Below are 41070 nucleotides of genomic sequence, written 5' to 3' on the forward strand. Positions count from 1 at the left end.
AACCCCCATTCCCTTGCAGGGAAGGGGGGTAGGGGGGTTAGGTTTTTGGAGATTACTGGTTTGATATAATACTTTTCAAACAACCTCTAAGGGGGGTTGGGGGGATCTCGATTAATTCTGATACTTTTCAAACATCCTTTAATTACCTTGCTGATAAACTTGACAAAAATAACCAGTGTTTTGCAAAACATCACACCGTGAAAATTACCAAGAATGTTATTTATCTAGTGTGTCATGACTGTAACAATTCTTGGAACAAATCCGAGCGCAAGCTTCACAACCAATACAGTTTTCTGGATTAGCAATAACCATTACTTTCCGTTCAACTTCTTCTTCATCTTCATCTACTACAAATTCACCTTCTTCATTCAAAGCCATTAAAGCTAAAACTTTATGACCACAAACTTTCATACATCTGCCACAACCAATACATTTTTCTTTATCTATTTCTTGAGCAAATTTAGGAGTCCAAGCATTACCACCATAAGTCAATCCTGTTAATGTAGCCATGAATAAAACCTCAGCAATTTTAGCTAGATGTTAGTTAATCCTTGAATCTTCATACTAGCCTGAGATTTCATTTTTTCAATCACAAAAATTAACTTTTCATCAAATTTTGATGACTTGCTAAACAATATTATTTATTTTTAATTAGTTCAAAATATTAAATGATATTACTTATTGATAAATTTGGGTAATGTGCTTGGATAAAAAGCTTATTAGTCAAAGGTTTCTAGAATTGTGTTTAAATTTATTTTCTCAATAAAGCTTGATAAATTAGCCTAAAAATATCTTATGTAATAAGAATAATAATCAATTATCAAAGATTATTATTGGCTTAATTGACTTCCTATTTGCAAATATTTTCTAATTAGATAAAAATATTCTCCTGAGAGTATTAGTAAATACAAACTTTAAAAAATCATTTCCTCTATTTTTGAACCATTTTGTTTTCTATTCTTTATTACCAATTACCCATTCCCTCCTATAAGATGTTACTCAAAAACATTTAGGATAATTTATATAGCCCAAACCAAACATTATGACAGTAAATATTCAGGTAAATATTAAGAAATCCTGCCAAGCTCATCCCGAACAATCTTATTGAAATCTTTATGAAAATTATAGTTAATGAAGAAGCAATGAAGCCTAACTTTGCAAAATATAAATAGCTACAAAATCTGGCTTCATTAACCATATCAGTAATTAATCAGGCGAGAAAAATATCTTCTCGTTATAGAGGTAATTTGGTAGCAAGTTATGAATCAATTGGACACATTAAGGGGAAACTTGAGCCAAACATCTCAACGATTAAAGTAGGAACAGTTCCTATGCCGCATATAATTCCTAACAACAGTTGCGTGGGATGTGACAACTGCCGACCCCTATGTCCTACGGGTGCAATCAAAATCGAAGATGATGAATATTGGGTTGATCCTGCCCTTTGTAATAATTGTGAGGGTTATTATTTACAACCACAATGTGTGATTGCTTGTCCAACAAATGCGCCTATACCTACACACGCAAAAAAAGGAAGATGCAAAGTTGAACCACGTGATGCGACTAGTCCAGATTTGTTTTCTAATGGTAAGAATAATCCCTTTGCGTCAGCAATAGTTATTTGGGAAGCTTGTAATTTACTAGCGCAACGAACATCTTTACAATGGGAAAAAAATGAGGAGGGTAATTTACATTACAGTCGCTCAGTTAATCAAGGACGAGGGACAATTTCCTTTCAGATCCAAGACCTATTTCAAGCTAATAACCGCGCTGATAATTTACAAGCAATTGATTATCTAGACATTCGTGCTGCTTGTATCCATCTCATTTTTGCTGCTCAAATCACAGCCCTAGATCAACCTTGGGAAGAAGAATTTACAATTGATGAACGACAAATTGAACAGTATTTGGGCTTAGAAAAACGTAAAGACCTCAGCAAAAGCACCAAACTTGGTTTAATTAAAAACATCGTTTATCAAACTTGTTCTCTCATGGTTTCTATTGACTGGCCGCAACAGGGTAGAGTTCCCAGTTTTTCTATTAAAGATAGTTATCTATGGAATTTGACAGATACTCAGCACCATTTTCAAGAAGATGATCAAGGTTGTAAATATTTAGTCGGACTGACATTTACAGTCAAAGCTGGGATTTGGACACAACATTTCTTCAACAGACAAGGATGCAAAGAACGCACCACATTTTATCAGTATGGCAGTCTTCCCAAAACCCTATTAACCACAGTTATGAGTCTGTGGCAACAACATGAAGGGGCTGTGAGACTTATGCTTTGGTTATTATTTAAAACCAAAATGGGTAGAGAACAAAGGATTACTATTCCTACCTTGCTGCGCGTTGCTTATGGTGAGGAAAAAGTGACTCAAGCTTCTAGACACAGGGAAGAACGTAAACGCCTCCTTAAAGCCTATGAAAATGATTTAGAAGTTCTCAATCATTATGGAGTAAAGCCATTATTTGATCCTGTTACCTATCCCCCAGAAATTCAACCTTTGTGGGCAAAATTAGTTGATATCCCTGAAGATCCAGAGGAAGCTTTAGAATTTTGGATTAATGATGGTAGTGGTGAAAATCGTCTCACAGACAGCGGACCACGTGGTAAATGGAATTTGCTTCTGAATGCCCGAATTTTATCTTTTGAACTCCCTCCAGACTGGGAAAACCGCTCAGAATCAGATAAAAAACAACGTCGCACCACTAAACCCAAAAGTAATCATCAACAAACAGGTAATTTATTGGGGGAACAGGTGACAGAAGGACGTAAAAAAATGAACCTTTCCCAAAGGGAATTAGCAAAGCTGATGGAAAAAAGCCAAAGCTGGATTCGTGACGTGGAAAAAGGTCGTTTAAAAGCGAAACTAGACGATCAAATGCTTCTGAGACAATTGCTAGATATTTCTTAAAATAATTAAGCAATACCCTCGCTATTTTTTGTAGGTTGGGTTAAGCGATAGCGCAACCCAACGCATTTGTTTGGTGATGAAGGATGCCTATAATTACCGTATAAATACGTACTATTTTCGTCGCAACGCGAACAACCATAAATATTAATCAAGGCTTTTTTCAATTTGGCAAAGGTATTGCTTAAATTGTTACCAATGCTCACAACTTAGTTAATTAAACAAAATCAAGATGCAAATTTTGATTTTTCGTGTTAAATGATGAGTATTAAGGAAATTTGTCAAGATGATGGTGTCAATCTTAAATCTAGTGAGGAGTGAACGTGAGTAATATTATTTTTCGTAAAAGTTTTTTAACCTTACCAAGTTTTGCAGCTTTGGTAATTTTAGGGAGCGGACTTTCCGTAAATGCTCAGACAGTTGAGCCAGAAACAATTATTCTTCCCACCCACCAAACATCAATATCCACCGTTGCTACAGAAGAAATAGCCAGTGGAACAATCACACCCATACCAGGAACAGTAGAAACTTCATCAGTTATGCTCAATTCTGGTTCTACAGAAGCCAGTGAAAAAACACAACCATCTAATCGCATCGCACAAAGTCCAATTGGCATAGGTAGAGCCACTCGTGGTGGTAGTAGCTACATCGGTGTTGGTTTCAACGTTGGTGCTTCCGGTGGCTTTTCAGACATAAGTGATGGTAACTTTACTGTCATTAGTAAAATTGGTGTTACCAAAACTCTATCAGTCAGACCATCAGTAATACTAGGATCAAACACAACATTTCTCGTTCCTATCACTTATGACTTGTCTTTTAAATCACCAGATCCATTTACAGAACCTTTACCCATAGCTCCTTATTTTGGATTAGGTGCAGTCATTGAAACAGGCGATAAATCTGAAACTGCTTTGTTAGTCACTGGTGGTATAGACGTACCTCTCAATAGTAGATTAACCGCCACAGCCGCTGTCAACGCTGGGTTTTTTAGTAAAACTGATGTCGGGGTTTTGTTGGGAGTTGGTTATAACTTCCGTGGGTTTTAGAAGATAGGACTAAGCAGAGGTTTAGACCTGCTAGACCTCTGCTGACACCTGAATTCTACTCCTTCACAAGAGAGGGATTGGCGCTGTACAATTTTTTGGTAACAACCGACAACTGACAACTGACAACTGTACGGGCGAAGCATTTGGAGAACTATTTTTGGCAATGACCGATAATTTATCTTCCAAATGCTTCGCCCCTTTTGGCAATGACCGATAATTTATCTTCCAAATGCTTCGCCCCTACTGACAACCAACAACTGACAACTGACAAATGACCAAAACAATCGTTGTTAAAATCGGTACTTCTAGTCTCACTCAACCAGAAACCGGACAATTAGCCCTTTCTAGCATTGCTACTTTAGCGGAAACTCTTTGTGATTTGAGACGACAGGGACATCGAGTAATTTTAGTTTCCTCCGGTGCTGTGGGAGTAGGTTGTGCGCGGTTAGGTTTAACGGAACGTCCCAAAACTATAGCTTTAAAACAGGCTGTAGCAGCAGTTGGACAGGGTAGATTAATGCGTATATATGATGATTTATTTAGTATTTTGCAACAACCAATTGCTCAAGTATTATTAACAAGGGCAGATTTGGTACAGCGTAGCCGCTATCTTAATGCTAATAATACTTTTCAAGAATTACTAGCTTTGGGAGTAATTCCCATTGTTAATGAAAATGATACAGTAGCTGTAGAAGAATTAAAATTTGGAGATAATGATACCCTTTCTGCATTAGTAGCCAGTTTAGTAGAAGCAGATTGGCTGTTTTTATTAACAGATGTTGATAGATTATATTCAGCCGATCCTCGTTCTGTACCTGATGCTAAACCGATTAGTTTAGTTAGCAGTATGCAAGAACTGATAGATTTACAGATTCAAACTGGTGGACAGGGTTCTCAATGGGGGACTGGGGGGATGATGACTAAAATTTCTGCGGCCAGAATTGCGATCGCGGCTGGTATCCGCACAGTCATTACCCAAGGACAGTTTCCCCGGAACATTGAAAAAATTATCCAAGGGGAACTCATCGGTACACACTTTGCACCCCAACCAGAACCAACTTCAGCCCGCAAACGCTGGATAGCTTATGGTTTAATTCCTGGGGGAAAATTATATTTAGATGCGGGAGCGATCGCCGCTGTTGTCAAAGCCGGAAAATCCCTATTAGCAGCAGGAATTAGAGCCGTAGAGGGGGAATTTGATAATCAAGAAGCGGTGCAGTTATGTGATAGTAATGGTCAGGAAATTGCTAGAGGATTGGTGAATTATAATAGTGAGGAATTGCAGAAAATTTGCGGCCGACAGTCACGGGAAATACCAGCAATTTTAGGTTATGAGAAGGCAGATACTGTGATTCACCGAGATAATTTAGTTTTGATTTAAAGCAGGAGTCAGGAGAAGAAAGAAGAAAATTACCAATTACCAATTACCAATTACCAAATTGTGAATCTACTCCGTTTAATCCCAATTTTTGATAATTCCGTTTCTACTTGGGGACTAGAAGCCCGATTATTACGCTGGCTAACATTAACGTGGATGTTTATTGGCTTAATTATCCTCTTTTCCGCATCCTATCCCGTTGCTGATGAACGTCAAGGTGACGGTTTATATTATTTCAAACGGCAAATTCTTTGGGCTATAGCTTCTTTAATTATTTTCAACATCATTGTTAATTTGCCATTGCGGAAAATTTTGGGAGTATCTCATTGGTTTTTAATATTTTTCCTGATGTTAATTTTTCTGACCTTAGTACCAGGATTAGGAAAAAAAGCCTTTGATGCTGCTAGGTGGATATCCATTGGGCCAATTCCTATCCAACCATCAGAATTAATTAAACCTTTTTTAGTTTTACAAAGTGCGACACTTTTTGGAAAATGGGAAAAACTGCGTTGGGGAATTCGTTTATCTTGGCTGGGTGTTTTCGGTCTTGTCCTCTTAGGAATTCTTGCCCAACCTAACTTAAGTACAACAGCACTTTGCGGCATGACAATTTGGTTTATTGCCCTAGCAGCAGGAATACCATATAAATACTTGGGAGGAACAGCCTTTGGTGGGGTAATGTTAGCAATAATCAGTATTAGTATCAAAGAATATCAACGCAAACGCATTATGTCCTTTATGAATCCTTGGGCTGATGCCACAGGAGATGGTTATCAGTTAGTACAAAGTTTATTAGCTGTAGGTTCGGGTCAAACTTCGGGGGTTGGTTTTGGACTTTCTCAACAAAAGTTATTCTATTTACCAATTCAAGATACTGATTTTATCTTCGCCATTTTTTCGGAAGAATTTGGTTTTATTGGCGGTATTTTACTATTACTAATGTTAGCAATATTCGCTACTTTAGGATTAATTATTGCCCTCAAATCCAAAAATCTGACATCTCAATTAGTGGCAATTGGTGTAGTAGTTGTTATGGTTGGGCAATCATTATTACATATTGGCGTAACTACAGGCGCTTTACCAACTACAGGCTTACCTTTACCCATGTTTAGTTATGGTGGTAATTCAATGGTTGCCAGTTTGATATCTTCTGCTTTATTAATTCGCGTAGCGAGGGAAAGTAGTGAAGCCGACGTAGTTCCATTACGAAAAACACTATCTGAAAATCAGACAAGAAGACGATTTTTTTAGTATTGGTATTCCGCGCTTCTTTAAATCAGCAGGATTTTACTCGTGACTCTTGCTGTAATTCAAAATCTCAAATTTGTTAAGTTCATGAATTTTAATGATAACACTGCAAATATTTGTGATATAAATATAAAATACGGTATTCCTACTTAAAAACCGTAGATTATTTGCAGAGGTGTAGCACCAGTGGGTATAGTAGTTGAAAACGTCTCTAAACAATTTGGTAGTTTCCAAGCAGTTGAACAGGTAAATCTGGAAATTCAGAGTGGTTCTCTGGTGGCTTTACTTGGTCCATCTGGATCTGGTAAATCTACCCTATTGCGATTAATTTCTGGTTTAGAAACACCAGATACAGGTAAAATCATTCTGACAGGTAAAGATGCTACTGATCAAAGTGTACAAGAAAGAAATATTGGCTTTGTCTTTCAGCACTATGCCCTATTTAAACATTTAACTGTTCGCAAAAATATCGCCTTTGGCTTAGAAATTCGCAAAGCCCCCAAAAAGAAAATTCAGGGAAAAGTAGAACAGCTATTGGAATTAGTGCAATTAAGTGGATTAGGCGATCGCTATCCTTCACAGCTTTCCGGTGGACAAAGACAACGGGTAGCTTTAGCCAGAGCATTAGCTGTAGAACCCAATGTCCTCTTATTAGATGAACCCTTTGGCGCTCTTGATGCCAAAGTCCGCAAAGACCTACGAGCTTGGTTACGTCGTCTCCATGATGAGGTTCATGTTACCACAGTTTTCGTCACCCATGATCAAGAAGAAGCAATGGAAGTTTCTGATGAAATCGTGGTCATGAATAAAGGCAAAGTGGAACAAGTAGGAACACCCGCACAAATTTATGATCATCCCGCATCTGCATTTGTGATGAGTTTTATTGGTCCGGTGAATGTATTACCCAGTTCTGCCAAAATCTTTCAAAGTAGCGGTTTTGAATCAGCACATCCAGAAACATTTTTGCGTCCCCAAGATATCATCATTGAAAACGTTGCTAATGGAACAACAGTACCAGCTATAGTCAGCAGAATCATTCATTTAGGTTGGGAAATTCAAGTTGAATTAACCTTAGATGATGGACAAGCAATGACAGCCCATTTAACACGGGAACGGTTCGATGAACTAAAATTAGAACCCCAAGAAAAGGTTTATGTTAAACCTAAAGATGCTAAATCTTTTCCACTTTATTATTCAATTTAGGAAACAGGGCAGAGAGCAGGGAGCAGGGAGCAGGGGGAAATTTTTCCCCTTACTACTGACCACTGACCAATTAAATCAGAGATCTTGATTTTTCAGATGCTTTTCCTAATCCTACCAACTGGTAACTAAGATCCCACATCCGCTTGCCTTTTTCTTCGTCTCGTGCTTGGGGAGAAACTTTTTGCCCAAAAGATGCCCGATCTTTCTTTTGACGATTTCCCCAACTCCAATAAATCCCAGATTGTTTGTATTCAGGATCAGCAACTACCATGGCAACGCGCTCTCCTGATAATTCCTCGGTGACAAATCCTCCAGTAATATACCTTTGGAAAAGAGGGAAAATTTTCTGGAAGAGAGGATAGTGATTGCGGAATAAAGCCGTTGTCGCTACACAACCAGGATAGAGAGAACTGAAAGTAATCCCAGTGGACTCATGAAAACGGTTATGTAGTTCCCGCATGGTGAGAACGTTACATACTTTACTATCTTTGTAGGCTTTGACTGGTTCAAATTGCTTACCGTCAATCATTGTAATTGGATTTTGGAAACCCGCTGCAAAACCTTCAAAATTGCCTAAATCTGGACGAGGAGGAATTTTACCACCCAATTCATCTGGGTTGTGGGTAACAGTTCCCAAAATTACCAATCTTTTATCAGCGGCAGGTGATTTTTGTAAATCTGCCAGCATCAAATTACACATCAGAAAATGTCCGAGGTGATTTGTGGTAACGGTTAATTCAAATCCTTCGGGAGAAAATAACGGTTCTTTGATTAAAGGCATATAAATGGCAGCGTTGCAAACCAAAGCTTCCACGGTTTTGCCAGTCGCTCTGAAATTGTTGACAAACTGTCGAACGCTTTCTAAAGAGCCTAAATCAATTTGCATGAGTGTATAGCTATTTGCAGGCATTCCGACACTCTGGGCAGCTTTCTCGGCTTTGATTAAATCACGACAAGCCATAATAACGTGCCAGTTTCCTTTGTCAACGAGAGCCTTGGCTGCTTGCAAACCGACTCCAGAAGAAGCACCTGTGATGATTGCTGTTGACTTACGATTTTGTTCCATCTGTTGTCCTTTAACTATGCGTTGATTCAAAATCAGTTTATATGATTTTAATGATCTCATACTTTTGAAACTTATATAATAATGCTCAATGAGTAGTGAACAGAATGTAATCAATCATAGATAATAACGATAAATAAACACATTTTCAAAACCTAAATGCAGGGATTTAGCATTCCTAAACCCCTAATCCTCTCCTCTGACTGTACTATTGTTATGCGAATTTAGCTAATAACTCCTCACGAGATAATTGTAGAAGTAAAGGAGTAAATTCTTCTCTACTCATGGCAATTAGAGGATTGATAATTCTTTGTAGCTGAGGATCAATTTGACCAAAACGCACTTGCAGGATACTTTCAATCATAGCGTGTCGTTCTCTTTCTACACCTGCTTGGAGTCCTTCTTGTCGTCCTTCCTGAAGTCCTACATGAATTCCTTCCTGAAGTCCTTCTTGTCGTCCTTCTTGTCGTCCTTCTTGTCGTCCTTCTTGTCGTCCTTGTTTTTTCAGTTCTTCTAATTGTTGCTGATAAATTTCCGATAATTTCATAATCAACTCCTGATCATCTTTATCAATATCTTGTTCTTGACGCTGACGAGCCGATAACACAGCAATTAGGTTATGTACTAATTGTATAATATCCGCGAGAAAAGGACTAATACAGAAATATTAATTTAACATTCTTTGGATCATGATGATTCCTATTGAGAATATAGGGGTTGACGATGTAAACCCCTACAACTGACAAACTAAGCCATTTTAGGTTTTTGTAAATGCCAATTAGTTGATTGTTCATAGGCATAAGCTACTTGAAAAAGTTGCTCTTCTCCTAGAACTTTACCAACTATTTGTAGTCCAATGGGTAAACCTTTACTATCAAAACCACAGGGTAAACTAATCCCTGGTAAACCAGCTAAATTAGCAGGAATAGTCATTAAATCATTTAAATACATACTCAAAGGATCAGTAGTTTTTTCTCCGGCTCGAAATGCGGTGGTAGGTGCAGTGGGAGAAATTAAAACATCTACTGTTTTAAAAGCTTTTTCAAAGTCTTGTTTAATGAGAGTGCGGACTTTTTGTGCTTTCAAATAATAGGCATCATAATAACCAGCAGAAAGGGCATAAGTACCAATCATAATCCGGCGTTTGACTTCCGCCCCAAAACCTTGAGAACGAGTTTTGGTATACATTGATAAAAGATTGTCCGCATCAGGGGAACGCAACCCATATTTAACGCCATCGTAACGCGCCAAGTTAGCTGATGCTTCCGAGGGGGCGATAATGTAGTAAGTTGGTAAACCATAGCGGAAACTGGGACAGGAAATCGGATGAATTTCCGCACCTAATTCTTGCAGTTGTTCAATGGCTTTGGTGACAGCGGCTTCTACTTCTGGATCTAAACCTTCACCAAAGGTTTCTGTAATCACACCAATTCTCAATTTCTTCCTAACTTTGAGATCCGGTTTTAAACTAGCCGCATAGTTAGGAATGGCAACTTTGAGACTGGTAGAGTCTTGAGGATCATAACCAGCGATCGCACTCAATAATATAGCCGCATCTTCCACACTCCGTCCAAATGGTCCAATTTGATCTAGAGAGGAAGCATAAGCCACCAAACCATAACGGGAAACTAACCCATAAGTAGGTTTCATACCCACAACACCGCAGAAGGACGCAGGTTGCCGAATTGAACCCCCCGTATCCGAACCTAGAGAAACCACGCATTCATCGGCTGCTACCGCTGCTGCTGAACCACCGGAAGAACCACCAGGAACACGGGATAAATCCCAAGGATTAGCAGTAACTTGGTAAGCGGAGTTTTCTGTAGAACTCCCCATGGCAAACTCATCTAAGTTGGTTTTACCTACCATGACACCCCCAGCATCAGCTAGTTTTTGGGTAACGGTAGATTCGTAAGGTGGCACGAAATTTTCCAAAATCCGCGAAGCGCAGGTGGTGACTATCCCCTTGGTACACAAATTGTCTTTAATGCCGATAGGAATCCCCGCTAAGATGCCAATTTCTTCTCCCGCAGCGACTTTTGCATCTACAGCTTGAGCTTGTTTTAAAGCCTGTTCTGTCGTGACAGTGAGGAAACTGTGCAGTTTTGGTTCTAACTCTTGAATCCGATTTAATGCTTCTTGGGTAATTTCAACGGCAGAACGTTCTTTACTGATTATCTGTTCGTGCAACTCGCGGATGGATGCCATAATTGTTCTCTTTAAGGAATCAAGTCATTGATTTTAGCATTTCCAGGGCTGATGCAACTGGCATATTAGTATGGTGCTTCAGACAGCATAAATCCTGTTAATAAAGGAATTTTTGATATCTGACGCATCCTACAACTTAATTTTTTACTATGAAAGCTAAAATATTGTTATGCAAGCACGAGTAAGTTACAATAATCACCATAAACAGAGTTTACAGGACTAATAATAGTAATGACTAAAAAATTAACTGGACTAGAAATACTTAACGACAGCGACAATATAGTAGCTGTTCTTGTTTATATAACTAATCAATCTATCGAGATCAAAGATATAATAATTGACTCTGAAATCAACGAATTAGAAGATATTGAAGATACAGCACTTTCTAAATGGGGAATGGTTGACATTACTGAAGAAATAGAATATGAAAAGCTATATATTTTTGCCAAAGTGGCTGTTGGACCAAGAACCAAAGATTATGCTTATTGGTCTGCTTATGAAGCTGAAATGGATTTTGAGACAATCAAAGAAAGTGTACAAACGGTAATTGCTTTGCAAGCCGAATCAAAGAAAGAAAGCGAACACAAACAGCAAAAGTTATTTAACTTAGATGATTACTTATGAAACGCTGAGTTCATTCGCAGGCGTTTTTAAGTGCGATCGCTGATCTCGTAGGTTGGGTTAAGGAACGCAACCCAACATCAATATTGCTGTTATTGATATTTGTTGGGTTTCATTTTATTCAACCCAACCTACAGTGCTTGTTTTTAATTCTGATGCTGAGAGGATTACCCAATGGATACCTTAGATAACTATCGCCGGATTATTAAAGAAGTGTTAATACCTTATACACAAATTCCTTACTCCTATGGAGTGATTGAATGTAAAACAGTTTTTGATAAGGAAAATGATAGTTATTTGCTAATAACTATTGGTTGGGATGGTGCAAAAAGAATTCACGGTTGCTTAGTTCATCTCGACATTATTGATGGCAAAATCTGGGTACAAAGAGATGATACAGAAGATGGTGTTACTTATGAATTAGAAGCTGCGGGAATTCCTAAAGATAAAATTGTTTTGGGTTTTCACCCACACAATGTTAGGCAACATACGGGATATGCTGTAATTTAAGTATAGATCCATCACATTACTTCTGTTAATCAGTATCGTATTTGCTCAGACGGTTTTTGCAGACTCAATCACGTTTTTGGGTGTTATTCTGGTTGTTTTATTAAAGACTTCAATAATATAGAAATCTCAGTTATGGACTCGTTCTACATTGAACAGTGGGAAATATGGTACACATTCTCAACTTACCTTAAAATCCATATAAGCAACTTAGAAATAGTAGCTAAGTTGCTGGTTGATTTTGAAATTGCAGATTGTTCTATAATGTCAAATGGTGAAACATTTTGTCGAACTGATAATGGCGTTATATCAGGCAAAACAGTCCTTGAGTTATCGGGTGACTTAAAAAAAGTTTCTGCTGAATTCAAGACAAATTCTATAGAAACGGCAGAGTTCACTCGATATGCGCGCAAAACATGGCTAATTGGAGTTCAATTTCTTTACGGTGAAGCTCGACAAATCTCTCAAGGTAGAGAACTCCCAACACCACATCTTCGAGCATTTCTGAAACCGATTCGTCTAGTCAAGAAAGAAGAGAGAATTACTAGCCTTCATCCAGTTATTATTCTCTACCAAAGTGGTGTTCTACTTATTGAGTTTCGTATGATAGCTCCAGATAATTCTGTAGAGATTAGTGATTTTATTCGCAACTATGTCAACATACAGCAATACGATTATGACTATGCTATGGTTCCAACTGCTATTAGTGTTATGGCTCCAGAAGCTTATCAATATTATACTAATCCTCCAACTAACATATTTCAGAGGTTGAATATTTTAAAAAAGAAGAAAAATCAAAAAAGAGCATTCCAGATATTAGCTAAAAATGTCGAGTTCGGCGATTTTGAATTTGAGTCAGCACCGCTTTTTAGCACAGAAAATAAAGAGACTATTACTTCTGTAGCACAGACTTTATTTACTATCGTAGGATTCATCACTAAAAACCCTATTTCCTCTGTTAACTTCTTATTGAAAGGAGTCTCAGAATTGCCAGAAATAGGAAACTACTGGATTGGTAGACCTCATATTCACTTAGTCCAGCATAGTAATCAATTAGATAGTTCTTCTAAAAACGAAGAGTCAAATAAGGAATTTTTTGGCAGAATACTATCCCGTGTTCCAGAAGCACAGGGAGATTTTTCAATCTATCTACCATTAGATGCTCGTAAATTCGAGGACTATTCTGCCTACATTACATCAGTAGCGACACTATGGGTGTGGTCTAAAAATGGGTTAGAAAATCAAAAGCAATGGATGGATATGAATAGAGGCAACTTAATATATGAGCATCAAGTTCAGATTGAATTACTTGAATACGGTTTCATACTGCATAAAAGTCTCATTGAGAGGTCAAACACACTCAAGCAATATTCAGATATTCTAGCCACAAGAAGAGATTTGGTTGATTTAAAATCAAAAATGCTTGAAACAACTCCATATGGTGAAGTCAGAGATCTGCTCTCTAAAGGTTGGGAACAGATGAATTTGGAAGCAATACAGAGCCAAATTTCTGAGAATCTGTCAATCCTGGAGAGCGAAATTAAGCTTATTGAATCTAAGCAGAGTGACAATTTCAGGATTTTCCTAACAGTATTTGGGTTGATTTTCTCTGCCTCTTCGGCAAAGTCCGTAGTTAATCCTTTCTGGAAAGCTCTTGATTTATGGTTGCCACCAAACGGAAACTGGGCTGATCTTTTGTTGGTTGGTATTTCTGCTATGCTTGTTATATTTTTCGTCGTCTTACTAAGGCGTTTTGTTTACCGATAATATATTGAGTTATGGTGCGATCGCCGATCTCGTAGGTTGGGTTAAGGAACGCAACCCAACATTAATATTGCTGTTATTGATATTTGTTGGGTTTCATTTTATTCAACCCAACCTACAGTGCTAGACCGATTATGTCCCTAATTGTAAAAATATCGGTAACATGAAGGCTTTAATCAAGTTATGAGATTAAAAAAATAGATTCCGATTATTTTACAGATGAATGATCATTAAAGATTATATAATGAACATATGAAAATAAACAATTTAAAAGCTGTAGAATTATTTGCTGGTATTGGCGGTTTTCGCTTGGGGTTGACAAATGCTAATATTGAAACTATATGGGCTAATGATATTAATGAATTGAGTTATCAAGTTTATGAAAGTAATTTTGGGAAAGATTCTCTAGTTTTAGGTGATATTAATAAAATTCCTATATTAGATATACCCAATCATGATATTTTAACTGCTGGTTTCCCTTGTCAACCATTTAGTCCTGCTGGTAAAAAATTGGGTGTGAGAGATAGTGTTAGAGGCACTTTATTTGAGCGTATTGTAGAAATAATAGATAAAAAACAACCGAAATATTTTTTCTTAGAAAATGTCAAACGACTTTTAACAATGGAAAATGGCTATCATTTTCGAGTTATTTTAAATGCGTTATCAGAATTAGATTATTTTATAGAATGGAGAATTATTAGTCCTATTAGCTTTGGTATTCCTCAAAATAGAGACAGGATTTTTATTTTTGGGACTAAGTTGAATTCAGTGCATATAAATTCTCAACTTTTACAAAATACATCAGTTTTCTTAACTCAACCAGATTTAACTGATTTAGAAAATATAGAAGAATTACTAGAAAAAGATATGATGATGCCTATAGTTACAAATAAAGGCAAGAATTATAATTGGGGAATTGCTTATAAAAATAAAATGTTAACTTTGAGTCTTCCTACCTTACCGGATATCAAACCTAGACAAAAATTAAAAGATATTCTCCAAGATGATTTAATGGTAGATACTCAATTTGATTTTACATCTGATACCTTAGAAAGAATTAAGCAAAGTAAAGCAGTAAATCGTTATTGTCATGGTGTGGAATTATTATATAATCAAGATGGAGGCGCAAGATTAGGTTATACAATATTTGGAATTAATGGAATTGCATCAACATTAACTGCTTCCACATCAAGACATTATGAACGTTATCAAATAGGTGATAAATTTCGGCGTTTAACTAATATTGAATATGCTAGATTGATGGGTTTTCCTGATGATTGGTGTCGAATAGCGAGAATTTATGATCAATATGCTTTATTTGGTAATGCAATTGTTCCTGCTTGTGTAGAATGGGTATGTCAAAGAATTGGTAAAAGCAATATTGAATTTACTAAATCTTCTTGGCAACAATTAAGTTTAAATATCCTCAGTCTTCCTGTCAGTTTACAAACGCTAGTCAAAAAGTCTAGGGTTTAGGATATAAATTGATAGATATACAAAAAATAAAAAATTATGCTATTATAAATATAGACTCTGACAAGGTATCCCGAACTGCACGGGAAGGTATGGTGCGGTTGAAACGCCGTGCGCCTGTTAGAAGACAAGGTATCCCGAACTGCACGGGAAGGTATGGTGCGGTTGAAACGCCGTGCGCCTGTCAAAACGCTTACTTGACAAAACAACAGACAAGAAAACGGACAAATTTTCTATTTTTATCTAATTAACGCCCCTAATTGGGTCGAGACGGTCTTGTAATCGTCTATCAAGGATGAACCCACGGCTAATGCAGTCGTGGGTTCGCCATTAAATGTTCTAGTTTTCAGGAATTTCAACTAAATGAATTTTATCCTTTAAAATATCGAAAGCTTGTAAAAATCCAAAATTACGATCATCTTTCTGTATATTTTGTGTCTTCAAACTAATCAAGTAAGCAACGTAATCTGCTAATTGTAGACCTACATAAAATTGTGAAGCACCTAACCAGGGCTGTTCTACAAAATTACAATCATGTTTTCGTGATTTTACCCACTCTCTGTAAGCCCTGACCAAACGATCATCTTGTTTACCTGTACTGTGTGTTGAACGTGAGTCCAAAAATAAAATTCCACTTTCATTGGAGGATTTCAGAAAACTATCTAATTCTTTTAATAAACGGTAGAAGGTAAAACGGTAAAGTGTAATATCATCTTTCAACAATTCTCTATTTTCATATAGTAATTTTTTATTGACTATAATAGAAGATATATGGCATGGGATTTTATTCAAAGTTTCTGATATAGTTACAAATGTACGAACACGAGCTTCAAAGTTCCAGTCTTTAAAGATTTCCTTCCCTTTACAAAGTTCGTTACCTTTTAACTCCCAATCTTCAGGTTCTTTTGTTTTAACAATACTTCGTTTGAGCGCGGAAATTTCTTCATAATTTTTTGAGTAATCTTTTTCATAGATAGCAATACTAGCTAAAACGAAATAATTTGTTCCATTATCCTTTGCTCCAGTGCCACTTTCATCAATATAAAATAGAAACATATTACTGTTGAGAAAATACCAAAATATCTACTATCTCAACTTGATGACAATAGAAGATTTTAGGAAGTTAATTAAAATATTTTACAGTAGTTTGTAATCTTGTGAATAAACTCAGTAAAATTAATTAAATAGCTTTTATTACTGAAAATATTTTAGTAACTTTTTTTACTTTTTTTAGACTCAACTAAACTCCAATAAACCCCCGTATTCGCTAAAATAAGATTATAATTCCTAACTAACTTAATTCTGTAACTAAGACCATGCACAATGCCGCTGAATTCCAAGACGCTTATGATGTAATTGTCGTCGGTGCAGGTCACGCAGGTTGCGAAGCAGCACTGGCTACTGCCCGCCTCGGTTGTCGGACACTGCTATTGACCCTAAACTTAGATAAAATCGCTTGGCAACCCTGTAACCCCGCAGTCGGTGGACCAGCCAAATCCCAATTAACCCATGAAATAGACGCTTTAGGGGGGGAAATTGGCAAAATAGCAGACCGGACATACCTGCAAAAACGCATCCTCAATTCTTCACGAGGTCCTGCGGTATGGGCATTGCGAGCGCAAACTGATAAGCGGGAATATGCGGCGATAATGAAGGGAATTGTCGAAAATCAAGAGAATTTGACAATTCGTGAAGCCATGGTAACAGATTTAATCTTAGATGATCATAATGAAGTTATTGGTTTAGAAACTTATTTTGGCGTATCTTTTCACTGCAAAGCGGTAATTCTCACCACCGGCACATTTTTAGGTGGCAAAATTTGGGTTGGGAATAAATCCATGGCCGCAGGACGCGCGGGAGAGTTCGCAGCAGAAGGTTTAACACAAACTCTCAACCGCTTAGGATTTGAAACCGGGAGACTGAAAACTGGCACACCAGCACGGGTTGATAAGCGTTCCGTTGATTACAGTCAAATGGAAATTCAACCGGGTGACGAAGCTGTGCGGTGGTTCAGTTTTGACCCCCAAGTGTGGGTAGAACGGGAACAAATGCCTTGTCACATGACCCGCACCACTACGGAAACTCATCGTTTAATTCGGGAAAATTTACATCTGTCCCCGGTATATGGTGGATGGGTGGAAGCAAAGGGACCTCGCTATTGTCCGAGTATTGAAGATAAAATTGTCCGCTTTGCCGATAAGGAAAGTCACCAAATCTTTATTGAACCGGAAGGAAGGGATATTCCTGAATTGTATATCCAAGGGTTTTCCACTGGTTTACCTGAAACTTTGCAAATTTTAATGTTGCGGAGTTTGACGGGTTTAGAAAACTGTGTAATGTTACGTCCGGCTTATGCAGTAGAGTATGATTATTTGCCCGCAACTCAGTGTTTTCCCACGTTGATGACTAAGAAAGTCCCCGGATTATTTTGTGCAGGACAGGTAAACGGGACTACAGGTTATGAAGAAGCCGCCGCTCAAGGGATAGTAGCGGGAATCAATGCAGCGCGGTTTGTGCGGGGTGAGGAAATGATTATTTTTCCTCGTGAACAAAGTTATATTGGTACATTAATTGACGACCTGTGTACGAAGGATTTACGCGAACCTTATCGAATGCTCACCAGTCGCTCAGAGTATCGGTTATTACTGCGTTCCGACAATGCCGATCTGCGTATGACACCTCTGGGACGGGAAATAGGTTTAATTGATGATCGGCGCTGGAACTTGTATACTCAAAAACAAGCACAAATTACTGCGGAGAAAGAACGCCTACATTGTACTAGAATAAAGGAGAATGAACCGGTGGGGCAAGCGATCGCTCAAGACACCCAACAAGCAATTAAAGGCTCTATTACTCTTGCTGATTTACTGCGTCGTTCAGGTATCCATTACATTGATTTAGAACGCCAAGGACTCCATAACCCCAACCTCAAACAAGCAGAAAAAGAAGGAGCAGAAATTGATATTAAGTACGCGGGTTATTTAGCAAGACAGCAACACCAAATTGACCAAGTTGCCCGTCAAGCAAATCGCCAGCTACCTGGTGATTTAAACTACTCAACCATTGAAACTCTCTCTAAAGAATCTAGAGAAAAGCTGAACAAAGTTAAACCCCTCACCATTGGACAAGCTGCGAGAATTGGGGGAGTTAACCCAGCCGATATCAACGCCCTGCTGATATACTTAGAAATAGCTAAAAACAAGGTTGCTCCAGCGATTTCCCAATAAGTAATAGATAAGTAGGTTAGCATTGAAAATCGTCGTTATTGCAAGAGGCAAGAGGCAAGAGTGAAGAGGGTTTGGGCGATTTTACTTTTCGTTGTTGGTTATTTACTGACTCCTTTTTCCCAACTCTGTCCATAAACTTTTCTAACTAAATATCACCAAAATTTCCAGAACAGATGAAAATTCAGGTAAAAAAGTAGTTGATTTCCACAGCAGTAGCGGCGTTGTTTTTTATTATTTTTAGCTACAACCGAAAAAGCCTATGTTACCCAAATCTAGCACTGATTTACTTGTTTCAGAAGCATCCGATAGCACCAGCATGGCGTTAGCCATAGATTTTGTCACCAGCGAGCCTTGGACGATAGAAACCTATGCTGAAGGTTTAATGGATGAACTTTTTAATGATATTGACAATATTTTAGATGGTCGAAGTAAGCGGAATCATCATATAGACAGAAGAGAATCTATACCTGTCCAACCCATGTCATTTAAAATGCCTGATGTGGTTGTGCCATCAACAGTTAATATCCCATTACAGTCCGCTTCACCTATTAAAAATATCCAAACTACAACACTGGTAGTTAATCCTCCATCTATCGGGGGAATTACTGCCAAGAGTGAACCACAAATTAGTAGTTTAAGTAAAGTAATATTCATGGGATTAGGCTTAACTTTAGGGACACTAGGGATGGTTTACTTAACTGAGTCTGGTTTATTAACTACAATAAATACTCAATTAACTTCCCAAAGTTGGCCAAATCCTCAAATATCATCACCTGTTTCTGTGACAACAGATCCTCAATTAGATTTAGTAAATTATATGTTGGCAGCCTTGACTTTAATAGAACAGCAGGGAACAACTAATGATAAAATAACTATTAAACCAGGATTTCCTGCTGGTAATATTAATCAAACAACTGCCGCACCTTTATTAAATACCCAACCTACTGCGACTTTGCCTTTACCTGTAGCAGCGAATAATGTACCGCCTGCTACTAATCAGCCAAGTTCCCCTAATGTGATTGAGCGTATATATATTCCAGTTTATCAGTCACCAGTGACCCAATATCAACTACCAACTGTTCCCCCAGTACCAACACCACCCAAATTACCTTCATCTTCTTCTTTAGCAGTTCATAATCTTCCTATTAATGCTAACCAACCAGCAAATCAACCCATAGCAGAAACAACGCAGGTTAAGCCCAACCCAGTCGCAGTTAATCCTCTACCAGCAAAAGAACCTACTAACATAGTAGAACAGGCTTCTGTGCCTAGCTATTCCGCACAATTAGATGGATTATTGGAGTTAGGGAATAAATCCGTGGCTTTGTTTAAAGTGGATGGTATCAGTCACCGGATTAGTTTAGGTGAAAATATTGGTAATACAGGTTGGATATTAGTAGAAGTCAGTAACGGTGAAGCTATTATTCGTCGTAATGGTGAGGTACGATCTATTTATACAGGACAAAAGCTTTAATTCTATAATTCTACTCTTGACTGAAAATCAGGTAGAATTTCCTAAGTTGAGTTACAATCAAAGATGTTCACACAAAAAAGCTGGAAGGATTTTAAGGTATTTGCAGGTGTATTTTGTGCTGTTGCTCTGACACCGTTTTTTGTAGTTAACACCTCTGCACAGGCCGCAGATACCGTTGTAATTCGCTATGGACCTTTGGAGGAATCTGTATCCTTAGAAGAGTTAAAAAAGTCTACAGAAACTGGCAAATTACCAGCTAGTTTGGGAACTTATACCAAGAGAATGACTGAAGAACAACGGCGCTTTTTGGTGGAGGGACTAAAAATCCGAATTCCCATAAATGTTATTACTTTAGATAGATTAATCAATACCCAAATTGGGACTACAATCCTCAGTGATGTCTCTACAGCTATTAGCCGTCGGGATCAAGCTGGATTACAAGCGATGAAAGGCGGATTGGTTTTAGGCGCTAATTCTCCACAGGGTTTATCTATACTGAGTTTTATAGCCGCATATCCCAGTCAACGTCTAGAAATTAATTTACCCCAGGCTCTAACTGTAGCGAGGAGTTTGAATGGTGGATTTATCCGCACTCAGCGGTTTATGTTTGGTCTTTCTCCCCAGGTTAACCCCAAAGATATCAAAGTTGCTTCTTTAGACCCGACTCAAGGAGGAAGCGCGCAGGTACAGACACTCAAGTTAAGTTTTAACGACCAAAAGCGTCAACGACAAATTCCCCTAGATGTTTATTTTTCTAGTGCTGCAAGTACAAATAAACCTGTAATTGTCTTTTCTCATGGTTGGGGTTCAGTGCGGACTGACTTACGCTACTTAGCTGAACATTTAGCTTCTCATGGTTATGTCGTTGCAGCTTTAGAACATCCTGGTAGTAATGAAACTAGTTTTAAAGCAGTTAATCAAGGGAAAAAACAACTGGTTGCACCCCAGGAATTTTTAGACCGTCCGGGTGATGTCAGTTTTATTTTAGATGAATTGGAAAAACTTAACCAAACTGCGAATAGTCCCTTACAAGGGAAACTTGCAACTAATAACGTCATGGTTGTAGGTTATTCCTTTGGTGGGGGAACGGCTTTAGCATTAGCTGGGGGTGAATTACAAATCGAAAACCTCAAACAACGCTGTCAGCCAAACTTAGCTAAGGACAACTTGGGTGAAACTCTTCAATGTGTAGCTCAAGCATTACCAGAAAAAACCTATCAATTGCGAGATGGGAGAATTAAACAAGCGATCGCTCTTAATCCTACCACTTCTTTAATGTTTGGGGAAACTGGGTTAACAAAAGTACAAATCCCCACATTAATCCTCTCCAGTTCCGCAGATAAAATCACCCCACCATTAACTGAACAAGTCATGGGTTTTGCGAAAATCCCCTCTCCAAAATGGTTAGTAGGTGTGGTTGGTGGTTCTCATTTGAGTGTTGTAGATCCTAGCCTCACGCCATATCAAGAAGGAAAACCACCTATCTTGAACAAAGAAGTAACTAGAGAACAAGCTCAAGATGTGCGGAAATTCCTTAAAGGTGTTACCCTAGCAATGGCAGCACAGTTAACTCCTGAAGCTAGTCAATATGCTCCTTTTTTGACTTCTGACTACGCTCAAATTTCCTCAACTCGTCTATTTCCCTTGCGGACAGTGCGAGAAATTTCTCCTGAGATGATACAAGAAGCACAAGGTCCAGGGATGACAGCCAATAAATAATAGGTTGAAGGACGAGCAAATAAATAAAAAGGCTTGGAGGGTAAACCAAGCCCAACTTCACTCAGGGTAAAATATATAGTCCATTCTATAGAATATATATATTTTAGGAATCCTTCTCAAGAGAGAAATTTGAAAATCTTATAAATGAAAGCGATCGCACTCTCTACTCTACATCCAAAAGGCGTTAGTAAAGTAGGTTGGGTTGACGCAAGGAAACCCAACATTTACTATTGTCTGATAGCGAAGCGTGGCGTTAGCCATATCAGGATTAACAGGATTTAAGGATTAACAGGATTATTTATTGATAAGAGTGTTCATTTTAAGTACATAAATTTTCATTTTTAAGATTAAAAATTAATATCTTAAAAATCTTTAACTGTCTGAATCAGGATTTGCAAGATTTAAGTATTGTCAACTTTAAAACACATCAATTTGATTGATGTTGGGTTGCGCTTTGCTTAACCGAACCTTGTACTAGTAGTTTGTCAAGATAAAAATGATGGACTGTAGTGTGAGCGTCTCGCTCACGCGGGCAAGATGCCCGCACTACCAAAAACCCGTCAAAATAAATTTGCAGTCAAGTCTTCGGTTTCCCTACCAAGCTAACTGGCTCGGTTTTATATTTGGATATAGTCACCCACATCACTGGGTTTGAGTTTGGACTCTCTGGTGTACGCTTGATAGAATCCCTCCTATCAACTCTGACTGTAGAGAGTGCTGGCGAGGAAGACCCGAACACAACACGAAAACCGAGATTATTGTCTTGATTACGCGCGTTGTTCCTGTTACGATTCGCCGAACGGCAATTGATAGCATTGTTGTACCAAGAACCGCCCCGTTTAATAACTCAACCCCAAGCTATGTGCCATACATACTAAGAAGTATAAGCAAGGATAGCCACCCTCAATTTACAACATCCGAATATTAATCGGCGATATTGTTTACAAGTCTTTAACAAATGATTTTTGATGATATTAAACCCTTTGTAGAGACGTTCCATGGAACGTCTCTACATTTTTGAAGATGTATATATATAATAAAAAAAATTCGCTCGCTGGCGCTCGCAAGGGTAAAGAAATAAAGAGAAGAGCGCAAAAGCGCAAGAGGGTAAAGGGCTAAGAAAGTCCTGGCGAGGAAGACCCGAACACAACACGAAAACCGAGATTATTGACTCGAGTACGCGCGTTGAACCTGCCACGATTCGCCGAACGGCAATTGACAGCATCGTCGTACCAAGAACCGCCCCGACATATATAAGCGTGGTTATCTTCTTTAACCACCTTTAATTTTCCCCAAGGTTCATTACCATTGCTTTTTAAACGCGCTGGTTTTCCGCTATAACTGTTATGAAATTCATCCCAGCACCATTCCCAAACATTACCGTGCATTTGATATAAACCCCAGGCGTTAGGGGTGAAACTATCCACATTTACAGTACATTCTCGATATTTGCCCTTGGAAGTATCCGCATAAGGATAATTGCCGTTATAGTTAACTTGATCAGTTGTAATAGTCTTACCAAAAGCAAAGGCTGTAGTTGTTCCAGCCCGACAGGCATATTCCCATTCTGCCTCTGTGGGCAATCTGACAGCCCGCTTTGTTTGTTCAGATATCTTTTCACAAAAAGCCTGGGCTTCGTGCCAGGAAACGCCAATTACAGGCTGCTTATCGCCTTGAAACTCGGAATCATATTGCTCACATGGCTTAGTTTTCATGACAGCGTACCATTGGGCATTGGTAACAGCATATTTGCCCATTAAAAACTCTTGCAAATACACCTCATGCTGGGGGGTAGACCAATCTAACCATTCTTCAGCCTTTTCACGCTCTACGTTATATTTCAGAGCATTTTCTAGGGCTATTTGGCGTTCCTCTGGGGGCATTCCCATCATAAACTTCCCTGCTGGCACACGAACCAGTTCTATGGTTAAGCCTTGATTTAAATCTACAGTCAACTCAGAGCCTTTTGCTACTGCTATTTTCTGTCCCTGTGCTTCTGCTTCTCGATGCTGTTCCGTTTGAGGCTGAGATTGCTTGTTTGCTAATCGCTCAATTGCCTCAAATGCTTGATTATCATCTCCACCTGAAGCGACAAGAACGCGCCTCCATAACTGACGAGCTAGAGGAATATCTCCTACTACTTCGGCATGAAAAGCATCATTTTTTAGAGCATAAATATCTGTGAGATTAGCAGATTTAGGCAATAAAATATAATGCAACAAAATTGCAGGTTCTATGGCAACATAGGGAGTTTGAATATAACTTTTATGCTTTTGGGTCAATTGGGGAACTTGATAGCGCAAATAGTTATACAACCGTTCAACCGTCGCGCAGTTGCTTTCACCTTGAATTTTCAACCCATTGAGTAATACATGAGTAAAAGCACCCTGTTGAATTTCCTCAATTTCGTAGGAAACCTGACTGGGACTACAGGAATAAAAGGTAATTACACCTTGCTGTTTTTCTTCACCAATTCCTAAACCACCACTTTTTTGACCAGTGCTGCGACAAGCATCAATAAATAAAACTATATTATCTGCACCACTGCGCCGTAACCGTTCTGTGATGTAGGTAATACGGATAGCAGAATTAGTAATAAGTCTGGGATTTCCATCTATGGGTAATAAATAATCTTGTCCCTCAAAGGACATCCCATGACCGCTAAAATAAAACCAGAGGGTATCCCCAGGATTTAAGAAAGGGGTTTGAAAAGTTTCGTCTAAAAATGACAATAGCGTGGTGTAAGTTGGTTGGGTTTCTCGTGGGGAATCATCACAGAAAAACCTGAGATAATCTGATTTTACAGCTAAATGATGCTGAAAATAATCCCGCACCTTTTCTGCATCAGTTTTTGCGTAATTAAGGGGCGAAATGCCGTTATAATATCCATTGATGCCAATAACAATAGCGCAATTTTCAGCCATATTCGAGTCAATTTACAGGAGATTGGGAGGATGAACGCTTAAATTTTAGCTCAATTGCGCCTTTACCAGCAGCTTTTACACCTGTACCAAGCCATTTAATTTCCCCTTCACTACCAATTTCTACAGTCAGGGTAATTTCATCAAGCTGGAGTTCTCCTTGGGTTGTGATTTGCTTTTGGACATCAGTAAACACACCGCTGATTACTCCCACAAAATGCGACATCTGCTTCGCTAACATCCCCGCGTTTATGCGACTGTCTTTTGTTCCTTCATCCTTAACTGTAGGACTGTTGCTGGGAAAACCACCTTTTGCACCTGATTGTAAACCATTATCAGGACTGCTTGCGGTGACAATCCATAGGTCTTCGTTTTGCCAATTTTCGTTTGTCATGTTACATCCTCACACCTGCTTTGACAATTTTCGCACATAAAATGAGTAAAGTAGGTAGTCGAACAAAATTAAAACGTGGTTTAAATTTGATTGATGTTGGGTTTCCTCGCGTCAACCCAACCTAGGATGCTACAATTCTACTCCTGCTCTCTGCACCTCTGCGTCTCTGCGTGAAATAAATCCATATTTTCATTCACCAAAGCCAAATGTTGGGTTTCCTTGTGTCAACCCAACCTACGGTACTAGATATTTTTGACACAATTGCCGAAAGTCTTCACCCCGCATTTCAAAGTTGGGATATTGGTCAAAACTAGCGCAAGCTGGAGATAGTAATACTACTGAAGCTTGATATTTTTTGGCTAATTCCGCAGACATGGGTAAAGCTTTCTCCATCGTTTCGACAATGTGATAATTACTATATCCCACCTCTTGCAGCCGTTTAGAAAATGCTGGTGCTGCATTCCCAATGAGTAAGACGGCGGCGGCTTTGGCTTGAATTTGTGCCAACCAGGCGGTATCATCTCCCGCTTTAGCTTCACCACCAGCGATTAAAATGGCGGGACTTTGCACAGATGCTAAACCGACTTCGGCCGCGTCGTAATTGGTGGCTTTGCTATCGTTAATAAAATCAATGCCTTGCCAATTGCAGATATGTTCTAAGCGGTGGGGAACACCAGGAAATTCACGCACAGCTTGAGAAATAGCGGTAATATCTATACCTGCTAATCTAGCAGCAGCGACGGACATGAGGAGATTTTGCTGGTTATGTTCCCCTACCATTCGCAATGCAGATACTTCAACAATTGGTTGAGGTGTGGCGCTGATTTTTTCCATTACCCAGCCATTTTCTATATAAAAGCCTTTTTCACCTATTAGGAATTTTTCACCTTTAACACTTGTCCAATAGGCGTTTGGCCAATGATTTAATCCTAATTTGCTCAAATAAGCATCATCACCATTAAATATTTGAATTTGGGAATTATGTAATAATTTGGCTTTGATATTATAGTAGTTTTCTAATGTTTTGTGCCGGGCTAAATGATCTGGGGTGAAGGTTGTCCAAATCCCAATGCGAGGCGATAAAGTAACGGAAGATTCAATTTGATAACTACTAAGTTCACCAATTATCCAATCAGCGCGATTTTGGATTGCTACCTCACAAGCAGCGTAACCAATGTTACCACAGGCGGGAGCGTTCAATCCTGCTGTTTGGAAAATGGCCGCAGTTAAAGCGGTGGTGGTGGTTTTACCATTTGTACCGGTAATTCCTACCCAGGGGATATCCTGCATAAATCGCCAAGCTAGTTCCATTTCGCCAATAGTTTCTATGCCTAATTCTCGCGCTTTGGCTAGAATAGGAATATCCCAAGGAACTCCGGGACTGACAACTATTAGTTTGGATATATCAGAATTGGTGAATTCTGGTGTGTTTCCTAATTTGACGGTAATGTGTTCACTGGCGAGTTGTTGTTGTTGTTCGAGGAGGGTTGGGGAGGTGCTACTATCGCAAAGTTCAACCTCCCAGCCTTCCTGTTTCAACAATCTTGCCGCAGCAACACCGGATTTTCCGAATCCAATAATTAACGCTTCTGGCATAGACTATGTAGCATCCCTGGTTAAGCTCCCCTATAGTAGCGTTAATTGGCAGAAATTACACCACTTTTTGTTGCTTTAGGCTACAAATTTTTGACTATCGCGCCAAAGTCAGCCAGTACACGGGCGTGATTTCGCAGTAATCCCAGTAAATTTAGGCGATTTTGCTTAATATCGGGATTTGCGTCCATGACTAAAACGCTGTCTTCACCATCAAAAAATGTACCCACGGTAGGAGCGATTTTTGCCAGTGCGGTTACTAACAGTTGATAATCCCGATTTTGTTGTGCTGCTTGGGTTTGGGGAACTAACTCAAGTAAAGCGTTGTAAAATGCAAATTCGGATTTTTTCTGGAAGAGTTCGGGATTAATTAAAGATTCTGGTGCTAATGTTTGGAAATCTAGATTTCCCTGTGCTGCTAACCGGGTGGAACGGTTGACGGTTTCGTAAATTTTATCTAATCTACCATCTCTGCGGATTTGTTGTAAATAGAAAGCGCGATCGCGGACATCTAATAAATCCGTTAATGCGCGTTCTGTATATTCTGGATCATTTTCTCCCAAAACTGCATTTACCAAATCATAATCTATCTGTTTTTCGTCTTGTAATAAGGTGCGAATTCTTTGGAAGAAAAATTCTCGCAAAGTTTTAATTAGTCCCATTCTATCTTTACGAAAATCAACGGCAAAATTTGTTGCTGTATACTCTAATAAACTTTGTAAATTTATCGGTAAATTTGCCAACCAGGTAATATTAATTATGGCGTTAGCAGCGCGACGTAAAGCAAAAGGATCGGAAGAACCTGTAGGAATTAAACCTAAACCAAAGATACTAACTAAAGTATCTAATCTATCAGCTAACCCGACAATTTGACCAGTAAGACTTTGAGGGAAAATATCATCAGCATTTCTGGGTAAATAATGCTCAAAAATCGCTTTTGCCACTTCTGGATCTTCACCACTAGCTAAGGCGTATTTTTCGCCCATAATTCCCTGTAATTCTGGAAATTCATAGACCATTTGCGTCACTAAATCGGCTTTACAGAGTAATGCAGCCCGTAATACGTTATTGATTGTATCAGGGAAGTCTGTTTTTTCAATAAAGTTAGCTTTTGTCAGTTGATTTACAATCATTCCCGCAATGTCCATGACTCGATTTACTTTGGCACGAACAGAACCTAAATCTTCTTGGAATGTGACTTTTTCTAATTGGGGTAAATAGCTTTCTAATGTTTTGGCTAAATCGGCTTCATAGAAAAATCTACCGTCTGCTAACCGCGCTCGAATTACTCTGGCATTCCCGACAGCGATAATATCTGATTTGGCAGGATCTCCGTTACTAATAGTGATAAAATTGGGTAATAATTCCTGACAGTCAGCATTTTTGAAGACGGGAAAATAACGCTGATGACTTACCATAACTTCGGTAATTACTTCTTTTGGTAAGTTAAGAAATTCTTCTTCAAATTGTCCGATAACTGCTGTGGGATATTCCACTAAATTGACAACTTCTGCTAGTAAATCGGGGTAAATTGGGGTATACCCGCCTAATTTTTCGGCGGCAGCTTTGACTTGATTTGTGATGATTTCGGCTCGGTTTTCTGGGGGGACATTTACATAACCGGAAGCCAATGTTTTTACATATTCTGTAGCGTGGGAAATACTAACAGATTCCGGGTGTAATACTCTATGGGTGCGAGATAGGCGGTTACTTTTGACAACTTTTGCGCCATTTTCTAATTCTAATGGTAAAATCTCCCCATCTAACAATGTCACCAAAGTGCGAATTGGCCGGGAAAATCGTCCGTCACCATGTCCCCACCGCATTAACCGCTTACCTTCTAAGTTCCAGACCCATTGGGGGACAAGTTCGGTTAAAATGTCGGCTATGGGACGACCGGGAATTTGTTTGTTCACAAAGACGAAATCCCCTTTGTCTGTGGGACGAATTTCTAAAGCGGAAATATCTACACCTTGCTTAGTCGCAAAACCAATGGCGGCTTTAGTGGGTTGTCCATCTTTAAAAGCTGCTTGTGCGGGTGGGCCTTTGATTTCTTCTTCCCTGTCTGCTTGCTGGGAGGGTAAACCAGTAATGAGAACCGCTAACCGTCGCGGTGTTCCATAGACTTCGACAACAGTGTTGGGGAGATTGTGGGTTGCTAGGCTGTGGGGAATGCGCGATTTCCATTGTACAATAGCATCACTCAAAAAACCGGCGGGTAATTCTTCTGTACCGACCTCTAATAAAAATGCTGGCATAAGATACTGTTTTTAACTTGGCGTGGCTTAATATTAGTCAATTCCAGTATTGTACGCCAGTTCTGACCGTTGGGGAAACTTTAAAACCACAGTGGGTTACTTATCCAGAAAAGTAAAACCATGGGTGAAATTGATTTGGTTCGCTTGGGTACAAAAGAAGATATAAATGTATAATTTCTAAGTTATAAATTAACTCTCAGAAGGGCGTAAAACAAATTGACTACCATCGGAAGTTATCAGGTAAAAGTGTTAATTGAATCTAGCATAGAGGAAATTGCTGTTATTTCTCCAGCAACTATTGATGATCTTCCTACAAATTGGTCTTGTGACTGGTTAAATATCTGGAATGGAACTGCTTTTTACTGCGAAAATATAGTTAAGATTGTTTATAATAATCAAGTGTGGGGATTAGTCAAATACGGACTATATCCATATTTTTATCCTGAACTTGCACCTCCCATATATCTGGAAATAAATAATATAGAAGTACATCCTACCAGTCGAGGAGATGCTACTGTAAGGTCAATTGAACCTATTGGTAAATGGTTAATTTGGTATGCTATTAAGGTTGCTTTCGAGTTTTGTAAACCAAAGACAGAATCACCACTAGTTATACTAGATGCTTTAGATAAAGCTGTGCCATACTATAGAGATAAGATACAAATGGAGTATCTTGGCTTATCACGTAGCACTCCTGGAGAAGATTTATATGGCTTCAGATTTTCACGAACCGCAGCAGCAGAATTTTGTCAGCGACATGAAACAAGATGGGGAAAACCTCAGCTATATGAGTAGTGAGGAAATAATGGCAGGATCAAAAGAGATAATGACTCATGCTCAAAGACAAGCTTTTCTGAAAACATCTTATGCTGGAAAGTTATTTGGTGTTGCACATTTACTTCCTGACGTTGAAGAAGTAAAAGAAGAAGTATCGGAGGCTTTCCCACACTTAAAACGGGTGCGCGTATCAAAATTATATACTGACAACTGGACAGGAAACAGCAATGAAGAAAACTTCATGGAAAATCCAAATTGGCAACAAATAGAAACAGCTATTCGTGATTTAGATGGTAATACTAAAACTTTAGTTAGTTTAAAAGCTGATGATGGAAGTTATATGATGATTGGTGGTGGTAATTCTGGTAAATATATTGTTACTGCAACTTTAGATAATGAGGTTTTTCATTCTCTTTTGCGTCAGGTTTATGAAATATCCAAATCAGATGTTTATCATAAAAACATGAATTTATCTCATAAAAAAGAGATTTTATTATCTAGTTTTTATGAAGCATTAATAAATGCAAAAAACAATAATGTTAGTTCTCCTAATGAGCAAAAATTAATTGTTGGTGGACAAGCAGGAAATTATGCTGATAAAATTTGTGTTAATTTACCTCAATGTTTAATAGCTGCAATCACTTTTGCTGAATCAGGTGAACTTGAACCTTTGTTTAGTTGGGAAGAAGATCAATCTTTAGTTACTGCATAATTATGCAGAAAAATAAAACTATGCGTGAAATTGATTCTTTAAACTCTTTTCCCGCTTGGGTATAGGAAAAATATGGTAGTTTACAATAATTATTACGAGCTAGGATAAAATTATCATCCTTTTTGATATAATTCACAGAATCTACTACAGCGGTAGGTAATTAACAGTAGCTGCTAATTAGAGAAATCATCATGAAAAAGCTCAAACTCAACCCAGATATTGATTGGATAATAGACGGATTAAGAAATAGTGAATTAGGTGAATTATATCTTGATCTGCAAACAGGGGAAGTCATCTTAATGTCTAATGAGGATGAAACGACTGACTTAGATCCAGAAGAGTTAATGTTTAATGAACGCTATCTTAAAATACCCGATTTATGCGATAGTATTCGTGATCTAAAAAAATTTATAGACAGTATTCAAGATGTGAAATTGCGTTCACAGGTAACAGAGGCTTTTTATCAAAAAGATAAAGGAGGATTTAAACGAGTTAAAGCAATTGTAGGGCATGATTGGGACAATTTTGAATATCTACAGATAGCATCTCGTTTGAAATCCTGGTTAAAATCTCAAGGAATAGAAATAATAGATGAAAGGTAAGAACAAACACAGATATAAATCGAGTTAGACAGCGATTTATATTTTATGAGAGGTTTAATCTACATTATTTATCAACATCAACCCAAACCATTCCAGCACTTACAGGATCAAAATCTGAAGGAAATTTAGTAAACCTGTTATAGTAGGAGTTTTGAAATTTTGCATCTACAATTATTGTATTTCTCAGGTATGTAAAACCTAAGTCTGCTCCTGTGAGGTCTGCATTAGTTAAGTTTGTATCTTCTAAATCTGCACCATTCAGGGATGCTCCCTTGAGATTTGCACCTTGTAGGTTTGCTTTTTCTAATTTTGCTTCTGTTAATTGTGCTTCTGATAAATCTACTTCACTCATATCTACTTCAAATAGCAATGCTTCCACAAGATAAGCCTGAGAGAGTTTAACTTTGGGAGCAATTAAATACATTCCTGCTTTCACTGGATCAAAACCTTTAGGAAAGCGAGTTTTTTCATTATAAAAAGCACTTTGTAAAAGTGTATCTTGAAGTTTTGCACAACTCAAATCGGCATCAAATAAACGTGCTACTTTGAGATTTGCTTGCATCAGGTTAACTCCTTGGAGGTCAGTCTTCTCCAAGTTTACCCTGTCCAAGTCAGCATTCTGTAGGTTTGCCCCTCTCAAATTTGTCATACTCAAGTCCCTTACCTCTAATAGTCTAGCTTGTCTCAGATTTACGCCTTGCAGGTTTGCCATACTTAATCCTGTCCCTATCAAATATGCCCCTTGGAGGTTTGCTTCTTCCAGGTTTGCTCCCTCCAAAAATGCTTCTGATAGATCAGCGTTTCTTAAGTTTGCGCCTCTCAAGTTCACCTCTGGTAAATTTATACCAAACAAATATGCCCCTTGGAGGTTTGCTTCTTCCAGGTTTGCTCCCTTCAAATCTGCTTCTGCAAGATAGGCTTTTCTTAAGTTGATTTTTTGAAAATCTCTTTTTCCCTCGGCATACAACCTCAGAAATTTATCAACATTTGTCTCTGGTGTAAATCCTGTCTTCATATATTTCTCCTTTTGTATCTATAAAAATCGCTTTATCTATTATATAAATCTTCTCTACGAAACGTGAAATTATCAGCAACTAAACCCACAGGATAATCTGAACATTTAAACCCTTTTGCTTGATTTTTCACTACTAATTCTTCTGATTTAACACTTTCATTAAGAACTATAACTACTTGATATTCACCTGCGGGTATATCTGGAGGTAATTGGACTGTAATTTGTCTATTTGGGGTAACATTCACAACTGTTTCTATTGTTTTCATTACCTTTTATCCTCAACATACTAAATTAGATATTACTTTTTTTGGTACATAAAGTCAATAACTACTGATAAATCCCTATTGATTATTGTTATAATGTAATTACATCATGTACATACACAACAAATGAGTAACTCCTACAATATTCGTAGTACCAAAATTGGTAACAGTGCAGGGTTTCGACTTCCTGCTGATTTTTATCGTGAACATCCCCAATTTGCGAATGCAGATGGTTGGATTGAGGTTTTATCCCCAGATACAGCAATTGTGCGAATTGTTCCTCAATTGCATGATGATGAAGATGCAGAAGACTCGCTATTAATGCGGCTGTTTCTTGATTTTGCTACTACAGAAGCATTAAAAAATAATACACTACAACCTTATACAATAGAAATGTCTCAAGCTGCTCATAAACTAATTGAAGGTGTGCAATTAGAAGATGAGTAAGTTTATTCGTAATGACTGGGAAATTTATTTTCATCCTCAACTATTTGGTACTCAATATCAAGTATTATTGAACCGCGTTGCTAACTTGCGTGAACAATTACCAGAAGCAGAGTTTAAAACTCATGCAACGGTGAAACTTTTTGCAGCAATTACGATAGCAATTGAAACTAAAATTCCTTCCGATCCTTTTGCTAGTCATTTTGCTTTAACTGGTGCATTAAAACGCTATAGTCGAGTCAAAAAGATGGGTTTACCAGAACGGTATCGGCTATTTTTTCGGGTGTTTGATACCCCCCAATTAAAAGCAATTGTGATTTTGTGGTTGGGGTTTCCGCGTAAAGAAGGTGCGAAGGATGACTGTTATCAGGTGTTTACTAAAATGGTAACAAGAGGCGCGTTTCCAGATAGTTTGGATGAGTTATTGGTAGATTGTGAGGTAAGTGTGGATAATCTGGAGTAGTAGTTGTAGGTTGACGAAAGAAACCCAATACAGATGTTTTTCTATTTTGCGATTCCTGCGGAGTGCTTTGCGATCGCTCACAATCACCTATAATCAATCTCATCTTAATTTTCTAAAGGTATAGCTGATAAATATTCTCGCAAAGTTTGCCGACTAATCCACATTTCTATATCTTGATTAGCAAAATTTTGTAATTTTTGTATTGCTTGTGTGTGAAATTGAATTTTGATTTTTAATTAATCAGAGTGCATCGAAACGCAATTTAGCGACAAGACCGTAAGTTTATTTAGTGACTGGGGTGGAAGCCAATAGATAAGGCATTTCTAGCTTCAGTTGACACCTCCTGATTCCTTCCTTGTGCTTCCGACTCCCGACTCCGCCTTTTTTATTTTTATCACTTGTGTTATTACAGATAAAAATAAATAACGCTGTATAATTAACCCATCTTCTCAATCAAAACGATATTTTGAGTATTGGCGTTGGCGAGTAGTTCATCTATATTAGCTAAATCAGGGATATATGTGGCAACAACAAAAAAAAGATCGTGTAATGATCAAACTGGCCTTATTAACGGCTATAACTACCAGTCCAGTGGGAGCAAATCTCTTGATTTCCCTACCCGTCCGCGCGGAATCTGAGAGTAATACTCCGGCTTTTGCTTTACCGAAAAAAGTAGAAAATGGTACTGTCATTAAAATTGACGGTTCTCTTAACTCTATCATTGTCAACCAAAGCCTCAAAGAAAACTTTGAAAAACAGTTTTCAGGAACTCAGGTAGAAATTAGCGTAAATGGGAATGGATATGCTGTAAAATCAGTTTTAGATGGTAAAGTTGATCTAGCATCCCTTGGTCGTAGACTCACCCCAGAAGAAAAAGCACAAGGGTTAAAACAGGTGTTGGTGCGTCGAGAAAAAATTGCCATCATTGTTGGTATGAATAATCTCTTTTCTGACAGTTTAACTACTGAGCAATTTGCCAAGATTTTTCGAGGAGAAATTGCAGATTGGTCAGAAATAGGAAAAGGTCAAGGTAAGATTAGATTTATAGATCGTCCCTTAAATAGTGATACTCGCAGTTCTTTTAGTGAATATTCAGCATTTAAGTCTGGACAATTGCTAACAGGTGCTAATGCTGTGCAAATGTTGGAAGATAACACAACTGACATCATTAGAGAATTAGGTAATGATGGCATTAGCTATGTTTTAGCAAATCAAATTTCCAATCTGCCAGATGTGCGAGTATTAAAAGTACAAAACTACTTACCAAATGATTCTAAATATCCCTTTTCTCAGTCTTTTGTTTACGTTTATAAAGAAAATCCCAGTCCTAAAATTAGAGATTTTCTAGGCTTTATTTTAGCTAAACCAGGAGAAGAGTCAATCAAAGCTGCTAGAGAAACAGAAGCAATTGCTATTGCAGCCAGAACATTACAAACTATTTCTAGACCTATGGCTACCACAGCCATTCCTGAAGTTTCTCAAACTCCATCTTTAACAACGATTCCCGAAACATTAGTTACACCCCCATCTATAAAAAATAAAAGGGAAACAGGGTTGATAAATCCTCTTGATAATCCTTCAATGATTACCAAGAATATGAAGTTTTTCTTACTACTACCTTTATTTTTTATTGCGGGATTAAGTATTTTTTTACCATTGTGGTTGAGAAGAAAAAATCGAGTTGCTTCTAGCGGCGCTTCGCTATCACTTGAAGACGCGCAGCTATCCTCAAATCCAGAAACAGATTCCCTTCCAGAAACAGTTTTTACTCTGTCAGATTCAGAAGCATTCGCATCAATTCTCGCTAACAATGGTAATGGTAATGGTGCAAATCACTACAAACAAGAAAACTCCCAGGAAATAACAGCAATTGGCAATATAGCTGTCATAGATATACCGCAGACAAGTTCCCCTCACAATCAAATAAACAAAATCTCTGAAATTGATCTCAATATAGATTATGATGAAGTAGTTTGGGATACAGAAGACCCAGTAATTGTTGTTAATAATCACTTTCCCCAAATCCCGAATATTCACCACCAACCAAATGATGCAGATATCTCCACAGATGAAGTCAGCAATTTTCTCTTAGAAGCACCAGAACTACCTGTAACTAAATCTAATCAAAATATTACATCCCTATCAGAATTACTTGGTATCACTTCGACACCAGTTAAGCCAGATAGCAGCCTATCAGAACTCCTGAATACAACCCCTAAACCAGTCAACCAACCACCGCAAAATCAAGATTTACCATCAGAGTTAGGAGAGGCTTTAAACGCTATTAACAGTCCAATTGCACTCACACAACTGGAAATAGAAGAAGAGATATATCCTACTCTATTGCATCCCACAGCCACAAATGAAGACATAGCTATCGAGTTAGATGCAGAGATAGAAGCTTGGACTAATATTAATCCCATGACTGTGACTGGAAATACCAGAATTATCTTCACACCTCGCACTCCCAAATGGGCTTACCTGTCTTGGTATATTTCCGATAATCATCAACAAACATTACAGAATCAAGGACTTACCATTTTAGCAATTCGGGTATATGATGTTACAAACCTTGATCTAAGCTATCAACGTCCTCAATTTGATGCACAATACGAATGTGAAACCGCAACATCTAGTCGTTATGTGCCTATTCCCAGGGGTGAACGAGACTACATGGCAGAAATTGGTTATGTGAATAATGATAATCAGTGGTTGTGTTTAGCGCGTTCTGGTACAGTCCGTATTTTCAGTCGTCCGAGTACGGATTTCTGGGTTGTCGTTGATGCAGAATTAGTTCTTCATGGTGCAACAGAAGAAGGTGCAAATGTCACTATTGATGGTCAAAAAGTCAAAGTAAATCCTGATGGTACATTTAAGTTAACGATTCCCTTTGTAGATGATCTAACTAGTTATCATATAACAGCAACTTCTGTCAATAGAGAACATACCAAAGCTATTGATAAGAAGTTTTTCCAGGAATAAAAAGAGAGTTAAAAGGTAGGTTGGGTTGTTCGCGTTAGCGTTGCGGAGCAATGGCTTTGCGAAACCCAACAAAACCAATTATTTTTGATGTTTAAATGTTGGGTTTCCTTACGTCAACCCAACCTACGAAATGAGATTATTTACCAATCATGGCAACAATAATAGATAGAGGAACATGAGAAAAATAATCTCTTTGAAATTGTTCTTCTCTAACTGCGGCTAAAAATTGACTAATAGCATAATCAGCAGGTTTTTGATAATATTTAAAATCCCAACTTATTTGTAAGTGATGATTTTGACGTTGGACGATAAAGCCTAAATATTTTAAAGCTTGAAATCCTAAATATAGGCTTTGGTCACTAATACCCAATTTCTCTAAAATCTGCACACGGGTAACTAGCTGGTTTGTGCGACCAAGATATTTAGCAATACCTACCAGAGTTACTAAAACATCTCTAGGAGTCTGATTTTGGGGTTTTCTCCAAGCAATCACTAATTGTTTTTGTTGATTTAGCGATTGTTTCCACCATAACCGGAGATTATCCCAATTAGTAGGACAATCTTTCATAATTAATAATGATTTTTCTGGTTTTAATTCTCCTAAATCTTCCTGATTTCTCCAATCTAAAATCATTGCCGAATTCTGAGTTTTCAGTTCAGTTCCCGTATGGGAACGTACTGCAACTAATCTAATTTCATAGCGTTTTTTAAAGCTATTAAAATCAATTTCGGCAATACAATCACATTTACCTATAGGCAATTCTTCCTTATAATGTCCCCACCAAATTCCTGGAAAGGGATTATTAGTAGAATCATCTCGAATATTAAAATCAGTTTTAATATATTGGATTTTATTTCCTTTTAAATCTTGTTCATTTCTATGCCAAGAATTTTCAAACCAACAATTTTTAATTAGTAGCTTGGGAATAGGATTTCCCATACCACAGGGTTCTAAAAGTTTCAATTCTAAAAATAAATCTTTACCCAAATCTGCAACCGTCACCACCAAATCAGCTTGGACTGTGGGAGTAAGATTAATCCCTCCTAAAGATTGGCGTAATTTTTGGTTAATTGCGGCTGTAAATAAGGGGATATTTTCTACTAATAAACTCAAACCCGCTGCAAAAGGATGTCCACCAAAACGATGTAATAAATGAGCTTGTTCTTGAACTAATTGATATAAATCAACAGAATTAATTGAACGTGCCGAACCTCGCGCAAAGGATGGGCTAGAATCTGTCTTATTCTCCTTTGCTTCTGTATTTAATAAAATTGTCGGTCGTCCCGTTTCTTGGGCAATTTGACCAGCAACCAAACCCAAAACACCACCTGCCCATTGAGGATCTTCTAAAACAATGACGCTGGTAGTGGATAAGTCTAATTGATTGAGTTTTTTCGTAACTTGGGCTTGGACATCTTTTTGTAAAGACTTACGACGGGAATTAGCTAATTCTGTTTCTTCTGCAAGTTGTTGACAACGCTGCATATCTCTACTCGTCAATAATTCTACACAAAAACTAGCGTCACCATGAATGCGACTAACCGCATTAATTCGCGGTCCCAAACCAAAAGAAATATCTGTAGGGCGATCGCCACTTTTCTGGCATAATTCTAATAACTTACCCACACCTGGCCTTCTTCTCGCTGTTGGTAGTTTTTGATAATCCGTGTGTAATTGTTGAATTCCCAATTGTGCCAAATACCGACAATCACCACTTAATTGGACCAAATCGGCAATTAATCCCACTGCAACTAAATCTAGTAAATCAGTTAAAGGATGTGCAGGAATATCTGGCAAACTTATATATAAAGCTTCCACCAATTTATAAGCAACAGCCACACCTGAAAGATGATATAAAGGATGTTCCTTAGCTAAATAACGAGGATTGATAATTGCGACTACGGGAGGACGTTCTGAGGGTAATGTATGATGGTCAGTCACAATTACATCTATCCCTAAACTTTGGGCATAAATGATTTCGGCAATATTTGTACTGCCCGTATCACAAGTAACAATTAACTGACAACCTTGTGCAGCTAAAATATCAATTCCTGGTTTATTTAAACCATGAGATTCAGTTAAACGATTGGGAATATAATAACTTAATTGACGATGTTGCTGAAAAAATTCACCCAAACCATCCCATAATACCGCAGTAGAAGTAATTCCATCTGCATCAAAATCTCCCCAAATAACAATTTTTGCTCCCGTTTTTCCCGCAGTAATTAACCTTTCTACAGCCAAATTCATTTCCTGTCCAAATTCAAAAGAACTGGCAGGTTGATAACTTTGATAATTAATAAAAGCCGCTAATTTTTCCTGATCTTGAATTCCCCGTTGCCAAAATAATTGAGCCGCAAAATCACCACCTGTTGGGTAACTTTTCACTAATTCAATAAACCAATCAGGGGGTTTTTCCGTTCCTGTTAAAATCCATTCCATTTTAGATCACATTGTGAACTACCTACACTTCCCTTGCGGGTAAGTATAGGCTTCCTACCCAGTTAACAGCTTTTTGCTTGCTCTTCGAGAACAACAAGACTGATGTTAAGGCGATAGGCTGACCCCTCGTTCCAAAGGCAAAATCAAGGTTAATCAACAAAAATGATCATGTATCTAGCTTGGTTATCGCTATTTGGTCGGAAAACCGTCGTCAATTCACGCGCCATTCATCCCCCGCTGCCCTATCGGGTCAGACGTGGGGCTTCTGTCGGTTAAGCTAACTTTTGTATTTCTTTCTTTCTTTGCGCCTACTCTTCGAGATCAGGAAGCGTGATTGCGCCTTTGCGTGAGACAAGGAATTTATTCATCATTATTAATTATATCTGTGCTTAATTCATTGATTAAAGGATTGATAACTACATCATTAGGAGTTGCTTCTGTTCTGCCAAGACCCATGGTAGTTCGGGTACGTTTATAACCATGCTTAAACTGCTGGAATATTTGTGCAATATAGATTTTAGCAGTTTTTGACCCCGATTTTCTGTTTATTTGTGAGAAATCCGGGCTAGGAGAAGCATTAGAAGACTTCGTGGACATTACCGACTTAGAGCAATGACTAACACCCACACAGACCTGATCTAAGCTACTTTTTTGAAATTTTAATTTCCCTCTGCGGGACTAGCTTATAATTACCAAGGGGCTGATGATGCTCCTGTACTTGTAAGTCTAAGGGGGATAGATGACAATTAAACGGTTGCTGTTAATTGGGCTAACTTTGTTAGCAATAATGTTGTCGGGCTTATCTTTATTGAATAGCTGGCAAAAACCTCAGTTCCAGAGTCGTCTAGAATTGTACCAGACTAATATCGTCTTACAAGCCCAAGCATGGAAACCAGAAGATAGCAGCGACAAAAGTATTCAAACACTTCAAGAATCTATTCTCGGTGCAAATCCTTTAGAAAGTGCGATAAAGCAATATCAGGAAGCAAGTGAATCTATTCAAACTAGTTTAGAGACAACTAATAAAAAATTAGCAACACTACAATCTTCAGCAGTTACTCCTGTTTCCGCAGAGGAAAAAAGTTTACAGAAATCTAGCCAACAACAAGGAAAATTGTTAGCGGAAGTAGATTTGCGGTTGGGAATTTTGCAAGCACAGCAACAGGAAGCAGATAAGGCTATTAAAACTTGGAATCAATTACAGCAATATTCAGATATCAACCCCAAATATCAAGAAACTGCTCAAGTATTAAGCGGAATATGGAGTAAACCTCCCCGTCTATTACCCAAAGCTGAACAAATAATTCAACAAAATTTAAATAGTTGGTTTCGTTTTACGGCTTTAGATCAATTATATCAACTTCAACAACGTCAAGAAGCTTTATTATCTCTGAAAATTGCCCAACAAGCAGCAGCAACCCAAGCATTGTTAAAATTAGCGATAATTGCTACTATCCCCACTTTAACAGCTTTTATAGGGCTAATTCTGCTGCTTTTCTTATTGTTTCAACGCTTGCTTAAAGGTCAAGCATCCCTATTAGCTACAAATGGCGATTTGGTTTGGTCAACTCCTTGGAACTGGGAAATAATTATTCAGGTTTTTATCCTGGGATTTTTCTTGATGGGGCAATTATTTATACCAGAATTATTATCTATTTTGCCTATTCCTCGTGGTACAGGAAATGCCAGAATTGAGGCTTTTGTGGTTTTAGTTAGTTATATGTTTGTGGCTTTTGGTTGCTTTTCAGTTCTATATTTTTCCATTAGGCGTTTTTTCCCCCTTCCTGAGAACTGGTTTCGCTTCAATTTCTTCAGTAATTGGTTTTTGTGGGGACTCGGTGGCTATTGTACAGCTTTACCGATTGTGGTGATAGTATCACTGATTAATCAAAAATTGTGGCAAGGACAAGGTGGCAGTAATCCACTTTTACAAATGGCACTAGAAAGCCGGGATAATACCGCATTGGGGATATTTTTCTTTACCGCAGCCATAGCTGCACCGTTTTTTGAGGAATTCCTATTTCGCGGCTTTTTATTACCATCTCTGACTCGTTATACGTCGGTTTGGGGGGCAATTTTGATCAGTAGCTTGTTATTCGCGGCTGCTCACCTAAGTTTATCAGAAATACTGCCGCTGACAGCATTAGGAATCGTCTTAGGAATAGTTTACACGCGATCGCGCAATTTACTTTCTTCTATGCTTCTCCACAGTCTTTGGAATAGTGGCACATTAATTAGTTTGTTTCTTTTAGGTAGTAATAATTAAGTTAGTTGTCAGTAGGGGCGAAGCATTTGGAAGATAAATTATCGGTCATTGCCAAAAATAGTTCTCCAAATGCTTCGCCCGTACAGTTGTC

32 protein-coding genes and 1 pseudogene are annotated in these 41070 nt (G+C 38.2%); 19 read left to right on the plus strand and 14 right to left on the minus strand.

Going from position 1 to position 41070, the window contains the following annotated elements; genetic code table 11:
* Positions 1–216: 216 nt before the first annotated feature.
* Positions 217–510, minus strand: a complete 294-nt coding sequence (gene fdxB / locus AN490_RS09725) for a ferredoxin III, nif-specific (protein WP_213710113.1) — start codon at positions 508–510, stop codon at positions 217–219.
* A gap of 821 nt (positions 511–1331) precedes the next feature.
* Between fdxB and AN490_RS09730 the strand changes: the two genes are divergently transcribed.
* The gene (locus tag AN490_RS09730) at positions 1332–2918 is read left to right on the plus strand and encodes a transcriptional regulator (RefSeq protein ID WP_213798267.1); all 1587 of its coding nucleotides are present in this window, start codon (positions 1332–1334) and stop codon (positions 2916–2918) included.
* Positions 2919–3232: 314 nt separating this feature from the next.
* Entirely contained in the window at positions 3233–3961 is a 729-nt protein-coding gene (locus tag AN490_RS09735; protein ID WP_300002426.1) for a hypothetical protein, read from the plus strand.
* A gap of 63 nt (positions 3962–4024) precedes the next feature.
* Here the strand turns inward: AN490_RS09735 and AN490_RS09740 are convergent, their stop codons facing one another.
* Positions 4025–4147: a hypothetical protein gene (locus AN490_RS09740; protein ID WP_300002429.1), complete on the minus strand. Its 123-nt coding sequence runs from the start codon at positions 4145–4147 to the stop codon at positions 4025–4027.
* 85 nt (positions 4148–4232) lie between these two features.
* Here AN490_RS09740 and proB point away from each other — a divergent pair, with 85 nt between their 5' ends.
* From proB to AN490_RS09755, 3 genes are all read left to right on the plus strand, one after another.
* Positions 4233–5342, plus strand: a complete 1110-nt coding sequence (gene proB / locus AN490_RS09745; RefSeq protein WP_300002432.1) for a glutamate 5-kinase — start codon at positions 4233–4235, stop codon at positions 5340–5342.
* Between the two features lie 60 nt (positions 5343–5402).
* Entirely contained in the window at positions 5403–6590 is a 1188-nt protein-coding gene (locus AN490_RS09750; protein WP_148763946.1) for an FtsW/RodA/SpoVE family cell cycle protein, read from the plus strand.
* Positions 6591–6773: 183 nt separating this feature from the next.
* Entirely contained in the window at positions 6774–7790 is a 1017-nt protein-coding gene (locus AN490_RS09755; RefSeq protein ID WP_300002437.1) for a sulfate/molybdate ABC transporter ATP-binding protein, read from the plus strand.
* A gap of 70 nt (positions 7791–7860) precedes the next feature.
* On the opposite strand, the gene AN490_RS09760 is transcribed toward AN490_RS09755, so the two are convergent.
* The 3 genes and pseudogenes from AN490_RS09760 to gatA form a co-directional block, all read right to left on the minus strand.
* The gene (locus tag AN490_RS09760; protein WP_148763948.1) at positions 7861–8856 is read right to left on the minus strand and encodes a protochlorophyllide reductase; all 996 of its coding nucleotides are present in this window, start codon (positions 8854–8856) and stop codon (positions 7861–7863) included.
* 211 nt (positions 8857–9067) lie between these two features.
* Positions 9068–9508: pseudogene (locus AN490_RS09765) on the minus strand (Yae1 family protein); the annotation flags it as partial.
* A gap of 92 nt (positions 9509–9600) precedes the next feature.
* Positions 9601–11061, minus strand: coding sequence for an Asp-tRNA(Asn)/Glu-tRNA(Gln) amidotransferase subunit GatA (gene gatA / locus AN490_RS09770; RefSeq protein WP_213718403.1), 1461 nt, complete (start codon positions 11059–11061; stop codon positions 9601–9603).
* A 231-nt stretch (positions 11062–11292) separates the two neighbouring features.
* Here gatA and AN490_RS09775 point away from each other — a divergent pair, with 231 nt between their 5' ends.
* From AN490_RS09775 to AN490_RS09790, 4 genes are all read left to right on the plus strand, one after another.
* Positions 11293–11685 (plus strand): hypothetical protein, encoded by a 393-nt coding sequence (locus tag AN490_RS09775; protein ID WP_213710117.1) that lies wholly within the window; start codon positions 11293–11295, stop codon positions 11683–11685.
* A gap of 171 nt (positions 11686–11856) precedes the next feature.
* Positions 11857–12192 carry a XisI protein gene (locus tag AN490_RS09780; RefSeq protein WP_300002442.1) on the plus strand — a complete coding sequence of 112 codons (336 nt, stop codon included), beginning with the start codon at positions 11857–11859 and terminating at the stop codon, positions 12190–12192.
* Between the two features lie 132 nt (positions 12193–12324).
* Positions 12325–13956: a hypothetical protein gene (locus tag AN490_RS09785; protein ID WP_300002445.1), complete on the plus strand. Its 1632-nt coding sequence runs from the start codon at positions 12325–12327 to the stop codon at positions 13954–13956.
* A 249-nt stretch (positions 13957–14205) separates the two neighbouring features.
* The gene (locus AN490_RS09790) at positions 14206–15429 is read left to right on the plus strand and encodes a DNA cytosine methyltransferase (RefSeq protein ID WP_300002448.1); all 1224 of its coding nucleotides are present in this window, start codon (positions 14206–14208) and stop codon (positions 15427–15429) included.
* Positions 15430–15765: 336 nt separating this feature from the next.
* On the opposite strand, the gene AN490_RS09795 is transcribed toward AN490_RS09790, so the two are convergent.
* Positions 15766–16482 carry a DUF3800 domain-containing protein gene (locus tag AN490_RS09795; protein WP_300002451.1) on the minus strand — a complete coding sequence of 239 codons (717 nt, stop codon included), beginning with the start codon at positions 16480–16482 and terminating at the stop codon, positions 15766–15768.
* Positions 16483–16742: 260 nt separating this feature from the next.
* On the opposite strand from AN490_RS09795, the gene mnmG reads away from it, so the two are divergent.
* From mnmG to AN490_RS09810, 3 genes are all read left to right on the plus strand, one after another.
* Positions 16743–18653, plus strand: coding sequence for a tRNA uridine-5-carboxymethylaminomethyl(34) synthesis enzyme MnmG (mnmG, locus tag AN490_RS09800; protein ID WP_300002454.1), 1911 nt, complete (start codon positions 16743–16745; stop codon positions 18651–18653).
* A gap of 259 nt (positions 18654–18912) precedes the next feature.
* Complete coding sequence (locus AN490_RS09805) at positions 18913–20127, plus strand: hypothetical protein (protein ID WP_300002457.1); 1215 nt, start codon at positions 18913–18915, stop codon at positions 20125–20127.
* A 63-nt stretch (positions 20128–20190) separates the two neighbouring features.
* Positions 20191–21846: an alpha/beta hydrolase gene (locus tag AN490_RS09810; protein WP_300002460.1), complete on the plus strand. Its 1656-nt coding sequence runs from the start codon at positions 20191–20193 to the stop codon at positions 21844–21846.
* A gap of 1115 nt (positions 21847–22961) precedes the next feature.
* On the opposite strand, the gene AN490_RS09815 is transcribed toward AN490_RS09810, so the two are convergent.
* From AN490_RS09815 to glyS, 4 genes are all read right to left on the minus strand, one after another.
* The gene (locus AN490_RS09815) at positions 22962–24770 is read right to left on the minus strand and encodes an SUMF1/EgtB/PvdO family nonheme iron enzyme (RefSeq protein WP_300002463.1); all 1809 of its coding nucleotides are present in this window, start codon (positions 24768–24770) and stop codon (positions 22962–22964) included.
* Between the two features lie 7 nt (positions 24771–24777).
* Positions 24778–25161 carry a hypothetical protein gene (locus tag AN490_RS09820; protein WP_300002466.1) on the minus strand — a complete coding sequence of 128 codons (384 nt, stop codon included), beginning with the start codon at positions 25159–25161 and terminating at the stop codon, positions 24778–24780.
* Positions 25162–25395: 234 nt separating this feature from the next.
* Positions 25396–26757, minus strand: coding sequence for a UDP-N-acetylmuramoyl-L-alanine--D-glutamate ligase (gene murD / locus AN490_RS09825; RefSeq protein ID WP_300002469.1), 1362 nt, complete (start codon positions 26755–26757; stop codon positions 25396–25398).
* Positions 26758–26837: 80 nt separating this feature from the next.
* Positions 26838–29012 (minus strand): glycine--tRNA ligase subunit beta, encoded by a 2175-nt coding sequence (gene glyS / locus AN490_RS09830; protein WP_300002472.1) that lies wholly within the window; start codon positions 29010–29012, stop codon positions 26838–26840.
* Positions 29013–29228: 216 nt separating this feature from the next.
* Between glyS and AN490_RS09835 the strand changes: the two genes are divergently transcribed.
* The 3 genes from AN490_RS09835 (at position 29229) to AN490_RS09845 (ending at position 31103) form a co-directional block, all read left to right on the plus strand.
* Entirely contained in the window at positions 29229–29807 is a 579-nt protein-coding gene (locus tag AN490_RS09835) for a hypothetical protein (RefSeq protein WP_300002474.1), read from the plus strand.
* On the plus strand, positions 29722–30501 hold the full coding sequence (locus tag AN490_RS09840; protein ID WP_300002477.1) for a hypothetical protein: 780 nt from the start codon (positions 29722–29724) through the stop codon (positions 30499–30501). The genes AN490_RS09835 and AN490_RS09840 overlap by 86 nt, the downstream gene beginning before the upstream one ends.
* 191 nt (positions 30502–30692) lie before the next feature.
* Positions 30693–31103, plus strand: coding sequence for a UPF0158 family protein (locus AN490_RS09845; RefSeq protein ID WP_300002480.1), 411 nt, complete (start codon positions 30693–30695; stop codon positions 31101–31103).
* 64 nt (positions 31104–31167) lie between these two features.
* On the opposite strand, the gene AN490_RS09850 is transcribed toward AN490_RS09845, so the two are convergent.
* Both AN490_RS09850 and AN490_RS09855 read right to left on the minus strand, forming a co-directional pair.
* A complete protein-coding gene (locus AN490_RS09850; RefSeq protein WP_300002484.1) occupies positions 31168–32118 on the minus strand; it encodes a pentapeptide repeat-containing protein in 951 nt (316 codons plus the stop codon).
* 32 nt (positions 32119–32150) lie between these two features.
* Positions 32151–32384: a hypothetical protein gene (locus AN490_RS09855; protein ID WP_300002487.1), complete on the minus strand. Its 234-nt coding sequence runs from the start codon at positions 32382–32384 to the stop codon at positions 32151–32153.
* A 123-nt stretch (positions 32385–32507) separates the two neighbouring features.
* On the opposite strand from AN490_RS09855, the gene AN490_RS09860 reads away from it, so the two are divergent.
* The 3 genes from AN490_RS09860 to AN490_RS09870 all read left to right on the plus strand — a co-directional run bounded on the left by AN490_RS09860 (position 32508) and on the right by AN490_RS09870 (position 36270).
* Positions 32508–32828: a hypothetical protein gene (locus tag AN490_RS09860; protein ID WP_300002490.1), complete on the plus strand. Its 321-nt coding sequence runs from the start codon at positions 32508–32510 to the stop codon at positions 32826–32828.
* Positions 32821–33288 carry a type II toxin-antitoxin system YhaV family toxin gene (locus AN490_RS09865; protein ID WP_300002493.1) on the plus strand — a complete coding sequence of 156 codons (468 nt, stop codon included), beginning with the start codon at positions 32821–32823 and terminating at the stop codon, positions 33286–33288. The genes AN490_RS09860 and AN490_RS09865 overlap by 8 nt, the downstream gene beginning before the upstream one ends.
* 519 nt (positions 33289–33807) lie before the next feature.
* Positions 33808–36270: a substrate-binding domain-containing protein gene (locus AN490_RS09870; protein ID WP_300002496.1), complete on the plus strand. Its 2463-nt coding sequence runs from the start codon at positions 33808–33810 to the stop codon at positions 36268–36270.
* Positions 36271–36406: 136 nt separating this feature from the next.
* Here the strand turns inward: AN490_RS09870 and recJ are convergent, their stop codons facing one another.
* Together recJ and AN490_RS09880 are read right to left on the minus strand one after the other, a co-directional pair.
* Entirely contained in the window at positions 36407–38713 is a 2307-nt protein-coding gene (gene recJ, locus AN490_RS09875) for a single-stranded-DNA-specific exonuclease RecJ (protein ID WP_300002499.1), read from the minus strand.
* 360 nt (positions 38714–39073) lie between these two features.
* Positions 39074–39310, minus strand: coding sequence for a hypothetical protein (locus tag AN490_RS09880; RefSeq protein WP_300002502.1), 237 nt, complete (start codon positions 39308–39310; stop codon positions 39074–39076).
* A 142-nt stretch (positions 39311–39452) separates the two neighbouring features.
* Here AN490_RS09880 and AN490_RS09885 point away from each other — a divergent pair, with 142 nt between their 5' ends.
* Positions 39453–40979 carry a CPBP family glutamic-type intramembrane protease gene (locus tag AN490_RS09885; protein ID WP_300002505.1) on the plus strand — a complete coding sequence of 509 codons (1527 nt, stop codon included), beginning with the start codon at positions 39453–39455 and terminating at the stop codon, positions 40977–40979.
* Positions 40980–41070 lie beyond the last annotated feature (91 nt).

The sequence above is a fragment of the Anabaena sp. AL09 genome (assembly GCF_001672255.1).
Classification (GTDB): domain Bacteria; phylum Cyanobacteriota; class Cyanobacteriia; order Cyanobacteriales; family Nostocaceae; genus Dolichospermum; species Dolichospermum lemmermannii.

What these genes read in the sequence shown, in the direction of transcription:
- AN490_RS09775 (WP_213710117.1), top strand. Translation starts at nt 11,293, where the DNA reads ATGACTAAAAAATTAACTGGACTAGAAATACTTAACGACAGCGACAAT.
- AN490_RS09855 (WP_300002487.1), bottom strand. Translation starts at nt 32,384, where the DNA reads ATGAAAACAATAGAAACAGTTGTGAATGTTACCCCAAATAGACAAATT.
- AN490_RS09780 (WP_300002442.1), top strand. Translation starts at nt 11,857, where the DNA reads ATGGATACCTTAGATAACTATCGCCGGATTATTAAAGAAGTGTTAATA.
- AN490_RS09880 (WP_300002502.1), bottom strand. Translation starts at nt 39,310, where the DNA reads ATGTCCACGAAGTCTTCTAATGCTTCTCCTAGCCCGGATTTCTCACAA.
- proB (WP_300002432.1), top strand. Translation starts at nt 4,233, where the DNA reads ATGACCAAAACAATCGTTGTTAAAATCGGTACTTCTAGTCTCACTCAA.
- AN490_RS09795 (WP_300002451.1), bottom strand. Translation starts at nt 16,482, where the DNA reads ATGTTTCTATTTTATATTGATGAAAGTGGCACTGGAGCAAAGGATAAT.
- AN490_RS09760 (WP_148763948.1), bottom strand. Translation starts at nt 8,856, where the DNA reads ATGGAACAAAATCGTAAGTCAACAGCAATCATCACAGGTGCTTCTTCT.
- gatA (WP_213718403.1), bottom strand. Translation starts at nt 11,061, where the DNA reads ATGGCATCCATCCGCGAGTTGCACGAACAGATAATCAGTAAAGAACGT.
- AN490_RS09870 (WP_300002496.1), top strand. Translation starts at nt 33,808, where the DNA reads ATGTGGCAACAACAAAAAAAAGATCGTGTAATGATCAAACTGGCCTTA.
- AN490_RS09820 (WP_300002466.1), bottom strand. Translation starts at nt 25,161, where the DNA reads ATGACAAACGAAAATTGGCAAAACGAAGACCTATGGATTGTCACCGCA.
- AN490_RS09840 (WP_300002477.1), top strand. Translation starts at nt 29,722, where the DNA reads ATGGCTTCAGATTTTCACGAACCGCAGCAGCAGAATTTTGTCAGCGAC.
- AN490_RS09885 (WP_300002505.1), top strand. Translation starts at nt 39,453, where the DNA reads ATGACAATTAAACGGTTGCTGTTAATTGGGCTAACTTTGTTAGCAATA.
- mnmG (WP_300002454.1), top strand. Translation starts at nt 16,743, where the DNA reads ATGCACAATGCCGCTGAATTCCAAGACGCTTATGATGTAATTGTCGTC.
- AN490_RS09805 (WP_300002457.1), top strand. Translation starts at nt 18,913, where the DNA reads ATGTTACCCAAATCTAGCACTGATTTACTTGTTTCAGAAGCATCCGAT.
- AN490_RS09810 (WP_300002460.1), top strand. Translation starts at nt 20,191, where the DNA reads ATGTTCACACAAAAAAGCTGGAAGGATTTTAAGGTATTTGCAGGTGTA.
- murD (WP_300002469.1), bottom strand. Translation starts at nt 26,757, where the DNA reads ATGCCAGAAGCGTTAATTATTGGATTCGGAAAATCCGGTGTTGCTGCG.
- glyS (WP_300002472.1), bottom strand. Translation starts at nt 29,012, where the DNA reads ATGCCAGCATTTTTATTAGAGGTCGGTACAGAAGAATTACCCGCCGGT.
- fdxB (WP_213710113.1), bottom strand. Translation starts at nt 510, where the DNA reads ATGGCTACATTAACAGGATTGACTTATGGTGGTAATGCTTGGACTCCT.
- AN490_RS09865 (WP_300002493.1), top strand. Translation starts at nt 32,821, where the DNA reads ATGAGTAAGTTTATTCGTAATGACTGGGAAATTTATTTTCATCCTCAA.
- recJ (WP_300002499.1), bottom strand. Translation starts at nt 38,713, where the DNA reads ATGGAATGGATTTTAACAGGAACGGAAAAACCCCCTGATTGGTTTATT.
- AN490_RS09845 (WP_300002480.1), top strand. Translation starts at nt 30,693, where the DNA reads ATGAAAAAGCTCAAACTCAACCCAGATATTGATTGGATAATAGACGGA.
- AN490_RS09860 (WP_300002490.1), top strand. Translation starts at nt 32,508, where the DNA reads ATGAGTAACTCCTACAATATTCGTAGTACCAAAATTGGTAACAGTGCA.
- AN490_RS09850 (WP_300002484.1), bottom strand. Translation starts at nt 32,118, where the DNA reads ATGAAGACAGGATTTACACCAGAGACAAATGTTGATAAATTTCTGAGG.
- AN490_RS09790 (WP_300002448.1), top strand. Translation starts at nt 14,206, where the DNA reads ATGAAAATAAACAATTTAAAAGCTGTAGAATTATTTGCTGGTATTGGC.
- AN490_RS09785 (WP_300002445.1), top strand. Translation starts at nt 12,325, where the DNA reads ATGGACTCGTTCTACATTGAACAGTGGGAAATATGGTACACATTCTCA.
- AN490_RS09815 (WP_300002463.1), bottom strand. Translation starts at nt 24,770, where the DNA reads ATGGCTGAAAATTGCGCTATTGTTATTGGCATCAATGGATATTATAAC.
- AN490_RS09730 (WP_213798267.1), top strand. Translation starts at nt 1,332, where the DNA reads ATGCCGCATATAATTCCTAACAACAGTTGCGTGGGATGTGACAACTGC.